47 protein-coding genes are annotated in these 46,540 nt (G+C 70.1%); 29 read left to right on the plus strand and 18 right to left on the minus strand.

Annotation, left to right across the window (positions count from 1 at the left end; translation table 11 throughout):
* Positions 1-96: 96 nt before the first annotated feature.
* From AC07ZS_RS20800 to rsgA, 3 genes are read left to right on the plus strand one after another with little or no spacing between them, the layout of a single operon-like run.
* Positions 97-1,359: a M48 family metallopeptidase gene (locus AC07ZS_RS20800; protein ID WP_494800429.1), complete on the plus strand. Its 1,263-nt coding sequence runs from the start codon at positions 97-99 to the stop codon at positions 1,357-1,359.
* A 15-nt stretch (positions 1,360-1,374) separates the two neighbouring features.
* Positions 1,375-1,695 (plus strand): 4a-hydroxytetrahydrobiopterin dehydratase, encoded by a 321-nt coding sequence (locus AC07ZS_RS20805; protein WP_494800430.1) that lies wholly within the window; start codon positions 1,375-1,377, stop codon positions 1,693-1,695.
* Entirely contained in the window at positions 1,695-2,633 is a 939-nt protein-coding gene (gene rsgA / locus AC07ZS_RS20810; RefSeq protein ID WP_494800431.1) for a ribosome small subunit-dependent GTPase A, read from the plus strand. The genes AC07ZS_RS20805 and rsgA overlap by 1 nt, the downstream gene beginning before the upstream one ends.
* Here rsgA and AC07ZS_RS20815 read toward each other — a convergent pair.
* The 6 genes from AC07ZS_RS20815 to rpsP all read right to left on the minus strand — a co-directional run bounded on the left by AC07ZS_RS20815 (position 2,630) and on the right by rpsP (position 6,636).
* Positions 2,630-3,568 carry a CobD/CbiB family protein gene (locus AC07ZS_RS20815; protein WP_494800432.1) on the minus strand — a complete coding sequence of 313 codons (939 nt, stop codon included), beginning with the start codon at positions 3,566-3,568 and terminating at the stop codon, positions 2,630-2,632. The two genes, rsgA and AC07ZS_RS20815, sit on opposite strands and share 4 nt — an antisense overlap.
* Positions 3,569-3,629: 61 nt before the next feature.
* Complete coding sequence (locus tag AC07ZS_RS20820) at positions 3,630-4,313, minus strand: CoA pyrophosphatase (protein WP_494800433.1); 684 nt, start codon at positions 4,311-4,313, stop codon at positions 3,630-3,632.
* 92 nt (positions 4,314-4,405) lie between these two features.
* The gene (gene rplS, locus AC07ZS_RS20825) at positions 4,406-4,762 is read right to left on the minus strand and encodes a 50S ribosomal protein L19 (protein WP_066268749.1); all 357 of its coding nucleotides are present in this window, start codon (positions 4,760-4,762) and stop codon (positions 4,406-4,408) included.
* 133 nt (positions 4,763-4,895) lie between these two features.
* A complete protein-coding gene (gene trmD, locus AC07ZS_RS20830) occupies positions 4,896-5,672 on the minus strand; it encodes a tRNA (guanosine(37)-N1)-methyltransferase TrmD (protein WP_494800434.1) in 777 nt (258 codons plus the stop codon).
* A 99-nt stretch (positions 5,673-5,771) separates the two neighbouring features.
* Positions 5,772-6,371, minus strand: coding sequence for a ribosome maturation factor RimM (rimM, locus tag AC07ZS_RS20835; protein ID WP_494800435.1), 600 nt, complete (start codon positions 6,369-6,371; stop codon positions 5,772-5,774).
* Positions 6,372-6,381: 10 nt separating this feature from the next.
* Positions 6,382-6,636 carry a 30S ribosomal protein S16 gene (rpsP, locus tag AC07ZS_RS20840; RefSeq protein WP_494800436.1) on the minus strand — a complete coding sequence of 85 codons (255 nt, stop codon included), beginning with the start codon at positions 6,634-6,636 and terminating at the stop codon, positions 6,382-6,384.
* Between the two features lie 177 nt (positions 6,637-6,813).
* On the opposite strand from rpsP, the gene AC07ZS_RS20845 reads away from it, so the two are divergent.
* Together AC07ZS_RS20845 and AC07ZS_RS20850 are read left to right on the plus strand one after the other, a co-directional pair.
* Positions 6,814-7,344 carry a GNAT family N-acetyltransferase gene (locus tag AC07ZS_RS20845; RefSeq protein ID WP_494800437.1) on the plus strand — a complete coding sequence of 177 codons (531 nt, stop codon included), beginning with the start codon at positions 6,814-6,816 and terminating at the stop codon, positions 7,342-7,344.
* Positions 7,345-7,346: 2 nt separating this feature from the next.
* Positions 7,347-7,799 (plus strand): hypothetical protein, encoded by a 453-nt coding sequence (locus tag AC07ZS_RS20850; protein WP_494800474.1) that lies wholly within the window; start codon positions 7,347-7,349, stop codon positions 7,797-7,799.
* 3 nt (positions 7,800-7,802) lie between these two features.
* Here AC07ZS_RS20850 and AC07ZS_RS20855 read toward each other — a convergent pair whose 3' ends face one another.
* Genes AC07ZS_RS20855 through AC07ZS_RS20880 form a run of 6 tightly spaced genes read right to left on the minus strand, consistent with a single transcriptional unit; the run spans position 7,803 to position 11,974 of the window.
* Positions 7,803-8,759 (minus strand): AEC family transporter, encoded by a 957-nt coding sequence (locus AC07ZS_RS20855; protein WP_494800438.1) that lies wholly within the window; start codon positions 8,757-8,759, stop codon positions 7,803-7,805.
* A gap of 27 nt (positions 8,760-8,786) precedes the next feature.
* A complete protein-coding gene (locus AC07ZS_RS20860) occupies positions 8,787-9,344 on the minus strand; it encodes a DUF3299 domain-containing protein (RefSeq protein ID WP_494800439.1) in 558 nt (185 codons plus the stop codon).
* A gap of 30 nt (positions 9,345-9,374) precedes the next feature.
* Complete coding sequence (locus AC07ZS_RS20865; protein ID WP_494800440.1) at positions 9,375-9,614, minus strand: hypothetical protein; 240 nt, start codon at positions 9,612-9,614, stop codon at positions 9,375-9,377.
* A 4-nt stretch (positions 9,615-9,618) separates the two neighbouring features.
* The gene (locus AC07ZS_RS20870) at positions 9,619-10,842 is read right to left on the minus strand and encodes an FtsX-like permease family protein (protein ID WP_494800441.1); all 1,224 of its coding nucleotides are present in this window, start codon (positions 10,840-10,842) and stop codon (positions 9,619-9,621) included.
* The gene (locus tag AC07ZS_RS20875; RefSeq protein ID WP_494800442.1) at positions 10,839-11,498 is read right to left on the minus strand and encodes an ABC transporter ATP-binding protein; all 660 of its coding nucleotides are present in this window, start codon (positions 11,496-11,498) and stop codon (positions 10,839-10,841) included. Before AC07ZS_RS20875 ends, AC07ZS_RS20870 begins: the two co-directional genes overlap by 4 nt.
* The gene (locus AC07ZS_RS20880) at positions 11,495-11,974 is read right to left on the minus strand and encodes a Fur family transcriptional regulator (protein WP_494800443.1); all 480 of its coding nucleotides are present in this window, start codon (positions 11,972-11,974) and stop codon (positions 11,495-11,497) included. The genes AC07ZS_RS20875 and AC07ZS_RS20880 overlap by 4 nt, the downstream gene beginning before the upstream one ends.
* An 85-nt stretch (positions 11,975-12,059) precedes the next feature.
* Between AC07ZS_RS20880 and AC07ZS_RS20885 the strand changes: the two genes are divergently transcribed.
* Genes AC07ZS_RS20885 through AC07ZS_RS20920 form a run of 8 tightly spaced genes read left to right on the plus strand, consistent with a single transcriptional unit; the run spans position 12,060 to position 20,983 of the window.
* Complete coding sequence (locus tag AC07ZS_RS20885) at positions 12,060-12,845, plus strand: metal ABC transporter ATP-binding protein (protein ID WP_494800444.1); 786 nt, start codon at positions 12,060-12,062, stop codon at positions 12,843-12,845.
* Positions 12,842-13,711, plus strand: a complete 870-nt coding sequence (locus AC07ZS_RS20890) for a metal ABC transporter permease (RefSeq protein ID WP_494800445.1) — start codon at positions 12,842-12,844, stop codon at positions 13,709-13,711. The genes AC07ZS_RS20885 and AC07ZS_RS20890 overlap by 4 nt, the downstream gene beginning before the upstream one ends.
* Before the next feature lie 16 nt (positions 13,712-13,727).
* Positions 13,728-14,672: a metal ABC transporter solute-binding protein, Zn/Mn family gene (locus AC07ZS_RS20895; protein ID WP_494800446.1), complete on the plus strand. Its 945-nt coding sequence runs from the start codon at positions 13,728-13,730 to the stop codon at positions 14,670-14,672.
* A complete protein-coding gene (locus AC07ZS_RS20900; RefSeq protein WP_494800447.1) occupies positions 14,669-16,822 on the plus strand; it encodes a TonB-dependent siderophore receptor in 2,154 nt (717 codons plus the stop codon). The genes AC07ZS_RS20895 and AC07ZS_RS20900 overlap by 4 nt, the downstream gene beginning before the upstream one ends.
* A complete protein-coding gene (locus tag AC07ZS_RS20905) occupies positions 16,822-17,799 on the plus strand; it encodes an ABC transporter ATP-binding protein (protein ID WP_494800448.1) in 978 nt (325 codons plus the stop codon). Before AC07ZS_RS20900 ends, AC07ZS_RS20905 begins: the two co-directional genes overlap by 1 nt.
* Positions 17,796-19,028: an ABC transporter substrate-binding protein gene (locus AC07ZS_RS20910; RefSeq protein WP_494800449.1), complete on the plus strand. Its 1,233-nt coding sequence runs from the start codon at positions 17,796-17,798 to the stop codon at positions 19,026-19,028. Before AC07ZS_RS20905 ends, AC07ZS_RS20910 begins: the two co-directional genes overlap by 4 nt.
* A complete protein-coding gene (locus AC07ZS_RS20915) occupies positions 19,025-20,053 on the plus strand; it encodes a FecCD family ABC transporter permease (protein WP_494800450.1) in 1,029 nt (342 codons plus the stop codon). Before AC07ZS_RS20910 ends, AC07ZS_RS20915 begins: the two co-directional genes overlap by 4 nt.
* A 60-nt stretch (positions 20,054-20,113) precedes the next feature.
* A complete protein-coding gene (locus AC07ZS_RS20920; RefSeq protein WP_494800451.1) occupies positions 20,114-20,983 on the plus strand; it encodes an EamA family transporter in 870 nt (289 codons plus the stop codon).
* A gap of 177 nt (positions 20,984-21,160) precedes the next feature.
* On the opposite strand, the gene msrA is transcribed toward AC07ZS_RS20920, so the two are convergent.
* Positions 21,161-21,697, minus strand: a complete 537-nt coding sequence (gene msrA, locus AC07ZS_RS20925) for a peptide-methionine (S)-S-oxide reductase MsrA (RefSeq protein WP_494800452.1) — start codon at positions 21,695-21,697, stop codon at positions 21,161-21,163.
* Between the two features lie 23 nt (positions 21,698-21,720).
* Complete coding sequence (locus tag AC07ZS_RS20930; RefSeq protein ID WP_494800453.1) at positions 21,721-22,611, minus strand: LysR family transcriptional regulator; 891 nt, start codon at positions 22,609-22,611, stop codon at positions 21,721-21,723.
* 100 nt (positions 22,612-22,711) lie between these two features.
* On the opposite strand from AC07ZS_RS20930, the gene AC07ZS_RS20935 reads away from it, so the two are divergent.
* The 11 genes from AC07ZS_RS20935 to AC07ZS_RS20985 all read left to right on the plus strand — a co-directional run bounded on the left by AC07ZS_RS20935 (position 22,712) and on the right by AC07ZS_RS20985 (position 36,774).
* Positions 22,712-23,896 carry an acyl-CoA dehydrogenase gene (locus AC07ZS_RS20935; RefSeq protein WP_494800454.1) on the plus strand — a complete coding sequence of 395 codons (1,185 nt, stop codon included), beginning with the start codon at positions 22,712-22,714 and terminating at the stop codon, positions 23,894-23,896.
* A gap of 83 nt (positions 23,897-23,979) precedes the next feature.
* A complete protein-coding gene (locus tag AC07ZS_RS20940; RefSeq protein WP_494800455.1) occupies positions 23,980-24,660 on the plus strand; it encodes a TetR/AcrR family transcriptional regulator in 681 nt (226 codons plus the stop codon).
* Positions 24,657-25,808 (plus strand): efflux RND transporter periplasmic adaptor subunit, encoded by a 1,152-nt coding sequence (locus tag AC07ZS_RS20945; protein WP_494800456.1) that lies wholly within the window; start codon positions 24,657-24,659, stop codon positions 25,806-25,808. Before AC07ZS_RS20940 ends, AC07ZS_RS20945 begins: the two co-directional genes overlap by 4 nt.
* Before the next feature lie 12 nt (positions 25,809-25,820).
* On the plus strand, positions 25,821-29,003 hold the full coding sequence (locus tag AC07ZS_RS20950; RefSeq protein WP_494800457.1) for an efflux RND transporter permease subunit: 3,183 nt from the start codon (positions 25,821-25,823) through the stop codon (positions 29,001-29,003).
* Positions 29,004-29,054: 51 nt separating this feature from the next.
* Positions 29,055-29,750 (plus strand): protein-L-isoaspartate O-methyltransferase family protein, encoded by a 696-nt coding sequence (locus tag AC07ZS_RS20955; RefSeq protein ID WP_494800458.1) that lies wholly within the window; start codon positions 29,055-29,057, stop codon positions 29,748-29,750.
* Between the two features lie 35 nt (positions 29,751-29,785).
* Positions 29,786-30,136, plus strand: coding sequence for a rhodanese-like domain-containing protein (locus AC07ZS_RS20960; RefSeq protein WP_494800459.1), 351 nt, complete (start codon positions 29,786-29,788; stop codon positions 30,134-30,136).
* A 172-nt stretch (positions 30,137-30,308) separates the two neighbouring features.
* On the plus strand, positions 30,309-31,667 hold the full coding sequence (locus AC07ZS_RS20965) for a TolC family outer membrane protein (RefSeq protein ID WP_494800460.1): 1,359 nt from the start codon (positions 30,309-30,311) through the stop codon (positions 31,665-31,667).
* A gap of 64 nt (positions 31,668-31,731) precedes the next feature.
* The gene (locus AC07ZS_RS20970; protein ID WP_494800461.1) at positions 31,732-32,472 is read left to right on the plus strand and encodes a glycosyltransferase; all 741 of its coding nucleotides are present in this window, start codon (positions 31,732-31,734) and stop codon (positions 32,470-32,472) included.
* A complete protein-coding gene (locus AC07ZS_RS20975) occupies positions 32,448-34,478 on the plus strand; it encodes a 3-deoxy-D-manno-octulosonic acid kinase (RefSeq protein WP_494800462.1) in 2,031 nt (676 codons plus the stop codon). The genes AC07ZS_RS20970 and AC07ZS_RS20975 overlap by 25 nt, the downstream gene beginning before the upstream one ends.
* Positions 34,475-35,710 carry an O-antigen ligase family protein gene (locus tag AC07ZS_RS20980; protein ID WP_494800463.1) on the plus strand — a complete coding sequence of 412 codons (1,236 nt, stop codon included), beginning with the start codon at positions 34,475-34,477 and terminating at the stop codon, positions 35,708-35,710. Before AC07ZS_RS20975 ends, AC07ZS_RS20980 begins: the two co-directional genes overlap by 4 nt.
* Complete coding sequence (locus AC07ZS_RS20985; protein ID WP_494800464.1) at positions 35,707-36,774, plus strand: glycosyltransferase family protein; 1,068 nt, start codon at positions 35,707-35,709, stop codon at positions 36,772-36,774. The genes AC07ZS_RS20980 and AC07ZS_RS20985 overlap by 4 nt, the downstream gene beginning before the upstream one ends.
* Positions 36,775-36,781: 7 nt before the next feature.
* Here AC07ZS_RS20985 and AC07ZS_RS20990 read toward each other — a convergent pair whose 3' ends face one another.
* From AC07ZS_RS20990 to AC07ZS_RS21000, 3 genes are read right to left on the minus strand one after another with little or no spacing between them, the layout of a single operon-like run.
* The gene (locus AC07ZS_RS20990; protein WP_494800465.1) at positions 36,782-37,684 is read right to left on the minus strand and encodes a glycosyltransferase family 17 protein; all 903 of its coding nucleotides are present in this window, start codon (positions 37,682-37,684) and stop codon (positions 36,782-36,784) included.
* Between the two features lie 36 nt (positions 37,685-37,720).
* The gene (locus tag AC07ZS_RS20995; protein WP_494800466.1) at positions 37,721-38,587 is read right to left on the minus strand and encodes a glycosyltransferase family 2 protein; all 867 of its coding nucleotides are present in this window, start codon (positions 38,585-38,587) and stop codon (positions 37,721-37,723) included.
* Position 38,588: 1 nt separating this feature from the next.
* Positions 38,589-39,971 carry a phosphomannomutase/phosphoglucomutase gene (locus tag AC07ZS_RS21000; protein ID WP_494800467.1) on the minus strand — a complete coding sequence of 461 codons (1,383 nt, stop codon included), beginning with the start codon at positions 39,969-39,971 and terminating at the stop codon, positions 38,589-38,591.
* A gap of 119 nt (positions 39,972-40,090) precedes the next feature.
* Between AC07ZS_RS21000 and AC07ZS_RS21005 the strand changes: the two genes are divergently transcribed.
* The 3 genes from AC07ZS_RS21005 (at position 40,091) to AC07ZS_RS21015 (ending at position 43,119) form a co-directional block, all read left to right on the plus strand.
* A complete protein-coding gene (locus AC07ZS_RS21005; protein ID WP_494800468.1) occupies positions 40,091-41,605 on the plus strand; it encodes a DNA-3-methyladenine glycosylase 2 family protein in 1,515 nt (504 codons plus the stop codon).
* The gene (locus AC07ZS_RS21010; protein WP_494800469.1) at positions 41,602-42,102 is read left to right on the plus strand and encodes a methylated-DNA--[protein]-cysteine S-methyltransferase; all 501 of its coding nucleotides are present in this window, start codon (positions 41,602-41,604) and stop codon (positions 42,100-42,102) included. The genes AC07ZS_RS21005 and AC07ZS_RS21010 overlap by 4 nt, the downstream gene beginning before the upstream one ends.
* Positions 42,103-42,207: 105 nt before the next feature.
* Complete coding sequence (locus tag AC07ZS_RS21015) at positions 42,208-43,119, plus strand: DMT family transporter (RefSeq protein WP_494800470.1); 912 nt, start codon at positions 42,208-42,210, stop codon at positions 43,117-43,119.
* A gap of 8 nt (positions 43,120-43,127) precedes the next feature.
* Here AC07ZS_RS21015 and AC07ZS_RS21020 read toward each other — a convergent pair whose 3' ends face one another.
* A complete protein-coding gene (locus tag AC07ZS_RS21020) occupies positions 43,128-44,096 on the minus strand; it encodes a LysR family transcriptional regulator (protein ID WP_494800471.1) in 969 nt (322 codons plus the stop codon).
* A gap of 132 nt (positions 44,097-44,228) precedes the next feature.
* Between AC07ZS_RS21020 and AC07ZS_RS21025 the strand changes: the two genes are divergently transcribed.
* Positions 44,229-45,188: a Bug family tripartite tricarboxylate transporter substrate binding protein gene (locus tag AC07ZS_RS21025; RefSeq protein WP_494800472.1), complete on the plus strand. Its 960-nt coding sequence runs from the start codon at positions 44,229-44,231 to the stop codon at positions 45,186-45,188.
* A 96-nt stretch (positions 45,189-45,284) separates the two neighbouring features.
* Positions 45,285-46,433, plus strand: coding sequence for an iron-containing alcohol dehydrogenase (locus tag AC07ZS_RS21030; RefSeq protein ID WP_494800473.1), 1,149 nt, complete (start codon positions 45,285-45,287; stop codon positions 46,431-46,433).
* The last annotated feature ends 107 nt before the right edge of the window (positions 46,434-46,540 follow it).

Below are 46,540 nucleotides of genomic sequence, written 5' to 3' on the forward strand. Positions count from 1 at the left end.
GGGTGGGGGTGGCAGAAGTCATGGCCGGCATTTTCGCCGATCCGCCGTCTGGCCCCACGGCGCTCGCGCCGGGCCGTCTTGGATAGACTCGGCCCCATGGACAACGCTTCGTTCGCTTTCACCGCCGTTTTCTGCGCCCTGCTGCTGCTGGGCCTGCTGGTGCGCACCGTGCTGGCCAGCCGGCAGATCCGCCACGTGGCGCGCCACCGCGGCGCCGTGCCGGCGGCGTTCAGCGACACGATCGCCTTGAGCGCGCACCAGAAGGCCGCCGACTACACCATCGCCAAAGGCCGTTTCGGCCTGCTGGAGACCGCGATCGACGCCGCCCTGTTGCTGGGCTGGACCTTGCTGGGTGGCCTGGACTGGCTGAACCAGCGGCTGCTGGACGCAATGGGCGGCGGCCTGCTGCAGCAGCTGGCGCTGCTCGCGGCCGTCGTGCTGATCGGCGGCCTGGTCACCCTGCCCCTGGGCTGGTACGCCACCTTCCGCATCGAGGAACGCTTCGGCTTCAACAAGATGACGATGTCGCTCTGGTTGCGCGATCTGGTCAAGGGCACGCTGCTCGGCGCGCTGATCGGCCTGCCGATCGCCGCGCTGGTGATCTGGCTCATGGGCGCGGCCGGCCCGACCTGGTGGCTCTGGGCCTGGGGCGTGTGGATGGCTTTTTCACTGATCGCGACGGTGCTGGGTCCTACCCTCATCGCACCGCTGTTCAACAAGTTCGAGCCGCTGTCGGACGAAACGCTCAAGGCGCGCGTGAACGCCCTCATGCAACGCTGCGGCTTCGCGGCCAAAGGTCTGCTCGTGATGGACGGCAGCAAGCGCAGCGCCCATGCCAACGCCTACTTCACCGGCTTCGGCGCGGCCAAGCGCGTGGTGTTCTTCGACACCCTGCTCAAGCAGCTGAGCCCCGACGAGATCGACGCCGTGCTCGCCCATGAGCTCGGCCATTACAAGCGCCGCCACATCCTCAAGCGCATCGTGCTGATGTTCGCGCTGAGCCTGACGGGCTTTGCGCTGCTGGGCTGGGTGTCGAGCCAGGCCTGGTTCTTCAGCGGCCTGGGCGTGACGCCGTCGATGGAAGCCCCCAACGACGCGCTGGCCCTGCTGCTGTTCATGATGGTCGTGCCGCTGTTCACCTTCTTCCTCTCGCCGTTGATGGCGCAGCTCTCGCGCCAACACGAATTCGAGGCCGATGCCTACGCCGTGGCCCACACCAGCGGCCACGACCTCGCCAGCGCGCTGCTCAAGCTCTACAAGGACAATGCGAGCACGCTCACGCCCGACCCGCTGTACGCGCGCTTCTACTACTCCCACCCGCCGGCGAGCGAACGCCTCCCCCGCCTGCTGACCGCCTGACGCGAGACCGACCCCATGAACCCGATCCACCAGAACCGCCGCGCCCTCTCCGCCACCGAAATCGTGACCCAGCTCACCCAGCTCAACGGCGATGCCGCCCAGGGCTGGAAGCTGATCGACGGGGCGCTGGAGAAAACCTACAGCTTCGCCAACTTCCACGAGACCATGGCCTTCGTGAACGCCCTGGCCTGGATCGCGCACCGCGAGGACCACCACCCCGACCTGGCCGTCAGCTACGGCCGCTGCACGGTGCGCTTCAACACGCACGACGTGAACGGCATCTCGGCCAGCGACTTCCACTGCGCCGCCGCGGTGGACGCGCTGCAGAAGGCCTGATGGCCGATCTGCAACCCGGTCTGGTGGTGGCCGCCCACGGGCGCCACTGCCTCGTGGAAAGCCTCGACGGCGAGCGCCGCATCTGCCACCCGCGCGGCAAGAAGAACGCCGTGGTCGTGGGCGACCGCGTGCAATGGCAGGTCACCGGCGACGAGGGCAGCATCGAGCGCGTGGACGAACGGCGCAACCTGTTCTACCGCCAGGACGAGATGCGCACCAAGTCCTTCGCCGCCAACCTCGACCAGGTGCTGGTGCTGGTGGCGGCCGATCCGGAGTTTTCCGAAAGCCAGCTCACGCGAGCGCTGATCGCGGCCCAGGCCGAAGGCATCGACGTGCTGATCGTGCTCAACAAGAGCGACCTGCAACCCGCCTTCGACCGCGCCTGGGCCCGCCTGGAGCCCTACCGCCGCATGGGCTGCACCGTGCTGCCGCTGCGGCTGAAGTCCGCCGACGGCTCGGAAGCCGGCCTCGATGCCCTGCAGCAGCGGCTGGACAACAAGCGCACGCTGGTGCTCGGCCCCTCGGGCGTGGGCAAGAGCACGCTGGTGAACCGGCTGGTGCCCGAGGCGCGCGCGCAGACCGGTGAGATCTCGCGCGCACTCAACTCGGGCAAGCACACCACCACCAGCACCACCTGGTACTGGGTGGACGCGCAGCGCCGCACCGCGCTGATCGATTCACCGGGTTTTCAGGAATTCGGCCTGAACCACATCGAGCCGATGCAGCTGGCGCACCTCATGCCCGACCTGAACGCCACGCTGGGCCACTGCCGCTTCTACAACTGCACGCACCTGCACGAGCCGGGTTGCGGGGTGGTGGAACACGTGCAGACTGGGGAGCCGGACCAGCCGGTAGACGATCCACTGGCGATCAGCGAGAACCGCTACCGTCTGTACAGCGAGCTGTTCGCCGAACTCTCGGACAAACGCCGGTACTAGAGCCCCGCGAGCGTGAGCAGCGCGAGCAGGAGCATCCAGAGCACCACCGCGCGCCACACCAGGCCCACCACGCTGCTGAGGTGGGCCAGTTGCGGGTCCGGCCGGGCGCCGGGGTCGCCCACCACCTCGTCGTCTTCGATCGTGAGCGGATCGAGCTGCGGGGTCAGCCGCACGTTGATCGCGCCCGAGGTGGCGGCCAGCACCACGCCGTCGCTGCCCGGGGCGAAGCGCTCGGCGTCCCCGCGCCAGCTGGCCACGGCCTCCTCGAAGTTGCCCACCACGGCGAAGCCCAGCGCCGTCATGCGCGCCGGCACGTGGTCGACCCAGCGCCAGGCGGTCGCGGCGGCGTGCTGCAGGGCCGGGCTGGGCGTGCCGTCCGGGCGCGCGCGCCAGTTGCGCGAGATGTACTCGGCCATGCGGTAGAACACCGCGCCCGACGGGCCCAGGCCGATGGCCCAGAACACAACGAAGCACACCAGCACACCGAACACATGGCGGTGGGCCGCCAGCACGGACTGCTCGATCACCTGGCGCAACAACTCGGTGCGCGGCAGACTGGAGGCGTCCACGCGCAGCCAGCGGGCCAGCTTCTCGCGCGCGCCGGCGTCGTCGCCCACATCGAGCGCCTGCCGGATTTCGCTGAAGTGGTGGCTGAACTGGCGAAAGCCCAGCGTCACGTACAGGATGCCCACCGTCCACACGAAGGCCAGCACGGAGCTGAACTGCCACAGGCCCCAGTACACCAGGCCGGCGATGGCCGCCGGCACGCCCACGGCCAGCGCCCAGGCGACCCAGCCGTGCGAGGACTGGCCGGCGTCGAGGTTGCGGCGCACGGTGCGCGCCCAGCCGCGCAGGCCGGCGTGAACAGGGTTGTCAAAGGCGAGCGGGCGCGCCTGCTCCAGCAGCAGGGCAATGAGGATGGCGAAAAAACTCATGGCGCCATCATAGTGGCGTGAGGCCCGAGCGCCACCCGGCGCAACACGGGCTGCCCGGCCCTTAGGCGCTGAGCATGCGGTAGAAGTTGCGCAACATGCCGGCCGTGGCGCCCCAGATGAAGCGCTCCCGGTCGCCGTCCAGGTAGGGCATGGAGTACCACTCGCGCACCACCCCCTCGAAGGCCAGCGCGTGGCGCTTGTGGTTCAAGGGGTTCATGAGGTAGGCCAGCGGCACCTCGAACACGTCGGCCACCTCGTCCGGGTTGGGCACCAGCTCGAAACCGGGCCGCACCAGCCCCACCACCGGCGTGACGAAGAAGGAGGTGCCGGTGACGTAGACCGGCAACGTGCCCAGCACCTCCACCCGCTCCGGCGCCAGGCCGATCTCTTCCTGCGCCTCGCGCAGGGCGGCGGCGGTGGCGTCGGCGTCTTCGGGGTCGAGCTTGCCGCCCGGCAGGGCGATCTGGCCCGAGTGCGTGGAGAGGTGGGCCGTGCGCTGGGTCAGGATGAGCGTGAGCTCGTCGCGCATCACCAGCGGCAGCAGCACCGCCGCCTCGGCGGGAGCGCGGTCGGCGAACTTGCGCTCGCGCAGCAGTTCGGGCGTCCACACCGGCGGCCGGGCGAAGAGCTCGCGCAACCCTGCGGGGGTGAGGCGTTGCGCCTGCGCCGGGCGCAGCATCTCGTCGGCCTCGTCCGCGACGATGGGCGCCAGACGCGGATCAAAGGCGGGAAGAACGTGGGTCATGTAGGGGCAAGCATAGGCCAGACGCAAAAAAGCCGCTCCGGGGGAGCGGCTTTTCTGGAGGGTGCAGGCGATCGGGCCAGGCCCGATGCGCTTTACGCGCCCAGCTTTTCCTTGATGCGGGCCGACTTGCCGCTGCGCTCGCGCAGGTAGTACAGCTTGGCACGGCGCACGGCACCGCGGCGCTTGACTTCGATCTTGGCGATCAGCGGGCTGTACAGCGGGAAGGTGCGCTCGACGCCTTCGCCGTTGGAGATCTTGCGAACGATGAAGCTGGAGTTCAGGCCGCGGTTGCGGCGGGCCACCACCACGCCTTCGTAGGCCTGCACGCGCTTGCGGGTGCCTTCGATCACGTTCACGCTGACGATCACGGTGTCGCCAGGGGCGAACGGGGGAATGACTTTGCCAAGGCGAGCAATTTCTTCTTGCTCAAGGGTCTGGATGAGGTTCATGATTTCCTGTTTTGTCGGTCATGGCCGCGCTGCACTAAAGGCCGCGAATCCGGCAGGGCCCCTGTCCAGACCCTTGCGGGTTTGCGGGGTGGCCCGGTCGCGGCGGCCGGTCAGAGGATCGAAAAGCCTTGGATTATAGCAATCCTTGAGCGCGGAGAAAAGCCTGGTCCGCCGCATCGAGCAAACCCTGGGCCCGGGCACGGGCCAGCAGGTCGGGCCGGCGGCTGGCCGTGAGCAGCAGGCTTTGCTCGCGCCGGTGGCGGGCGATGCGCTCGTGGTGGCCGCCCAGCAGCACCTCGGGCACCCCGATCGGCCCCTGCGGGCCCTGCCAGACTTCGGGGCGGGTGTGGTGCGGGCTGTCGAGCAGGCCGTCGAGCGCCGGGTTGAAGCTGTCCTGCTGGTGGCTGCCCTCGTCGGTCAGCACGCCGGGCTGCAGGCGCGCCACGGCGTCGAGCAGGGCCATGGCCGCGATCTCGCCGCCCGAGAGCACGAAGTCGCCCAGGCTGATCTGCCGGTCCACGCAGGTGTCGATGAAGCGCTGGTCGATGCCTTCGTAGCGGCCGCACACCAGCACCGCGCCCTGGCTGCGCGACCAGCCCTCGACGCCGGTGTGGTTCAGCGTGTCGCCGATCGGGGAAAAAAGGACCACGGGCGCGCGGGCATCGTCGGCCTCCGCGCGCTCGGCGCGGATGGCCTGCAGGCATTGCCACAGGGGCTCGGCCATCATGACCATGCCCGGCCCGCCGCCGAACGGGCGGTCGTCGACGCGGCGGTAGTTGCCTTCGGCGAAGTCGCGCGGGTTCCAGAGGTGCACGGCCACCTGGCCGGACTCGAAGGCGCGGCGGTTGATGCCGTGCTGCAGGAACGGCGCAAAGAGCTCAGGGAAAAGCGTGATGACGTCGAAGCGCATGGCGGTATTGTGAGCGTCAACGATCCGGCGCCGGGCCGCCCCAAGCCGGATCAACCCCCTCGGGGGGCAGCGAACCGCGCAGCGGCGCAGCGTGGGGGCCTAGTAGTCCGGCTGCCAGTCGGCGGTGATGCGGCGCTGGACCTTGTCGACGTCGTCGATGTAGGCGGCCACGAACGGAATCATGCGCTCGGCGGTCTGCTCGGCGCCGTCCACCGTCTCGGTGTGTTCGAGCACCAGCACCGAGGTGGGGCCGGTGGGCATGAGGTCGCGCACCACGCCCAGGTGCACGCCTTCGCGGTTGAACACGTCCAGGCCGATCAGGTCGACCCAGTAGTACTCCCCTTCGGGCGTGGCCGGGAAGGCACTGCGCGGCAGGTAGATGCGCACGCCCTTGAGGGCCTCGGCGGCATTGCGGTCGTCCACGCCGTCCAGCCGGGCGACCAGGCCGTCGGCGTGGGACTTCACTTCCGCCACGCTCACGCCCACGCAACCGGTGAACGCGGCAAAGCCGCGCGCGAAGCGGGCTTCGGGCGGCTGAAGGAACCAGGCAGTGGAAGCAAACAGCGCCGAGGTGTCGGCGCTGTGGGGCAGGATGCGAACCCAGCCCTTGATGCCCCACGCGTCCTGTATGCGCCCCAGTTCGACGGCGTCGTCGGGCAGGGACAACGCCTGGAAGGCGCCGGACGCGGGGTGGCTCACCTTGGCAGGATCAGGCAGCGGCCTTGTCGGCGTTCTGCTTGACCAGGCGGGCAACGGTGTCTGACGGGGTGGCGCCGACGCCGGTCCAGTAGGTCAGGCGGTCCAGGGCGATGCGCAGGGGCTCTTCACCACCACGGGCCAGCGGGTTGTAGAAGCCGATGCGTTCGATGAAACGGCCATCGCGGCGATTGCGCTTGTCGGCAACCACGATGTTGTAGAACGGACGGGCTTTTGCGCCGCCGCGGGAGAGTCGAATGACGACCATGATTTATCCTTCGGGTGGAGAGGTACCGGTAATTCGGTACATCACTGGATCTTGCGACCCGCTTATCTGCAGCGCTTGAGACACACGACTGACCACCCGGCCAGCGAAACGCCACGAAACCCGCGATTATAGCCCGTTCGCTGGTTTTGCCCGTATTTTCCCGAGCGACCCCTATCCATGCCCCTGATCCGCCCCAGCCGCGACGAAGACCTCGACGCGATCACCCGCATTTACGGCCACCATGTCCTCCATGGCACCGGCACCTTTGAAACCACCCCGCCCTCCCTGGCCGAGATGACGGCGCGCCGCGCCGACGTGCTGGGCAAGGGTCTGCCCTGGCTGGTGGCCGAAGAAGGCGGCCAGGTGCTGGGCTATGCCTACGGCAACTGGTTCAAGCCGCGCCCGGCCTACCGCTTTTCGGTCGAGGATTCGATCTACATGGACCCGACCGCCCACCGCCAGGGCCTGGGGCGCGCGCTGCTCGCCGAGCTGCTGGCGGTGCTGGAGCGCACCGGCACGCGCAAGGTGATGGCGGTGATCGGCGACTCGGCCAACGCCGGCTCGATCGGCGTGCACAAGGCGCTCGGCTTCGAGCCTGTGGGCGTGGTGCAGTCGTGCGGCTGGAAGTTCGACCGCTGGCTCGACATCGTGCTGATGCAGAAAACCCTGGGTGCCGGTGACAGCACGCCACCGACCGAGGGGGCGTGAGCATGATTCGCAAGAACAAGACGCTGGCGGTCTGGCTGGCGCTGCTGGGGGGCATGCTCGGCCTGCACCGCTTCTACCTGCGCGGCCTGGGCGACTGGGTGGGCTGGCTGCACCCGATCCCGGCGGCGCTGGGTCTGTGGGGCGTGGACCGCGTGCTGCTCTACGGGCAGGACGACAAGCTCTCGTGGGTGCTGATCCCGCTGCTGGGCGCAACCATCTCCGCCAGTTGCCTGATGGCCATCGTCTACGCCCTGACCGACCGCGAGAAATGGAACCGCCAGTTCAACCCCCAGCTGCCGGCGGACGCCGTGTCGGGCGGCACCAACTGGCTGACCATCGGCGCCCTGGTCGCCGCGCTGCTGATGGGCACGGTCGCGCTGATGGGCAGCCTGGCCTTCGGCTTCCAGCGCTACTTCGAGTACCAGGTCGAAGAAGGCCGCAAGATCAGCCAGTGACGCTCAGTTGAGCCAGGCCATGGCGGTCATCACCAGGCTGAGCGTGAACAGCGCGAGCACGGTGGACAGGCCCATGGCGGCGGTGGTCACTTCCTGCGCCACCTCGTAGCGCTGCGCAAACAGGAACACGTTGGCCCCCACCGGCAGGGCCGCGGCCACCACCATCACGGTGAGCGGCATGCCCGTGATGCCCAGGGCCCAGGCGCTCAGCCCCACCAGCAGCGGCAGCACCAGGTTCTTGGACACGCTGACCCACAGGGCCTGCCGCAGGTGGCCGGCCATGGGCGTGCGCGCCAGGGTCACGCCCACCAGCACCAGCGCGATCGGGCCGAACGCGCTGCCCAGCAACTGCAGCGGCCTGTCCACCACCGTGGGCAGGGTGAGGCCGGTCTGCGCAAACAGCAGGCCGCACAGGATGGGCAGGGGAATCGGGTGGATGAGCGCGCCCTTGAAGGCCGACCACGCCGTGGCCAGCACGTGCGGCGCGCGCTGGCCGCCCGCGCGGGCTTCGCGCGCCACCGCGAGCTCCAACACGATGGAGCCGGTGGTCAGCAGGATCAGCGCATGCACCGAGACCAGCGTGAGCACCGTGACCTGCGCGCTCTTGCCGTAGGCCAGCTCCACCAGCGTGATGCCCAGCATCACCATGTTGGAGAAGGTGCCGGCCAGGGCCAGCACCACACTGCCCCGGTTGAACCCGCGCCAGGCGATGGACACCGCCAGCAGCGACAGCGCCGCGAGGAAATAGGCGCCGATCGGCCGCAGGTCGAGCTCCTGGAAATGCACCGAGCTCATGGTGCGGAACAGCAGGGCCGGGATGAGCAGCAGGAAGACCAGGTTGGACAGGTCCTTGACCGCGGCATCGCGGATCCACTGCAGGCGCCCGGCGAGGTAGCCGAGGCCGATCAGGATGAAGACCGGGGTGAGGGAGGCGACGACGGGGTGGCTGGCGATGTTCACCCGGCGATGGTATCGCCAGGCACGCGCTCACTCGACGCCGACGGCACCGGTGATGCGGTAGTACAGACCGTAGGGATCGTTCTGCAGCACGTGGAAAGTGCCTTCGACGACCACCGCCTCCAGCTTGTACTTCACCGGCCTGGCGGTGCGCACCTCGACCATGCTCTCGGGCCCGCCCGGCGTGCAGAAGCTGCAGGTCAGCGGCACCGAGGCGAGCAGGAAGTGGCGCTGGGTCTCGCCCGGCTCCAGCGGCATCATGAAACCCTGCAGGCGCAGCTTCTTCTGGTTCAGCTCGGCCACAGGCGCCGGGTACACCGGCACGATGCGCTTGTTCTCGACCTTGGTCGTGATGTCGGTGAGCGTCGACCAGGCCACCACATCGTTGCGCCTGGGCAGCGGCGCGAACGGGCTGAGCGGGCTGTGCACCCCCGCGCCCTGGCCATGCGGCAGGCCTGAGGCCTGGCTCGACGGCGCGCTGCCCGGCGGCACCGGCGAGCTCAGCACCTGGGCGCCGGCGCTGCCCAGCAGGGCCCCGCCCATCACGAGCAGCGCGGCAAAACGGGAGGCATGTGACAGATGGGGCATGGGGAATCGTCTCGGAGGGGGTTCAGGCCGTCAGTGCGCGTGGCGCATGCCGCAGTATTTTCCCAGTGCCAGACCCTTGCAGGCCGTCGCGAGTTCCTGCATGCACACTTTTTCGCCCTTTCCGGCCTCCAGGCACTTGGCCGCGCCTTCGTGTGCCACGGCCATGGCGCGGTGGCGGGCGATGTCTTCCTTGGTCTCCTTGTCGGAATGCTGGGCCAGCGCGGCGGTGGACAGCAGGGCGGCGGCGAACAGGAACAGGGTTTTCTTCATGGTGTTACCTCGAATTCAGGAGTTGAGTGACATCGACACGGTAGGCATGGATGGCCGGCAGCAGCGCCGCCACCACCGCCACCCCAACAGCCAGCACGGGCACCCAGGCTTCACCGGGCACCCATTGCCAACCCGTGATGGCCAGCGAATGCCGGGCCATCAACATCTCGCCCATCAGGGCCGTGAGCGCGTGCGCGGCCAGCAGGCCCAGCGCACACGCCAGCAGCGCAAGCCACAGCGCCTCGCACAGCAGCAGCGCGGCCACCCGCGTGGGCGGCGCGCCCAGCATGCGCAGCATCGCCAGGTCGGCCCGGCGCTCGCGCACCGCGCTCCAGAGCGCGATGAAGACCGACAGCCCGGCCACGCCCAGGAGCACCGCCGCCAGCCCGCGCAGCACCTGCGTGCCCACGCCGACCATGCTCAGCAGGCGCGTGATCTCCACCGCCGGCGCGGCGGCCTGCAGCGAGGTGGTTTCGTTGATGAAGCGCGGCAGGCTCACCGCCGCCAGCGGCGTGCGGTAGCGGATCAGGGCCAGCGTGATCTCGCGCTCGGCGGCCAGCGCCTCGGCCAGCTCGGCGCGTTCGGCCTCGTCCATGTTCGCGCCTGCGTGCATGTCGTCGTGCACGCGCCAGACCGATTCGGTGGCGGTGAGCACCAGCCGGTCGAGCACACAGCCGCAAGGCGCAAGCACGCCGGTGACGGTGTACGGCGTCTCGCCGTGCGAGCTGCCACCCACGCCCAGGCCGTGTGCGCCCTCGAAGGCCTGGCCTACCTTCAAGCCGGTGCGCGCGGCGACCTGCGCCCCCAGCACGGCCTCCAGCGGCGCTTGCCAGAGCACGCCCTGCGCGAGCCGGGCGCCATAGTGGGCCGGGTAGTCGTGCGTGGTGCCCACGATGCGGAAACCGCCCAGGTTGTCGCCCAGGCTCAGCGGAATGAGCTGCGCCACCTGCGGGTGTTCGGCGAGCTGGCGGGCCTCGGCCAGCGGGATGTTGCCGGGCGGCACGTCGAGGTGGAACACGCCCGCGAGGATGAGCTGCATCGGGCTGCCCTTGGCGCCCACCACCGCATCGATGCCGGCGAGGTCGCGCTCGAAGGCGCGGTCCACCTGGTCGCGCGCAATCAGCACGAAGGCCATGGAGGCCAGCCCGAGCGCGAGCAGCAGCAGGTTGAGCGCCGAGGCCAGCGGGCGCGACCAGAGATAGCGCCAGGACAGGGTCAACACGTTCATGCCACGCGCTCCGGGCGGGCCGCCACGAAGGCCAGCAACTGAGCATGCGGCAACGCCTCGCGCACCCGGGCGTCGTGGGTGGCGATCACGAGCGTGGCGTCCAGCGACTGCGCGCTGCGGCGCAGCAGCGAGAGCGCCGTCATGCAGGCATCGTCGTCCAGGCTGGCGGTGGGCTCGTCGGCCAGGATCACGCGCGGGCGCAGCAGCACGGCGCGCGCCAGGGCCACGCGCTGGGCTTGCCCGCCCGACAGTTGCGTGGGCCGGCGGCTCGCCAGCGCGCCCAGGTCCAGCGCCTCCAGCACCCGGACCACGGCGGCACGGTCCACCGGCAGGCCGGCGGCGAAGTGCGCCAGCGCGAGGTTGTCGGCCACCGTGAGCGCATCGCTCAGGTGCAGTTGCTGCGGCAGAAAACCGATGTGGCGCGCGCGCCAGGCGTCGCACGCCGCCCCGCCCAGGGCCCCCACCGACTGGCCGGCCACCACGATCTCGCCCGCACCGGGCGTGAGCAGGCCGGCGGCCAAGGCCAACCACGTCGACTTGCCGCTGCCCGACGGCCCGCGCAGCAGCAGGGTGCCGCCCTGCGCCACCGCCACATCGGCCATGCGCAGCGGCGCCTGGCCCGCGTGGGCGTACTGCAAACCGCGGGACTCGATCACGCAGCGGGCTCCAGGCAATCCGAGCAGGTGCCGTGCACCGCCACCTGCTCGCCCCGGTGACCCTGGCTCGCGAGGGTGCGCAACAGGTCGCGGGCCAGCTCGCTCACGTCGACCATCGGAAATTGCCGGTGGCAGGCGTCGCACTCGAAGCGCGGCGGCGTGCCCTCGTCGGGATTCGCATCCAGCGGCGCCAGGCTGAAGCGCCAGGTGCGGGCCTGGTCGTCGGTCTGGCGCTGCAGCACGCCGCACGCGGCCAGGCGGTCGAGCAGGCGGTAAAGCGTGACGCGGTTGATGTCCAGCCCGCGCGCGGTGAGCGCGTTCAACGCCTGCGCGTGGGTGAGCCCGCCGTGCGGCTGCGCCAGGAACAGGCCGAGCACGGCGCGCGTGGCCAGCGTGCGGCGCAGGCCGGCGGCTTCCAGGCGGGTCTGGATGTGGGGTGGCACGGCCACCGGTTCTTTGGTCTGGCGTGGCGACATGGCTGGGCCTCCATAAATGCAACTATGTTGCGTTAACATACGCACTATCGCAATTCAGTTGCAATATCTTAGCGCCAACCGTCCCGTGCCCGACTTCCACGCCCCTTCCCGCCCGGCGACCCCGCCGGCCATCGTGCTGCACGACCTCACGCTGGGCTATGAACGCCACCCCGCCGTGCACCACCTCTCGCTCACGCTGCCGCCGGGGGCGCTGGTGGCGGTGGTCGGGCCCAACGGCGCGGGCAAATCGACCTTGCTGAAGGCGCTGGCCGGCCAACTCCCACCCCTGGGCGGGCGCATTGACGGCCTGGGCGAGCCCCACCGTGTGGCCTGCCTGCCGCAGCACAGCGGCATCGACCGCAGCTTTCCCATCTCGGTGCAGGAGCTGGCGCTGCTCGGCCTGTGGCACGAGGTGGGCGCGCTCGGGCGCTACAGCGCCGCGCACCGCCGCGCCTGCCACGAGGCGCTGGCCGCGGTCGGCCTGCTGGGCTTCGAGCGGCGCGCCATCGACACACTCTCGGGCGGCCAGCTGCAACGCGCCCTGTTTGCGCGCCTGATCCTGCAGGACGCCCCGGTGGTGCTGCTCGACGAGCCCTTCGCCGCGATCGACCAGCGCACCGTCCACGACCTGCTCGCCCTGCTGCACCGCTGGCATGCGCAGGGCCGGACGGTGATCGCGGTGCTGCACGACCTGGCCCAGGTGCGCGAGCACTTTCCGCACACCCTGCTGCTGGCCCGCGAGCCGGTGGCCTGGGGACCGACGGCCGAGGTGCTGACCGCCGGGCACTGGACCCGCGCCCTGCGGCTGCAGGAGCCGTTCGACGACGAGGCCGGTGCCTGCGACACCACCGCCCAAGGGGTACCGGCATGAACAGCGCGCTGTGGCTCGACCCGTTCCTGGAATTCGGCTTCATGCAGCGCGCGCTGCTCGGCTGCGTGCTGCTCTCGGTCAGCGCCGCGCCGGTCGGTGTGTTCCTGATGCTGCGCCGCATGAGCCTGACCGGCGACGCCATGGCCCACGCGATCCTGCCGGGCGCCGCGCTGGGCTACCTGGTGGCCGGCCTGTCGCTGGGCGCCATGACGGTGGGCGGCATCGCCGCCGGCCTGGCGGTCGCCGTCGGTTCGGGCCTGGTGGCGCGTCACACCGTGCTGCGCGAAGACACCAGCCTCGCGGCCTTCTACCTGCTCTCGCTCGCGCTCGGCGTGCTGATCGTCTCGACGCGCGGCAACAGCGTGGACCTGCTGCACGTGCTCTTCGGCACCGTGCTCGCGCTGGACGACCCGGCCCTCGCGCTGCTGGGCGGCATCGCCACGGTGACGCTGCTGGCCTTGCGCGTGCTGTACCGCCCGCTGGTGCTGGAGTGCCTGGACCCGGGCTTCCTGCGCGGCACCAGCCGCTGGAGCGCGGTGGCGCACTTCGGTTTTCTGGCGCTGCTGGTGATCAACCTGGTGGCTGGCTTCCATGCCCTGGGCACGCTGATGGCGGTGGGAATGATGGTGCTGCCCGCCGCCGCCGCGCGCTTCTGGGTGCGCCGCCTGCCGCCGCTGCTGGCCACCGCCGTGGCCCTGGCGCTGCTCGCCAGCGCGAGCGGCCTGCTGGTGTCCTACCACGCCGACTGGCCCACCAGCCCCGTGATCGTGCTCTGCCTGGGCGCGACGGTCCTGTTCTCGATGCTGTTCGCGCCGCACGGCCTGCTGCGCCAGCGGCGCCCCGCCCTTTCCCACCTCAAAGCCTGAAACGAAGGACCCGTTCATGACACACACCACCGCCTTCCTGCCCCGCCGCACCGCCACCCTCGCCGCGCTGGCGCTGGGCCTGGCCGCGCTCACCCCGTCGCTGCACGCGCAGGCGCCGCTGCGCGCCGTCGCCAGCTTCAGCATCCTGGGCGACATCGTGAAAGAGGTCGGCGGCGACCGCGTGGCGGTCGACGTGCTGGTCGGGCCCGGTGCCGACGCCCACGTGTTCCAGCCCACGCCCGCCCATGCGCGCCTGGTCGGCCAGGCGCAGGTGGTGTTCGCCAACGGCCTGGGCTTCGAGGGCTGGCTGAGCCGCCTGCTCAAGACCTCGGCCTACCTGGGTCGGCCGGTGACCGTCAGCCAGGGCATCCCGCCGCTCAGGAGCGAAGCCGACCACGGCCATGGCGATCACAAGGGCCACAGCCACGACGAGATCGACCCGCACGCCTGGCAAAGCGTGGCCAACGTGAAGGTGTACGCGCGCAACATCGCCAAGGCCCTGTGCCAGGCCGACGCCGCCAGCTGCGACCTCTACCAGCGCAACGCGCGCGCCTACGAAGCGAAGCTCAACGAGCTCGACACCGAGATCCGCGCGGCCTGGGCGCCGATCCCGGTGGCGCAGCGCAAGGTGATCACCTCGCACGATGCGTTCGGCTACTACGCCCGCGACCACCGGGTGAGCTTCCTCGCACCGCAAGGCGTGAGCACCGAGAGCGAGGCCTCGGCCAAGGGCGTGGCGCAGCTGGTGCGCCAGATCCGCAAAGACCAGATCAAGGCGCTGTTCGTCGAGAGCATCTCGGACCCGCGCCTGATCGAGCAGATCGCGCGCGAGACCGGCGTCAAGCCCTCGGGCGCGCTGTATTCCGATTCGCTCTCCGCGCCCGGCGGCGCAGCGGCGAGCTACATCGAGCTGATGCGCTTCAACACCCGCGCCCTCACCACCGCGGTGCGCGGGCAATGAGCACCACCCCCTTCGCCATCAAAGCCAGGCACCGCATGCTTCACCCCGCTTTTCGCCTTCTCCCGTGCGCGATGGCCAGCGTCTCGATGGCCGCCTGGGCCCAGACCGAGCCCGCGCCCACGCTGGAGACCGTCACCATCACCGGCACGCGCGAGCGCGCCTACCGCGCCGTCGTCGCGCCCACCGCCAACAAGAGCGACACCACGGTGAAGGAAACGCCCTTCTCCATCCAGACCGTCACGCGCGAGCTGATGGAAGACCGCGGCGTCACCAGCTTCGGCGAGGCCGTGCGCACCGTGCCGGGCCTGACGCCCCAGGTCGGCTGGGGCGGCAGCAACGACCGCTTCCGCCTGCGCGGCTTCGCCACCTCCGCCAACCTCAAGAACGGCTTCCGCCGCAGTGTGTTCGCACCGGTGGACGAGCTGGTCAACATCGAACAGATCGAGGTGCTCAAGGGCCCGGCTTCCGCGCTGTACGGTCGCTTTGAACCAGGGGGTGTGGTCAACCTGGTGACCAGGCAACCGCAGAACACCGCAAGCACGCGCTACGAGCTGACCGCCGGCAGCGACAGCTTCTACCGCGCCACGGTCGACAGCACCGGCCCGATCAGCGAGACCCTGAGCTACCGGCTCACCGGCTCCTGGCAGGACAACAAAAGCTTTCGCGATTTCGTTGGCGCTGAAACGCAGTTCGTCTCGCCGGTGTTCCGCTGGCAGCCCGCACCGCACACCACGCTGACCGCCGAACTCGAACTCGGTCGCAAGCGCGGTGCCTTCGACCGCGGCTTCGGCAACAGCCCGCTCTTCCTCGGCGTGCCCATCCACACCAACTACGCCGAAGCCGACACGCGGCTGAAGAACGACAGCGCCCTGGCCTCGCTGGTGCTCGACCACCGGCTGGACAGCGGCTGGCAGCTGCACGCCGGCCTGCAGGCCTCGTCGGCCAGGACCGACGCGCTCTGGTACCCCTTCGGCTTCAGCCCGATCACCGGCGCCGACACCCCCCACCCACAGGTCAACCGCCGCCAGCAGCGCAGCATCGACGAACAGACCGACCTCTCGGTCATGGCCGAGGTCTCGCGCCGCTTCGAGGCCGGCGGCGTGCGCCACCGTGTGCTGTTCGGCGCCGACGCCAACCGCGACACCTGGGACTTCCGCGCCGACGCCAACGTCGGCCCCTTCGGTTTCCCGACCAACCTGCCGATCGACCTGTACAACCCCGTGCACGGCCAGACCGTGGTCGGCCCGCTCGTGCCCTACGACGCGTCGAACTACCGCAGCCGCAACGTGGGGCTGTACGCGCAGGACGAGCTGCAGCTGGGCGACCAGTGGCGCGTGCTGTTCGGCCTGCGCTACGACCGCTCGCGCACGCTGGCCCGGGCCGATTACCTGCCGGTCTCGGGCACGCTGGCGCGCAACGACGACGCGCTCTCGCCCCGCCTGGGCGTGACCTGGACACCGAGCGACGCGGTATCGCTGTACGCGAGCGGGTCGAAGTCGTTCCTGACCGAGCCCTTCAGCGGCATGCTGCGCAACGGCAACCTGCCCGCGCCGTCGCGCGGCTCACAGCTGGAAGTCGGCGCCAAGCTCAGCCTGCTCGGCGGCCGCCTGGAGCCCACGTTGGCGGTGTTCGACATCCGCCGCCGCAACGGCCTGGTGTCGGACCCCACGGACTTCGACTACGTGGTGCAGGTCGGCGAACAGCGCAGCCGCGGCTGGGAACTGGACGTGCCGTTCAGCCTCACGCGGCACTGGCGCCTGCTGGCCAGCTACACCGAGCTCAAGGCGCAGATCAGCCGCGACAGCGACAGCACCCTGGTGGGCACCCTGCTGGCCAACGCGCCGCGCCGCAGCGCCAGCCTGTGGACCACGTTCGATTTCAGCGGCCGCGCCACCGGGTTGAGTGCGGGCCTGGGCGCGATCTACGTCGGCGAGCGCCAGGCCAACACCGCCAACAGCTTCGCCCTGCCCTCCTACGTGCGCTGGGACGCCAACATCGCCTACCGCTTCGGCGCCGGCCAGCGCTACAAGCTGCAGCTCGCGCTGCAGAACCTGGGCGACAAGCGCTATTACGACTCGGGCGGCGCCTTCGTGCCGACCTACCCGGGCGCACCGCGCAGCGTGCTCGCCAGCTTCGCCATGGCGCTCTGATGGGCCTGAGCACCCACGGTCTGACGGTGGGGCACGGCGGCCGGGCCCTGCTCGGTCCGCTGGATCTGGAGTTGCCCGCAGGCCGCTTCATCTGCCTGATCGGCGCCAACGGCGCCGGCAAGTCGACCCTGATCCGCACGCTGTGCGGCATGCAGCCCGCCGTCTCGGGCGAGGTGCGCATCGGCGGCGTGGCGCTGGGCCGCATCAGCCAGGTCGAGCGCGCGCGGCGGCTCGCGGTGGTGCTCACCGAGCGCGTCGACGTCGCGCAGATGACCGGTCACGAGCTGGTCTGCCTGGGCCGCTATCCCCACCTCGGCTGGGGCGGCCGGCTCGGCACGGCCGACCACGCGGCGGTGGAAGCCGCACTGCAACAGGCCGGCGCGCCGGCGCTGGCCCATCGGCTGGTCGCCGAGATGTCGGACGGCGAAAGACAGAAGGTGCTGATCGCCCGCGCGCTGGCACAGCAGCCGCGCCTGCTGGTGCTCGACGAAGCGACCGCCTTCCTGGACCTGCCGCGCCGCATCGAGACCATGCACCTGCTGCGCACGCTGGCCCACGGGCAAGGCCTGGCCGTGCTGCTGTCCACGCACGACCTCGAACTCGCGCTGCGCCACGCCGACGCGCTGTGGCTGATCGACGGCCAGCGCCGCCTGCACGCCGGTGCGCCCGAAGACCTCGCCCTGGACGGCACCCTGGCCGCCGGCTTCGCCGCCGACGGCCTGGCCTTCGACCTGGAACGCGCCGAACTGCGCGTGGACCGCGGCGCGCCACACGGTATCCGCATCGAAGGCGAAGGCATGGCCACTGCCTGGGCACACCGGGCGCTGCAGCGCGCGGGCTATGCGCACGATGCCAAGGCCGCGCAGGCCGTGCGGGTGACCGGGCCCGGTGCCTACACCTGGCTGCAAGGCGGACAGGCGCCACAGGGCTTCACCACCCTTGGCGCGCTGGTGAACGCGCTCGGCGGCCGCACATGAGGCACCTTCGGCTGGTACCGCTGCTGCTCTGCTTGTGCGGCTGCATGCAGATCGCACCGCCGCCGCGCGCGGCCTGGCCTTCGGTGGTGGTGAGCGCGCACGGCCCGAGCGGCAACCTCGACGCCGCCTGCGTGGCCGAGCACCGGCCGGGCGTGGACTACTTTCCGCACAAGACCACCTTCACCCGTTCGGTGCAATTGCAGGTGGCGTACGGCCCGCACTTCAAGCGCGTGCGCTTCACGCCCAGCGTGGGCACCGGCGAAACGCTGGACTACCTGCTGGTGCAATGCGGCACGCCGGTGCCCGCGCACGGACCGCACGAGCAGGTGATTCAAGTGCCGATACAGAGGCTGGTCACCGGCAACGCGGCCATGCTGGGTGCACTCGACGAGCTGGGTCTGGTGGACCGGCTGTACGGGGCCGACAACACGCGCAGCGCCACCGTGCCGGCGGTGCGTGAGCGCGTCGCCCGGGGCCTGGTGCACGACATGTGGGGCTACGGCCATGCCTCGATCGAATCGGTGATGGCGGTGCAGGCCGACGTGTACCTGAGCTTCTATTCGGCCTACCCGCAGGGCAACATGCACCCGCGCCTGTGGGAACTGGGCGTGCGCGCCGTCGCGCAGGCCGATCACCACGAAACGCACCCGCTGGGCCGCGCCGAATGGCTCAAGCTGCTGGCCCTGCTCACCAACCGCGAGGCCCTGGCCAACGCGCAGTTCGAGCACATCGAGGTGCAGTACCTGCGGCTGGCGGCCCTGGCGGCCGGGGCGCCCGACCGGCCCCTGGTGATGGCCGGCTTTGCCGTCGGCCGCGACACCGTCGAGGCCTTCGGGGGCCGCAACCAGCGCGCCCGGCTGATCCACGACGCTGGCGGGCGCTATGCCCTGGCCGACGACACGCGCAGCAGCAGCCTCGTGTACGAGCGGTTCGAGAAGGTCTACGCGCGAGCCGCCGATGCGCCGGTCTGGCTCGGCACGCTGGGTGGCCGGGCCAACGTCGCCGATCTGATCGACGGCAATCCCTTGCACGGCTGGTTCCGCGCCGCGCGCGAAGGCCGCGTGTTCGCCTGGGACGAGGGTTACACCGGTGCCTGGGCCTACCCCTTTCAGGACCAGGGCATGACCCGGCCGCACGTGCAGCTGGCCGAAGCCATCCGGGCGCTGCACCCGGGCCTGCCCCTGCCGCCCGTCGACACCGACACCCCTTTCCTGCGCCAACTGCCATGACCACCACCCCGCTCACCCACGCCAGATTCGCGGCACTGGCCCTGCTGATGCTGGCCTTGTTCGTGGCCGAACTCTCGCTCGGCTCGGTCGCCATCCCGCTGACCGCGGTGTTCGACGCGTTGTCCGGCGGCGCCGCCCAACCGGTGTGGCGCGACATCGTGCTGGGCTTTCGCCTGCCGCGCGCGCTCAACGCGCTGTGCTCCGGTGCGGCGCTCGGTGTGGCCGGCCTGCTGCTGCAGACCTTGTTCCGCAACCCGCTGGCCGACCCCTTCGTGCTCGGCATCGTGCACGGTGCGCGGCTGGGCTGCGCCCTGCTGGTGGCGGTCGCGGGCGTGGCCGGCAACGCCTTGCTGCTGCGCTTGGGCCTCACCGGCGACATTGGCCTGGCGCTGGCCTCGGTGGCCGGCTCGGTGGCGGTGCTTGCGCTGCTGGCCGGCCTGTCGCGCCGGGTCGGCACCGTCACGCTGCTCATCATCGGCCTGATGCTGGGCTACCTCGCCATCGGCCTCATCAGCGTGTCGATGCACTTCATCGACGAGACCCAGGCGCGCGCCTTCAAGGCCTGGGACGACGCGAGCTTTGCCGGCGCCACGCGCCAGCAGTTGCAGATCCTCGTGCCGGGCGTGCTGGTCGGCCTGCTCGCGGGCGGCCTGCTGGTGAAGCCGCTCAACGGTCTGCTGCTGGGCGAGCGCTATGCCGCGTCCATGGGCATGCGCGTGACCCTGGTCAAGCGCGGTGCGCTGCTGCTCACCGCGTGGCTGAGCGGGCTGGTGACGGCCTTCTGCGGCCCGGTGGCTTTCCTCGGCCTGGTGGCCGCGCAGGTGGCGCGCGCCCTGACGCGCAGCGCCGACCACCGCGTGCTGCTGCCGGCCGCCGGCCTGGTGGGCGCGGTGTTGGGCCTGGCGGCCGATCTGGTGCTGCACCTGCCGTGGAGCCGCCATGTGTTCCACCTCAACGCGGTGATCGGTCTGGTCGGCGCGCCCGCGGCCCTGTTACTCCTTTACCGCACACGGTCATTGCACTGAGCGCCGGGGTGGCGGTGGGCCGCTGGCTACACTGCCGGTCTCCCCGCTTCACACCGCACCGTGCCCATCTCCCACCTGCTCCTCGCCCTTTCGGTGGTGTTCGTCTGGGGCACGAACTTCGTGGTGATCCGCTGGGGCCTGGACGGTCTGCCACCGTTCCTGTTCGCCACGCTGCGCTTCGCCTTCTCGGCCCTGCCCTGGCTGCTGTTCATCCCTCGACCGACCGCGCCCTGGCGCAAGATCGCGGCCTTCGGCGTGCTGCTGGGCGTGGGCCAGTTCGGTCTGCTGTTCCTGGCGATGCGCAGCAGCATCTCGCCCGGGCTGGCGTCGCTGGTGGTGCAGTTGCAGGTGTTCTTCACCATCGGCCTGTCGCTGTGGCTCATGGGCGAGCGTGTGCGCGGTTTCCAGGTGGTGGGCTTGCTGCTGGCGCTGGCCGGCCTGGGGGTGATCGCGGCCCATCTGGACGCCTCGGTCACGCTGCTGGGCATGGGCCTGGTGCTGAGCGCGGCGTTTTTCTGGTCGCTGGCCAATCTGGTGGTGAAGTCGCTCGGGCCGGTCAACATGCTGCACTTCATGGTCTGGAGCAGTGTGTTCGCGGTGCCGCCGCTGTTCGCGCTGTCGTGGCTGATCGAGGGCCCGCAGGCCATCACGGGCAGCCTGCAACAGGCGGGCACGCTGGTGTGGGCCAGCGTGCTGTGGCAGGCGGTGGGGAACACGCTGTTTGGCTACGGTGTGTGGAACTGGCTGTTGGCGCGCCACCCGGCGGCCACGGTCACACCGCTGGCGCTGCTGATCCCGGTGTTCGGCATGGGCGCTTCCGCCCTGTCTCTCGGGGAGTCGTTGCCCGGTTGGAAGTTGGGCGCGGCGGCGCTGGTGCTGCTGGGTCTGGCGGTGATCGTCTTGTGGCCTCGTTGGCGGCCTGGGCGCTGATTCTTTCTCTACGGTTGGGGCGGTCCACCGTTGTGCGCCACCCTCTCTCTGGCGCGGGGGTGCTTGGCGTTCTGCGCAGCGGGGTAAAGGAGGAGAACCGGCGAAGCCGGTTCGGGGGACACCCGCGGAGCAGAGCGCCAAGCGCCCCTGCGCCCGCGAGGTCGAAGAACGAAAAGGCTACTTGGACAACCGAGCAAAAGTCTTGCGGAACTTGGCCACCTTGGGTGCCGCCACCGCCATGCAATACCCCTGGTGCGGGTTGCGCTCGAAGAAGTCCTGGTGGTAGGCCTCGGCCGGCCAGTAATTGAGCAAAGGCTCGAGTTCGGTGACGATCGGCCGGCCAAAAGCGTCGTCCTTCGTCAGCTCGTCGATCAGCGCCTGCGCCACCCGTTGCTGCTCGGCCGTGGTGAAGTAGATGCCGCTGCGGTACTGCGTGCCCACGTCGTTGCCCTGCCGGTTGAGCGTGGTCGGGTCGTGGATCACGAAGAAGATCTCCAGGATCTCGCGCGTGGTCACCTGCGTCGGGTCGTACTCCAGCCGCACCACCTCGTTGTGGCCGGTCGTGCCGGTGCACACCATCTCGTAGCTCGGCTGCTGCACCTCGCCGTTGCTGTAGCCCGACTCCACATCGGTCACCCCGGTCACTTCCTTGTAGACCGCCTCGGTGCACCAGAAGCAGCCACCGCCCAGCACCAGCACCTGTTTGTCGCTCATCGTGTTCTCCATGGGTTGACGCCTCACTGTAAAGGCTGGGCAAAGGCCCGCACCGCGTCCAGGAATGCCGCCAACGCCGCCTGATCGCGGTCGGTCTTCCAGAGACAGTGCGTGTCGTACGGCGGGGTCTCCACATCCAGCGGCACGAACACCGCGCCAGGCAGGCCGGCCTGCTGCAGCGCCGCCGGCACCAGCGCCACGCCCAGCCCCTGTGACACCAGCGACACCACGCTGAGCCAGTGCCGCAGCTCGTAACGGATCTCGGGCGAAAAGCCCGCATCGGCGCACAGGCCCAGGATGCGCTCGTGGTAATCGGGCGAGACCGCGCGCGACACCACCGCGAACGGCTCCCCCTGCAGCTTCACCAAGGACACCCGCCGCCGCCGCGCCAGCGCATGCCCCACCGGCAGGCAGGCCACGAAAGGCTGGCTCGACACCAGGATCTGCGAGAAGCTCGCCGGCACGCGCGTGGTGTGCACGAAGCCCAGGTCCAGCCGCTCGTGCATGAGATCGATCAGCTGGTCACTCGAACTCATCTCGCGCAACACCAGGCGCAGGCGCGGATGGCGCGCCGCGAACCCCTGCAGGATCTGTGGCAGCCCCCGGTACAGCACCGTGCCCGCAAACCCGATCTGCAAGCTGCCGACCAGGCCCTGGGCCACCTCGCGCGCCTCGCGCGCGGCCTGGCCGGCCTGGTCGAGCAAGGCCCGCGCGGCCGGCACGAAGGCCTGGCCCGCCGCCGTGAGCTGCACGCCCCGGCTGTTGCGCGTGAACAGCTGGGCCCCGACCGAGGCCTCCAGCTGCTGGATGTTGAGCGAGAGCGGCGGCTGCGTGATGGCCAGGCGCTGGGCCGCGCGGCCGAAGTGCAGCTCTTCGGCCAGCACCAGGAAATAGCGCAAGTGGCGGAATTCCATGAATCTGAAATTTATATCGATGAATACACCAACGATATTAGACAGGTATTCATGGCCCGCCGACAATCGCGGCATCGCCACCCGACCACCGGAGACAAGCATGACCCCGACCAAAGCCCGCTTCAGCTGGGAAGACCCGTTCCAGCTCGACCAGCAACTGAGCGACGACGAGCGCCAGGTGCGCGACGCCGCGCACAGCTACTGCCAGGAAAAGCTGCTGCCGCGCGTGACCGAGGCCTTCCGCCATGAGAAGACCGACGCCGCCATCTTCCGCGAGATGGGCTCGCTCGGTCTGCTGGGCCCGACCATTCCCGAGGCCTACGGCGGCAGCGGGCTGAACTACGTCTGCTACGGCCTGGTGGCCCGCGAGGTCGAGCGCGTGGATTCGGGCTACCGCTCGATGATGAGCGTGCAGAGCTCGCTGGTGATGGTGCCGATCAACGAATTCGGCTCCGAAGCGCAGAAGCAGAAGTACCTGCCCAAGCTCGCCACCGGCGAGTGGATCGGCTGCTTCGGCCTGACCGAACCCAACCACGGCTCCGACCCCGGCAGCATGGTCACGCGCGCCAAGAAGGTGGCCGGCGGCTACAGCCTCTCCGGCGCCAAGATGTGGATCACCAACTCCCCCATCGCCGACGTGTTCGTGGTCTGGGCCAAGGACGACGAAGGCTCGATCCGCGGCTTCATCCTGGAAAAGGGCATGAAGGGCCTGAGCGCCCCGGCCATCCACAGCAAGGTCGGCCTGCGCGCCTCCGTCACCGGCGAGATCGTGCTGGACGAGGTGTTCTGCCCCGAGGAGAACGCCTTCCCCGAGGTGCGCGGCCTCAAGGGCCCGTTCACCTGCCTCAACAGCGCGCGCTACGGCATCGCCTGGGGCGCGCTGGGCGCGGCCGAAGACTGCTACTTCCGCGCCCGCCAGTACGTGCTGGACCGCCAGCAGTTCGGCCGCCCGCTCGCGGCCAACCAGCTGATCCAGAAGAAGCTGGCCGACATGCTGACCGAGATCAGCCTGGGCCTGCAGGGCTGCCTGCGCCTGGGCCGCATGAAGGACGAAGGCACGGCCGCGGTGGAGATCACCTCCATCCTCAAGCGCAACAGCTGCGGCAAGGCGCTGGACATCGCGCGCCTGGCGCGCGACATGATGGGCGGCAACGGCATCAGCGACGAGTTCGGCGTGGCACGCCATCTGGTGAACCTGGAGGTGGTCAACACCTACGAGGGCACGCACGACATCCACGCCCTCATCCTGGGCCGCGCGATCACGGGCATCCAGGCGTTTTCCTGAGCCGGCCACCGGTGGCCGCATGCCACCGATAGGGGTGGGGGGTAGGGTATATTAATAACCCACCGGTCATTAATAAGCTCTCCATGTCTGCCCCCGCCCCGATCAGCCTCGAAACCGACGCCGAGCCGCGTCAACGCCGCGCCCGGCGCAAGGAGGCGCGGCCGGGCGAGTTGCTGGATGCGGCGCTGCAGCTCTTCGTGGAAAAAGGCTTTGCCGCCACCCGGGTGGAAGAGGTGGCCGCCCGCGCCGGCGTGTCCAAGGGCACGCTGTTCCTGTATTTCCCGAGCAAGGAAGAACTCTTCAAGGCCGTGGTGCGCGAGAACCTCGCCGGGCGTTTCCCCGAGTGGAACGAGGAACTCGACCACTTCGAGGGCGGCAGCGCCGAGCTGGTGCGCTACTGCCTGCACACCTGGTGGGAGCGCGTGGGCATGACGCCGGCCTCCGGCATCACCAAGCTGGTGATGAGCGAGGCCGGCATGTTCCCCGAGATCGCGGCCTTCTACCAGCGGGAGGTGATCGAACCGGGCAACGCCCTGATCCGGCGCATCCTGCAGCGCGGCATCGACCGGGGCGAGTTCCGCCCGCTGGACATGGACCACACCATCTACAGCCTGATCGCTCCCATGATCTTCGTGCTGATGTGGAAACACTCCATGGCGCCCTGCTGCGCCGCGAACGGGTCGCTCGACCCGATCCGCTTCATCGACAACCAGGTCGACCTGCTGCTGCACGGCATGCTCGCCCCCGCCCCCACGCCACCATGAACGCTCCCCGCTCGCGCTCGACCTGGATCAAATGGCTGTTGCTGGCCTTGCTGGTGCTCGGTGTCGGCCTGGGCGTGGTGCGCGCGCTGGACAAGCGCAAGACGCAGGGTGAGACGGCCCGCGCCGCCGCCGAGGCGCTCAAGACCGCCCCGGTGTACACGCTCTCCGCGAACGACGTGGTGAGCGTGCAGGCGCTCGAGCTGACGCAGACGGTGGCCATCTCGGGCTCGGTGCAGGCCTTGCAGACCGCGTCGATCAAGGCCCGCACGGCCGGCGAGATCCAGGGTCTGAGCAAGCGCGAGGGCGACGCGGTGAAAGCCGGCGAGGTGGTGGCGCGCATCGACAGCACCGAGGCCGACGCGCGCGTGCGCCAGGCCGCGCGGCAGGCCGAATCGGCCCAGGCGCAGGTGGCGATCGCCCGGCGCACACTGGACAACAACCAGGCCCTGGTGCGCCAGGGCTTCATTTCGGCCACCGCGCTGGAGACGGCCACCGCCAACCTGAGCGGCGCCGAGGCCACGCACCAGGCCGCGCTGGCTGCGCTGGACATCGCGAAGAAGGCGCTGGCCGACACCACGCTGCGCTCGCCCCTCTCGGGCCAGATCGCGGCCCGCCTGGTGCAGAACGGCGAGCGCGTGGGTGTGGACACCCGCGTCTTCGACGTGGTGGACCTCTCGGCCTTCGAGATGGCGGCCGCCATCACCCCGGCCGACGCGGTGTCGGTGAAAGTGGGCCAGACGGCGAACCTGCGCGTGGAAGGCCTGGCCGAACCGGTGCAGGCCACGGTCTCGCGCATCAACCCCAGCGTGCAGGCGGGCAGCCGCAGCGTGCTGGTGTACCTGCGTGTGCCGGCCGCCGAGGGCATGCGCCAGGGCCTGTTCGCGCAGGGGCAGATCGTCACCGGCGCGGTCAACGCGTTGGCGGTGCCGCAGTCCTCGGTGCGCAACGACAAGCCCCAACCCTATGTGCAGGTGGTGCGCGAAGGCAAGATCGCTCACCTGGTGCTGGACGGCGGCGCCACCGGCCTGCGCGGCAGCGAGCCCATGCGCGAGGTGAAAGGCCTGCAGGCGGGTGAACAGGTGCTCAGCGCCCAGGCCGGCGCCATCCGCGAAGGCACGGCCGTGCGCCAGGCCACCACCACGAACTGAGCGCGCCCCACCATGTGGTTCACCCAGGTCTCGCTGCGCAACCCGGTCTTCGCCACGATGGTGATGATCGCCTTCGTGGTGCTGGGCCTGTTTTCGTTCCAGCGCCTGCAGGTCGACCAGTTCCCCAACATCGACTTCCCGGTGGTGGTGGTGCAGGTGGCCTACCCGGGTGCCTCGCCGGAGATCGTCGAGTCCGAGGTCACCAAGAAGGTCGAGGAAGCGGTCAACGCGATCGCCGGCGTCAACACCCTGACCTCGCGCAGCTACGAAGGCCAGTCGCTCGTCATCATTGAATTCCAGCTGACGGTGGACGGGCGCAAGGCGGCCGAGGACGTGCGCGAGAAGATCGCCATCCTGCGCCCGGTGTTCCGCGACGAGGTGGAAGAACCGCGCGTGCTGCGCTTCGATCCCGCCAGCCGCTCGATCTGGTCGGTGGCCGTGATCCCCCAGGCGGCGGACGGCAAGACACCGAGTGCGGTCGAGCTCACCACCTGGGCCGAACAGGTCCTCAAGAAGCGGCTGGAGAACGTGCGCGGCGTGGGGTCGGTGACGCTGGTGGGCGCGACGCGGCGCGCCGTCAACATCGACCTCGACCCCTCCGCCATGGAAGCGCTGGGCGTGACCCCCGAGCAGGTCAACGCCGCCGTGCGCAACGAGAACCAGGACCTGCCGGTGGGCACGCTCAAGGCCGGCGAGGCCGAGCGCGTGGTGCAGCTGCTCTCGCGGCTGCAGAACCCGCAGGATTTCGAGCACATCATCGTCGCGCGCCGCGGCGGCCAGGCGGTGCGCCTGGGCCAGGTGGCGCGCGTGAGCGACGGCACGCAGGAAGTGGAAAGCCTGGCGCTCTACAACGGCCAGCGCACCCTGCTGCTGCAGGTGCAGAAGGCGCAGGACGAGAACACCATCGCCGTGACCGACGGCCTGAAGGCCGCCGTGGCCGCGCTGGGCGCGGAGCTGCCACCCGGCGTGCGGCTGGAGCAGATCGCCGATGGTTCGCGGCCGATCCGCGTCTCGGTCGAGAACGTGCGCCGCACCCTGATCGAGGGCGCGGTGCTCACCGTGCTGATCGTGTTCCTGTTCCTGAACTCCTGGCGCTCGACCGTCATCACCGGCCTCACGCTGCCGATCGCGCTCATCGGCACCTTCTTCTTCATGAACCTGTTCGGGTTCACCATCAACATGATCACGCTGATGGCGCTCACGCTCTCGGTGGGCCTGCTGATCGACGACGCCATCGTGGTGCGCGAGAACATCGTGCGCCACGTGCAGATGGGCAAGCGCCCGTTCGACGCGGCCATGGACGGCACGCAGGAGATCGGCCTGGCGGTGCTGGCCACCACGCTGTCCATCGTGGCCGTGTTCCTGCCCATCGGCTTCATGGGCGGCATCATCGGCAAGTTCTTCCACGAGTTCGGCATCACCATGGTGGCGGCGGTGCTGATCTCGATGTTCGTGAGCTTCACGCTCGACCCCATGCTGTCCTCGGTCTGGCACGACCCGGAGATCGAGAAACACGGCCACCCCGGCACCGGCCCGAAAACCCTCTACGACCGGACCATCGGCCGCGTGACCGGCTGGTTCGACCGCTTCCAGGACGACCTGAGCCACACCTACCAGGGCACGCTGCGCTGGTCGCTCAAGCACAAGCTGGCCACGCTGGGCCTGGCGCTGGCCACCTTCGTGGGCAGCCTGTTCATCCTGCCGCTGCTGGGCACCGAGTTCGTGCCCACGGCCGACTTCTCCGAGACCTCGCTGAGTTTTCACACGCCGGTGGGTTCCTCGCTGGAGGCCACCGAGGCCAAGACGCGCGAGGTCGAGGGCATCCTGCGCAGCTTCCCCGAGGTGAAGTACACCCTGTCCACGCTGAACACCGGCAACGCCCAGGGCGCCATGTACGCCAGCATCTATGTGCGCCTGACCGACCGGCACGAGCGCACGCTGAGCGCGGTGGAGATGTCGGCGCGCCTGCGCGAGCGGCTGCGCAGCGTGCCGGGCATCACCGTGACGCACGTCGGCCTGCTCGACGCGGTGGGCGGCAACAAGCAGGTGGAGTTCTCGCTGCAGGGCGACGACCTGGCCGAGCTGGAGCGCCTGACGCAGACGGTGATGGAGCGCATCCGCCCCATCGTCGGCCTGGTCGACCTGGACGCCAGCGTGAAGCCCAACAAGCCGACGGTGGACGTGAAGATGAAGCGCGACCTGGCCTCCGACGTGGGCGTGAGCGTGAGCACGGTGGGCGCCAGCCTGCGCACGCTGGTGGCCGGCACCACGGTGGGCAACTGGCGGGCGGCCGACGGCCAGAGCTACGACGTCAATGTGCGCCTGGCGCCCGGCGGGCGCGAACGCGCGAGCGACCTGGAGCAACTGCCCTTCGTGGTCGGCACCGCCGCCGACGGCACGGCGCGCGTGGTGCGCCTGGGCCAGGTGGCCGACGTGGTGGACGCCACCGGCCCGAACCAGATCAACCGCCGCAACCTCAACCGCGAGGTGTCGATCAACGCCAACGTCTACGGCCGCTCGCCGGGCGAGGTCTCGGCGGAAATCCGGCAGGTGCTCGATGCCATCGCCTTCCCGCCCGGCTACCGCTACGAGTTCGGCGGCTCCACCAAGAACATGCAGGAGTCCTTCGGCTATGCCGTCTCGGCGCTGGCCCTGGCCATCATCTTCATCTACATGATCCTGGCCAGCCAGTTCCAGAGCTTCCTGCAGCCGCTGGCGCTCATGACCTCGCTGCCGCTCACCCTCATCGGCGTGGCGCTCACCCTGCTCATGTTCGGCTCCAGCATGAGCATGTTCTCGGTCATCGGCATCGTGCTGCTGATGGGCCTGGTGACCAAGAACGCGATCCTGCTGGTCGATTTCGCGATCCGCGCGCGCGAAGGCCGTGCCGGCGAGCCGCCGATGGACCGCGAGTCCGCCCTGCTGCTGGCCGCGCGCGTGCGGCTGCGCCCCATTCTAATGACCACGCTGGCCATGGTGTTCGGCATGGTGCCGCTGGCGTTCGCGCTCACCGAAGGCTCGGAACAGCGCGCTCCCATGGGCCAGGCTGTCATTGGCGGCGTCATCACCTCCTCGCTGCTCACCCTGGTGGTGGTGCCGGTGGTCTATTGCTACATGGACGACCTCGCCGCCTGGTTCCGCCGCCGGCTGGGCCTGTCGATACCCCCCCCTGCTCCCCGGGAGTCCACTCCTTAGAATCTTGCGGTTCCCCGCTTTCCCGCAACCCGTTTTCCACGAGTTCATGCCATGACCACTTCCTCCGCCCTCAGCCTGAGCCAGGCCCGTTTCAACATGATCGAGCAGCAGATCCGCCCCTGGGATGTGCTCGACGCCCGCGTGCTCGACCTGCTGGACCGCGTGCACCGCGAGCAGTTCGTGCCCGCCGCGCACCGGTCGCTGGCCTTCGCCGACATGGAACTGCCCCTGAGCAGCCCGGCCGTGGACGGCCAGGTGATGCTCGCGCCCAGGGTCGAGGCGCGCCTGGTGCAGGACCTGATGCTCAAGCCCACCGACAAGGTGCTGGAAATCGGCGCCGGCAGCGGCCACATGGCCGCGATGCTGGCCAGCCTGGCGCAGCGCGTCGTGTCGATCGAAATCGACGAGGCGCTGGCCCGCCTGGCGCGCGAGAACCTGCAGAAGGCCGGCATCGGCAACGCCGAGGTGCGCTGCGCCGACGCGGCCGCCAACGGCTTTGCGGCCTGCAAGGACGGTGGGCCGTTCGACGCCATCGTGCTCAGCGGCTCGGTCGCCGAGATCCCGTCGGCCCTGCTGACGCTGCTGGCCCCGGGCGGCCGCCTGGCCGCCATCGTCGGATTCGAGCCCATGATGCGCGCCACCATCGTCACCCGCACCGGCGAAGCGGCCTTCCAGACCGCCCAGCCCTGGGACACCGTCGCCCCCCGCCTGCGCCACTTCCCCGAGCCTTCGCGCTTCCGGTTCTGAACCCGGCCCCCCTTCAACGACCACGGACCGCCGCCATGAAGTCGATCACCCCCGCCCAACTGCCCGACTGGCTGCAACAGGCCGCCGACCCCGTCCCCACCGACGCCCTGCCCGTGGTGCTGGACGTGCGCGAGCCCTGGGAACTGCAGACCGCCTCCGTGAAGCCCGAGGGCTTCGAGCTGCGCGCCATGCCGATGCGCACGGTGCCGGCGCGCCTGCTGGAACTCGACCGGCACCAGCCGATCGCCGTGCTGTGCCACCACGGTGGCCGCAGCGCGCAGGTAGTGCAGTTCCTGGAAGGCAACGGCTTCACCCGCGTCGTGAACATCGACGGCGGCATCCATGCCTGGTCGCAGCAGCGCGACCCTGGCGTGCCGGTGTACTGAAATGAAACTCCCCCCTGCGCCGCTTCGCGGCTTCCCCCCTCCGTGGCGCGCCTTCGGCGCTTCGAGGGGGGACGGCATCTCGGGCCGGCAAAGCCGGACCCTGGATGCCCCTGGGGGGGTTGCCTCTCTCGCGAGTCTCTCCGCACCTCCGCCCCGCTCCAAGGAACACCGCATGAAAGCAGCTTCGTCCGCTCGCCAAACGTCTGCCAACCGCCCGCTGTTGCCGCTGGCGGTCATGCTGGCGCTGGGTTCGCTCACCACCGGTGCCCAGGCTCAGAGCCTGGTGCAGCTGTACGAGGCCGCGCGCGGGTTCGATGCCACCTACCTGTCGGCCCGCTCGCAGTACGACGCCTCCCTGGCCCAGGCCGCCCAGGCGCGCGCCGGGCTGCTGCCGCAGGCCGGGCTGGGTGCCGCCGCGACCTGGGCGCGGCGCGAGGTCAGCAACTACAGCGCACTCGACGGCAACAGCAACAACCAGAGCGCCACGCTTTCGGCCAGCCAGCCGCTTTACCGCCCCGCCAACCGGATCGCCAACGAGCAGGCCGAACTGAGCACCGACATCGCCAAGGCCCGGCTCACCCTGGCCGAGCAGGACCTGATCGTGCGCACCTCGCAGGCCTATTTCGACGTGCTCGCGGCGCAGGACACGCTGGCCTTCGTGCAGGCGCAGAAGACCGCGGTGGCCGAGCAGCTGGCCGCGGCCAAGCGCAACTTCGAGGTCGGCACCACCACCATCACCGACTCGCGCGAAGCGCAGGCCCAGTACGACCTGGTGCTGGCGCGGGAAATCGCGGCCGAGAACGACCTGCGCGTGAAGAAGCTCGCGCTCAACCAGCTGGTGGGCCGCCCGGCCGTGGAGCCCCGCCCGCTGGCCGCGCCCGTGACCCTGCCCGAGCTGCTGCCGGCCGACCCGCAGGCCTGGGTGGACCGCAACGCCGGCACGCACCCGAGCATCCTGCAGGCCACCCGCAACCTGGAAATCGCCCAGCTGGAGACCAGCAAGGCCGAGGCCGGGCACAAGCCCACGCTGGACCTGGTCGGCCAGTACCAGGTGGCGCGCGGCCCCATGACCACCCTGCCCGTCGCCGGCAACGTGCGCACCAACACCGCCAGCGTGGGCGTGCAGTTCAACCTGCCGCTGTTCGCCGGCTTCGCGGTGCAGAACCGCGTGAAGGAAACGCTGGCCCTGGAAGAAAAAGCCCGCACCGACCTCGAAGCCGCGCGCCGGGGCGTGGACCTCTCCACGCGCAGCGCCTACCTGGGCGTGGTCTCGGGCCAGGGCCAGGTCCGCGCCCTGCAGGCCGCTGAAGCCTCCAGCCAGAGCGCGCTGGACGCCAACCGCCTGGGCTACCAGGTGGGCGTGCGCATCAACATCGACGTGCTCAATGCCCAGAGCCAGCTGTTCCAGACCAAGCGCGACCTGGCCCAGGCGCGCTACAACGTGCTGCTGAGCAGCCTGCGCCTGCGCCAGGCCAGCGGCGCCCTGCTGCCCGAAGACCTGCTGCCCATCGATTCGCTGCTGGCGAAGTGAGCTCCGCTACACTCGACCGCCAAGTCGGCCCCAGCCGACAGGAAGCACCGCAGAAGAGGAAGCCATGCAGACCGTCAACGTGTTGTGCATCAAATGGGGCAAGAAGTACGGCCCCGAGTACGTCAACAAACTCCACAGCATGGTGTCCCGGCACCTGCACCGGCCGTTCCGCTTCGTCTGCCTGACCGACGACGGCGAAGGCATCCATCCCGCCGTCGAGGTCAAACCCATCCCCGCGGTGGGTTTCGACGAATTCGACCAGCGCAAACCCTGGAGCTTCGGCCACGGCTGGCTCAAGCTCACCAGCTTCGCCGACCCGCTGTACGACCTGACCGGCCAGACGCTTTTTCTCGACCTGGACATCGTCATCGTCGACAGCCTGGACGAGTTCTTCGACCAGCCCGGCACCTTCATCGTCATCAAGGAATGGGACAAGAAGGACGGCACGGGCAACACCTCGTGCTACCTCTACACCATCGGCGCGCACGCCGACGCCCTGGAGCACCTGAAGCAGGGCTACCCCGAGTCGATCGCCGACGTGCGCAACGAGCAGGAATACATCACCGGCTACCTCAACCGGCAGGGCAAGGTCAGCTACTGGCCCGAGGCCTGGTGCCGCAGCTTCAAGCGCCATTGCATGCGCCGGGGCATCATGGGCTGGTTCTCGCCGCCCACCGTGCCGCCCGGCGCCAAGATCATCGTGTTCCATGGCAAACCCAACCCGCCCGATGTCATTGCCGGCGTGAGCGGCAAGTGGTACCGGCGGGTGCTGCCGGCCCAATGGGTCGCCGACCATTGGCGCTGAGCCCGGTCTCCCTGCCCCATCGGGCGTACCGACTGCTCAGCCGTGCGCTGGCCGCGCCCCTGCTGGGCTGGCTGTGGTGGCGTGGCCGGCGTGAGCCCGGTTACCGCCAGAACCTGCGGCACCGCCTGGGCTTCATCCCTGTCGACCCCGAGCAGCTCGGCTGCATCTGGGTCCACGCCGCCTCGGTGGGCGAGGTGCAGGCCATGCAGCCGCTGCTGCACGCCCTGCTCGAAGAATGGCCGGCCCACGCGGTGGTCGTCAGCACCCAGACGCCCACCGGCGCGCGCGCCCTGCAGGCCCACTGGGGCGACCAGATCCGCCACGTCTATGCACCCATCGACACGCCCGGCGCCGTCGCCCGCTTCCTGAACCGGCTGCAGCCCCGGCTGCTGATCCTGGTGGAGCGCGAACTGTGGCCCGAATGGCTGCTGCAATGCCGGGCCCATGCCATCCCGGTGGCGCTCGTCAATGCGCGCCTCTCCGAAGGCTCGGCGCGCACCTACCGGCGCTGGCCGGGGCTGATGCGCCCGGTCTGGCCGCAGCTCACCGTGGCCGCCGCCGACACCGCCAGCGCCCAGCGCCTGCGCGAGCTGGGCGTGCCCCCGGCGCGCCTGCACGAGACCGGCAACCTGAAGTTCGACGTCGCCGTGCCGGCGGCCCGCGTGGCGCTGCCGCCCGAGCTGCAGGAGCGCACCCTGGTGGTGGCAGGCAGCACGCACGAAGGCGACGAAGTCGCCTGGCTGGCGATCTGGCGGGAGCTCGCGCCCGTCAACCCGAGCTGGCTGCTGGTGCTGGTGCCGCGCCACCCCCAGCGCTTCGACGAGGTCGCGGACCACCTGCAGCACAGCGGCCTGGCCTTCGTGCGCCGCAGCAGCGGGCAGGTGGTGGCGCCAGGCACCCAGGTGCTGCTGGTCGATGCCATGGGCGAGCTCATGCACTGGTACCAGCACGCCTCGCTGTGTTTCGTGGGTGGAACGCTCGCGCCGGTGGGTGGGCACAACCCGCTGGAGCCGATGTCGGTCGGCCAGCCGGTGCTGTTCGGCCCGCACGTCCACAATGCGGCGCCCTTGTTCGAGGAAATCGCGCGCAGCGGTGCCGGCGAGTGCGTGCGCAGCGCGCGCGAACTCGCGGCGGCGGTGCAGCGCTGGCTGGTGCAGCCCGAGACCTGGCAGCGCCGGGCCGACGCCGCGCGCGAACTCATCGCCCGCAACCGGGGCGCCTCGGCGCGCACCCTGGCCGTCGTGCGGCCGCTCTGGCAGCCGGCGCAGACCGACAACATCTCGCACGTGCGCACCGCGGTCAGCGCCGGCCGCACCTGCTGGTTCGACCCCCACCACCTGAGCCAGGTCTCGGCGCACCACTTCGACCCGATCGCCCATGTGGGCGGCACCGCCCTGGCCACCGGCAGCGGTCGCGGGCAGGCGATGCTGGTCCACGAGGGTGAGCACGCCTACGTTCTGCGCCACTACCGGCGCGGCGGCCTGATGGCCCGCCTCAGCCACGACCGCTTCTGGCGCGCCGCACCGCACGACAGCCGCGCGATGCGCGAATTCACCTTGCTGCGCCTGATGCGCTCCTGGCAACTGCCGGTGCCCGAGCCGGTGGCGGCGAGCCACTGGCCGCGCGCCGGGCTGTTCTATGAAGCGGACATCCTCGTCGGCCTGATCCCGGGCAGCGCGAACGTGGTGCAGGCGCTGCAGCGGCGCTCGCTGGCGCCGGCCGACTGGCAGGCCCTGGGCCGCGCGATCCGGCAACTGCACGACCGGCAGGTCTTCCATTCCGACCTGAACGCCCACAACCTGCTGCTCGACCGCACCGGCCAGGCCTGGGTGGTGGACTTCGACAAATGCGAGGTGCGCACGGGCGACGACTGGAAGCCGAAGAACCTGGCGCGGCTGCTGCGCTCGCTGCGCAAGGAAGCCACCCGCGTCACCCCGTACCACTGGGCCGAAGCCGACTGGGCCCTGCTGATGGCCGGCTACGAAGGCCCCGCCACCGCCCCATGACCCCCTCCTCCTTCCTTCAACGGGGCGCGCAGGCCTCGCTCGTGCTGGTCTTCTTCGCCTTCCCGATGTCGGTCGCGCTGGCCAACGTCGGCCTGCTGCTCACCCTGGTGTTCTGGCTGCTGGGTTGCTTCTGGGGCAGCTCGTTGCGCGACACCGGGCAGGCGCTGCGCAACCCCCTGGCGCCGCCGGCCCTGGCGCTGTTCGCCTGGATCGCGGTCGCGGCCCTGTGGTCGCCGGCCGACCTGTCGCTCACCGGCGCGGCGCTGGGCAAATACGCCAAGCTGCTGTGGGTGCCGATCTTCATCGGCCTGCTCGGCGACCCGGCCACCCGCCGCCGCTGCGGGCAGGCCTTTGCGCTGGCCATGCTGTTCACGCTGGCGGTGACCTGGCTCAACGTCTGGTTCGACTTTGCCTGGACGCGCACGCACAACCAGGGCTTCGGCGAGGACCACACGGTGTTCAAGGACCGCATCGCGCAGGGCATCCTGATGTCGTTCTTCACCGTGATGGCCCTGCACCACGCGGTGCGCGCGCCCACGCGGGCGCGTGCGGTGCTCGCGGCCGTGGTGGCCGCGCTGGCGGCGATCAGCGTGCTGTTCCTGTCCTCGGGTCGCACCGGCTACCTGGCCCTGCTGCTGGCCCTGGTGGTGTTCGCGCTCTTCGCGGTCGGCCTGCGCCCGCGCCGGCTGGCCCTCGCGGCGCTGGTCCTGGCCGCCGTGATGGCCGTGACCTTCACCACCTCGACCCAGCTGCGGTCGCGGGTCAACGAGGCCTGGATCGAGGCGCAGAACAGCCGCATCACGGTCCCCGTCACCTCCGCGGGCGCCCGCGTGGAGATGAACCGCTACACGCTGAAGAGTGCGCTGGAACACCCTGTGCTCGGCCACGGCACCGCGTCCTACCCGGTGCTGGCGCCGGCGCACTTCACCGACCCTTCGTGGTGCGCCGTGGTCTGCGTGCACCCGCACAACCAGTTCGCCTTCTTCCTGTTCGAGCAAGGCCTGATCGGCCTGGCCCTGTTCCTGTGGTTCGTGTTCGCCATCGCCCGGCAGGCCTGGCGCGAAGACACGCCGCGCCGCGCGCTGATGATGGGTTTCCTGGCGGTGCTGCTGGCCGCCAACATGACGCACAGTTCGTTCTGGCTGTCCACCGAGAACCACTTCTTCATCCTGATGTCCGTGCTGCTGATGGCGGCCGTCCCCCCGCGTCCGGGGCGCCGCGCAAGCCCATGACGAAAACCATCGCCTTTCACTCCAACCAGCTGTCGATCCGGGGCACCGAGGTCGCGCTGTACGACTACGCGCTGAACGCCGAAAGCGTGCTGGGCCACCGCAGCCTGGTGGTCTACAACGCCGACAGCCCGCACAACAGCTCCGAGGCCCTGGCCAAGTTCGGTGCGCGTTTCGAGGTGGTGGGCTACCGCCGGGCGGACGAACTCGATGCCCTGCTCGCCCGGCACAAGGCCGACTTGCTGTACGCCATCAAGGCCGGCAAGAACGACGGCCTCTGGTCGCGCACGGTGCCGACCATGGTGCATGCGGTCTTCCCGACCCACCCCGCGCAGGCGCACGGCGCTTCGTTCGCCTTCATCTCCGAGTGGCTGAGCCGGCACTGCGCGAACGGCAAGATCCCCAGCGTGCCGCACATCGTGGAGCTGCCCGATGTGGACGGCGACCTTCGCGGTGAACTCGGCATACCGTCCCAGGCCAAGGTGCTGGGCTGCCACGGCGGCACCCACAGCTTCGACGTGCCCAGCGCGATCGAGGCGGTGCGCCAGGTGCTGGCGCGCTCGCCCGACACCTGGTTCGTCTTTCTCAACATCGCTCCCTTCGTGGACCACCCGCGCGCCCGCTTCCTGCCGGGCAGCAGCGACATGGTCTACAAGACGCGTTTCATCAACACCTGCGACGCCATGCTGCACGCGCGGCTGCAGGGCGAATCCTTCGGTCTGGCGTGCGGCGAGTTCTCGATCCGCAACAAGCCGGTGATCACCTACGCGGGCAGCAAGCACCGGCACCACATCGATGTGCTGGGCGACGCCGGGTTCTACTACACCGACGCGCGCTCGCTGGTGGACATCATCGAGAAGCTGGACCCGCAGGACCTCCGGCGCCGCCACTGGGACCGGTATTCCGCGCTCTACAACCGCGAGGTGGTGATGGGCCTGTTCGACCGGCACCTGATCCAGCCCGCACTGCGCAACCCCGACCGCGCCAGGCCCCAGTTGAACCTGCGCTGGGCCGATCGGCTGCCGTACTACCGGCTCAAGCTGAGCATGCGCTTCGGCCGCCGCTGAATCGGCCTCACCAGGCGTTCCACAGGCGCAGCCGGAGCTTCTCCCAGGCCGACGGCTTGCCCCCGGCGGCGCGGCGCGCGGCGAGCAAGGCGTGCACATTGCCCACCGGCTGGATCGCCGCAGGCGAAAACAGCTCGGGGCGTTGCGCGAACCATTGCGCCACCACCGAGTTGCCGAAGTCGCCCATGTGCACACGGCCCCAGCGCTTGGCCCGGCGGTAGATGTCCTTGCCCGCGTGAATGCGGGCCAGGTTCTTCGCCCGGTCCTTGTAGCGCGGCTTGTTGAGGTTCTGGTGCGAAAAGCGTTCGAGCTTGCGCTCGATCATGTCCATGCCGCCCAGGTAGCTGAAGTGCCAGCCGGCATCGCGCACCTCGACGGTCTCCACCGCCGCGCGCAAGCCCGCGTCGTTGCGGATGTCTTCAGCCTCGTGGGCGAGCGCGTAAGCCCCGTTGACCGCCACCGCCTTGCGCCAGAACGGCTCCGACACCATGAGGTAGTCGCAGTAGAAGTACAGCATCAGCAGCTCGAAGACCTGGACGGTGCCGGGTTCGACGAGGCCGATCAGCTCGGGCCGGATGATCTCGTCCACGTCGGCAATGATCACCACGTCGTGTTCGGCCGCGTCCTCGTAGCCCCGGCGCAGCGCGTTGCGCTGCACGCGCTCGCGGTCCCAGGCGGTCTGGCAGCTCGCGAAGACCTCGGGCCCCAGCGGGATGTAGCGGATCTTGGAGCGGGCCCAGGCGTAGCGCTCGGCGTCGAACTGCAAGGCCTTCGCGGTGCCGGCGAAGGTGAGCTCGGCCTCGACGATCACGAAGTGGTCCACGCGGTCCCACTGGGTGCGCAGGCGCAGTTCCAGGCAGTCTTCACCGTCGAAGGTGATGCAGTCGTAGACCTTGTACGGAGATGGCATGGGGTTCTGTCCGGGGAAACGTTCACGCGGCGCGATTCAGTCGCGCAGCCGCCAGCGCACCAGGCCCATCCAGCGCCCCGCCATGCGCGCCAGCAGGCGCGGCGACCAGGCGATCGCGCGCAGCGGCAGGGCCACGGTGGTGCCCAGCAGCACCGTCCAGCGCTGGCGCCGCGCCTTCGCGTGAGAGCGGTGCTTGGCGGTGTAGATGAGCTTGGACTGCGCGTGGTGGTAGCCGCGCAGGTACTCGCTCTTCCAGGGCGTCTTGCCCTTGACCGAGCCGCGCGCGCGGTGCACGGCGGCCACGGCCGGCCACACCACGATGGGCCGCTGCTGCTGGAACAGCCGCAGGCAGAGGTCGTCGTCTTCGTAGTACAGGAAAAAGCGTTCGTCGAAAAAGCCCACGCCCTCGAAGCGCGAGAGCCGGAACAGCATGGCCGCACCGACCACGAAGCCCACGCAGGCCGGCCCTTCGGCGCCGGGCCCGCGCGAGGCCCAGGCGGTGCTGGGCCAGCGGTAATTCACGTCGGGCCGCCCGGGCGCGCCTTCGAGTTGCGGCGCCACGATGGCGGCCTCGGGCATGTCATTGGCCACGCGCACCAGCTCGCGCAGGCCCTCGGGCGTGACCTCGCAATCGGGGTTGACCAGCAGCGCCAGCGGCGTGCGCGTGGCGGCCAGGGCGCGGTTGTTCGCGGCACCGAAACCCAGGTTGCGGCCGTGCTCCAGCACGGTGGCCTGCGGCCAGCGCGCGCGCGCCAGCGAGGGCGTGTCGTCGGTGCTGCCGTTGTCCGAGATCACCACGTGCGGGCAGTGCGCAAGCAGCGCATCCAGCGCGTCCAGGCAATGGGCGCTGTGGTACGTGACCAGGACCACCGTGACCTGGTCGAGCAGATCGCCTTGGCTCATCTCAATGCGCACTGGCACCCAGCACGGCGTCGGGCTTGGCCTGCTTGAGCAAGGCCAGCATGGTGGCCTCGATGCGGTGCAGCGCCTCGGTGGTCTGGCCCTCGAAGCGCAGCACCAGCACCGGCGTGGTGTTGGAGGCGCGGATCAGGCCGAAGCCGTCGGGCCAGTCCACGCGCACGCCGTCGATGGTCGAGAGCCTCGCCGGGGCGTCGAACTTCGCCAGGGCGACCAGCTTGTCGACCACCGCGTGCGGCTCGCCCTCGGCGCAGGCCACGTTGAGCTCGGGCGTGCTGTGGCTGGTGGGCAAGGCGTTGAGCACCGCGCTGGCGTCGGGGCTGCGGCTGAGGATTTCCAGCAGGCGCGCGCCGGCGTAGGTGCCGTCGTCGAAGCCGAACCAGCGCTCCTTGAAGAAGATGTGGCCGCTCATCTCACCGCCCAGCGGGCTGTCCAGCTCCTTCATGCGCGCCTTGATCAGCGAGTGGCCGGTCTTGTAGATGTGGGCCACGCCGCCGGCCGCCTCGATCGCCGGGGCCAGGCGCTGCGAGCACTTCACGTCGAACACGATGTCGCCGCCGGGCACGCGCGAGAGCACGTCCTGCGCGAACAGGATCATCTGGCGGTCCGGGTAGATGGTCTGGCCGTCCTTGGTGACGATGCCCAGGCGGTCGCCGTCGCCGTCGAAGGCCAGGCCGAGTTCGGCGTCGGTCTCGCGCAGCGTGCGGATCACGTCCTGCAGGTTCTCGGGCTTGCTCGGGTCCGGGTGGTGGTTGGGGAAGTTGCCGTCCACCTCGCTGTAGAGCTCGATCACCTCGCAGCCCAGCGCGCGGAAGATCGCCGGGGCCGAGGCGCCGGCCACGCCGTTGCCGCAGTCCACCACCAGCTTCATGGGCCGCGCGAGCTTCGCGTCGGACACGATGCGGGCCTGGTAGGCCGCCTGCACGTTGATCAGGCGCACCCGCCCGCCGTCGGCGCGGCGGTGCGTCTCGGCTTCCATGGTCTTGCGCAGGGCCTGGATGTCCTCGCCGTAGATGGCGCGGCCGGCCAGCACCATCTTGAAACCGTTGTAGTCCTTGGGGTTGTGGCTGCCCGTGACCTGGATACCGCTGGTGCACAGCGTGGCGGCGGCGAAGTACAGCATGGGCGTGGTCGCCAGGCCGATGTCGATCACGTCCACCCCGGCGGCCACCAGGCCGCGGATCAGCGCGGCGGAGAGCCCCGGGCCGCTCAGGCGGCCGTCGCGGCCCACCGCCACGGTCTTTTCACCCAGCTCCAGCGCCCGGGTGCCGAAGGCCAGGCCCAGGGCCTCGGCCACGCCTTCGTTCAGCGCGGTGGGGGTGACGCCCCGGATGTCGTAGGCCTTGAAGATGGACGCGGCAACTTGCATGGGGGTTTTTCCTCGTGACGGGCAAAACGGGCATTGTAGGAGGGGGGTCCCCATGATGCCGGAGGCACATGTCCGGAAACGACCAGTCAGGACGGTCCGAACGGCCTACCATGGCAGCCATGAACCGCTCCGACCGCATCGACGAAGACGCCTGCTACCGCGCGCTGTGCTCGCACGACGCGCGCTTCGACGGCCAGTTCTTCACCGCCGTGACCTCCACCGGCATCTACTGCCGGCCGGTGTGCCGCGTGCGCACGCCCCGGCGCGAGAACTGCCGCTTCTTCACGCACGCGGCACAGGCCGAACAGGCGGGTTTTCGGCCCTGCCTGCGCTGCCGCCCCGAGCTGGCGCCGCGCGAGCGGCACTGGTCGACCGAAGACGCCTCCACCATCCTCCTGCAACAGGCCACGCTGTGGCTGGACGACCCGCAACACTGGCCCGACGACAACGGCGGCGCGATGGGCGAGCGCCTGGCGGCCCGGCTGGGCGTGAGCGACCGGCACCTGCGGCGCGTGTTCGAGGACCGCCTGGGCGTCTCGCCGCTGCAGTACCTGCTCACGCGCAAGCTGCTCACGGCCAAGCAGCTGCTGGCCGACACCGACCTGCCGGTCACCCAGATCGCCCTGGCCAGCGGCTTCGCCAGCGTGCGCCGCTTCAACGCGGCCTTTCTGGCGCACTACCGGCTCAACCCCACCCAGCTACGGCGCGAAACGGCCCCCCGCGGCACCGGCCAGGGCACCATGGTGCGGCTGGGTTACCGGCCGCCGTACGACGTGGCGGCCACCCTGGGCTTCTTCCGCCAGCGCCTGATCGACGGCGTGGCCTTCGTCGACGAAGAGCGCCTGCAACTGGGGCAGACCCTGCGCATGGAGCTGGGCGGGCGCACCCACCAGGGCTGGATGGTGGCCGGTTTCGACGAGGCACGCTGCCAGCTCGAACTGCGGGTCAGCGACGACCTGCGCGAGGTCTTGCCCCAGGTGATCCACCGCCTGCGCGCCGCGCTCGACCTGGACGCCGACCCGACGGCGATCAACGCCGTGCTGCACGGCGCGTTCCCGGCCGGCGACGGCCTGCGGGTGCCCGGCGCGCTCGACGGCTTCGAGCTCGCGGTGCGCGCGGTGCTCGGCCAGCAGATCACCGTGGCCGCCGCGCGCACGCTGGCGCAGCGGCTGGTGAACCGTTTCGGCGAAGCCATCGAGACGCCGCACGCCGGCCTCTCCCGCCTGTTCCCCACGCCCGCCGCGCTGGCACGGGCCGAAGGCGATGGCCTGGGCGAACTCGGCATCGTGCGCCAGCGCCAGGCCGCCATCGTGGCCCTGGCGCGCGGCGTGGCCGAGCAAGGCCTGGTGCTCAACGGCAGCGCCGACGTGCCCGCCACCCTCACCGCCCTCAAGGCCATGCCGGGCATCGGCGACTGGACCGCCCAGTACATCGCCATGCGCGCCCTGCGCTGGCCCGACGCCTTCCCCGCCGGCGACGTGGCCCTGCACAAGGTCATGGGCGTGCGCGAAAGCAAACACCCGGCCCGCGAGGCCGAAGCCGCCTCCCTGGCCTGGAAACCCTGGCGCAGCTACGCCGTCGTGCGCGCCTGGTCGGCCGGCCACGTCGTCTCATCCACAGGAGCATCCGAATGAAACACGATCCCCTCACCGTCTTCACCACCTGGCAAGGCCCGCTGGGCGCCATGACGCTGGCCGCCACACCGCGCGGCCTGAGCGGCGTCTGGTTCGATGGCCAGCGCCACGGCCCGGACAGCTCGGCCTGGCGCCGCGACCCCGAGCACCCGGTGCTGCGCCAGGCCATCGAACAGCTCACGCAGTACTTCGCCGGGCAGCGCCTGCAGTTCGAGCTGCCGCTGGACCTGAGCATGGGCACGCCCTTCCAGCAACAGGTGTGGCAGGCCTTGCTGGGCATCGCGCCCGGCGCCACCACCAGCTACGGGCGCCTGAGCGCGGCGATCGGCAAACCGGCCGCGGTGCGCGCGCTGGGGGCGGCGGTCGGCCGCAACCCGGTGAGCGTGGTGGTGCCCTGCCACCGCGTGCTGGGCACCGACGGCTCGCTCACCGGCTACGCGGGCGGGCTGGAGCGAAAAACCGCGCTGCTCTCGCTCGAAGGCGCCGCCAGCGCGTGAAGCGGCGCGACGAACGGCATTGTGCCGTTCCACTCATCAATCCACGCTCCATCCGGCATCAATCGCGTGCCGGCACGCCCGGGGCGCCATGCATACTTTGACGCCATGAGCCCCACCCTCGCCCTGGAATTCCTGCTGCTGGCCGCCCTGTGGGGTGCCTCTTTCCTGTTCATGCGCCTGGGCGGCGCCGAATTCGGCCCCCTGCCCACGGCCGGCCTGCGCGTCGCGCTCGCCGCCCTCTTCCTGCTGCCGGTGTTCCTGATCAAGGGCGTCTGGGCCGACTTCCGTGCGCGCGCCAAACTGATCCTGTTCGTCGGCCTGCTCAACTCGGGCATTCCCTTTGCGCTGTTCGCCTACGCGGTGCTGCACATCCCCACCGGGCTGACCTCCATCCTCAACGCCACCGTGCCGCTGTCGGGCGCGCTGGTGGCCTGGCTCTGGCTCAAGGACCGGCCGGGCGGCTCGCGCATGCTGGGCCTGGCGATCGGCTTCGCCGGCGTCACGCTGCTGGTGATCGGCAAGTCCGGCTTCAGCGCCACCGGCGTGGTGAGCGACGGCCCCGTCGCGAAAACGCTGGTCGCCATGGGCGCCTGCCTGCTGGCCACCCTGTTCTACGGCATCGCCGCGAGCTTCACCAAGCGCTACCTCACGGGCGCCCACCCCCTGGCCACCGCCACCGGCAGCCAGATCGGCGCGGCCCTGGGCCTGGCCATTCCCACCCTGTTGCTGTGGCCCAGCCAGCCGGTGAGCAGCACCGCCTGGGGCGCGGTGGCCGCCGTGGCGCTGCTGTGCACGGCCATCGCCTACATCCTGTTCTTCCACCTCATCGAGAAGGCCGGCCCGAGCCGCGCCCTGACGGTGACCTTCCTGGTGCCGGTGTTCGCGCTGGTCTACGGCTCGGTGTTCCTCAACGAGGTCATCACGCCCTGGATGATCGGCTGCGGCGTCGTCATCGTCTGCGGCACGGCCCTGTCCACCGGGCTGGTGCGGTTGGGCTGGCTGGAACGCGCGGCCTGAGGCCGGCCCTACTTCGCGGCGGAAGCGCGCGCCCGGGGCTTGCCCGACGAGGGCGAGCCGGGCAGCGACAGCGCCACTTCCTCGATGTAGCCGGCGAGCACCTGGGCCTCCTCGCTGAGCGGGCGGATGGCCGAGCGGTAGATCTCCGTCCCGAGCTCGATGCGGGGCCGGAAGGGCCGCGTGACGATGTCCGGGAAGATGCCGGTGGACAGCAGCATGGGGTTGATCAGCCCGATGCCCACGTTCTGCTGCACCAGCGCGCACACCCCCATCGAGGTGCTGGCGACGGTGCCGTGGCCGACCAGCACGCCGGCCTCCTGCAGCGTGGCGCGCACCAGGATGGAGGTGGGCGATTCCTCGGGCAGCGCGATCACCTCGGTGTCCACCAGGTCCTCGGGCCGCACCAGCGCCTTGGCCACCAGCGGGTGGCGCCGGTGCATGGCCACCACCAGCAGGTCCTCCGAGATGGTGTGCCGCTCGCACAACTCAACGGCGCTGATGGTGTTGGGCGCGGGCGGGTTGGTGACGCCCAGATCCACCTCGTGGTGAGCGACCTGGCGCAGCACCTCCGGCGGCCCCTCCACCCGCACCCGCACCTTGACCTGGGGGTGCGTGAGCTTGAAGCGCTGGATCGCGCCCGGCAGGATGGCGATCAGGGGCGGCGCGTGCGCCGCCACCGTCACCGTGCGGTTCGAGGCCTGGTCCAGCGTGGCGGCCTCGGCCAGCGCCCAGGCCAAATGGTTGGCCGCCTGCTCGGCGCGCGGCAGCAGGCGGCGGGCGGCGGCGGTGGGTTCGAGCCGGCCACCCTGGCGCGTGAACAGCTCGACGCCAATTTCCCGCTCCATCAGGCCCAGGGTCTTGCTCACAGCGGCCTTGGAGATGCCGAGCTTGAGCGCCGCCTCGCCCAGCCCGCGGCTGCGCATCACGGCGGTGAAGATCTGGAAGTGGCGGCCGTTGAGGAGCGAGGAGACGGTCATGGTGATCCGGGGGTGGGGGAGGCGAAAATCGTCAACCGGAGGTTAACAAGAAAGGCGCTTGAAGCGCCGACCCTCTCCCTAGAATTTCTTCACATCCCCTCATCCTCCACCCTCCAGACCAAGGTAATTCCCGTGATCCGCAAGCTGCTCCCCGCCCTGATCGTTTCGGTGCTCGCGCCCTGCGCCGTGGCCCAGTCGTTTCCCTCCAAACCAGTGACCATCGTGGTCTCGGTGCCGGCCGGCGGCACCATCGACGCCATTGCGCGCATGGTGGCCAAGGACATGGGCGAGGCCCTGGGCCAGCCGGTGGTGATCGACAACCGCGCGGGCGCCAACGGCAACATCGCCGCCGAGTTCGTGCGCCGCGCGCCGGCCGACGGCCACACGCTGCTGATGCTGGCCTCCAGCACGCTGACGCTGGGCCCCTACGTGATGGACAAGGTGCCCTTCGACCCGATCAAGGATTTCGCGCCCGTGGCCATGACGGCCGGCCTCAACATGGCGCTACTGGCGCACCCCAAGGTGGGCGTGAGCGACGTCAAGGGCCTGGTCGAGAAGATGAAGGCCAACCCCGGCAAGCTGAACTACTCCTCCACCGGCAACGGCTCCTTCCCCCACGTGGCGGGCGCCCTGCTGAACCTGGAAACCGACACCCAGGCCGAACACCTCGCCTACAAGGGCCTGGCCCCCTCGATCCAGGACCTGCTGGCCGGCGTGGTGGACTTCACCTTCGACTCCGGCAGCGCCATCCACGTGAAGGCCGGCAAGCTCAAGGCCCTCGCCGTGATCGGCCCCAAGCGCGCCGCCGCCCTGCCCGACGTGCCGACCTTCCGTGAAGTGGGCCTGCCCGAGCTGGAAAAGATCAGCGGCTGGCACGGCGTGTTTGCCCCCGCCGGCACGCCGGACGACGTGATCCGCCGCCTCAACGCCGAGATCAACAAGAGCCTGAAGAAGCCCGCCTCCATCGAGCGCGTGCAGGCCATGGGTTTCGAGAGCGTCACCACCACCCCGGCCGAGCTGGGCAACGTGCTGCGCAAGGACCACAAGACCTATGGTGAGCTGATCACGCGCACCAAGATCACCATCAACTGATCGCCCGGGGGCGCGCCGCCCCCTCTCCCCTCGCCTGTGAACGACATCGCCCGATCGAGGGCGAGGGGCCTTGCTTCGCCTTCCCTTTCCCGCTCCATGCCCGCCTTCCAATTCGAAACCCCGCCGCGCATCGTCTGTGAACGCGGTGCGGCCCTGCGGCTCGCCCCGCTCCTGCGCGGCGCCCGGCACGCCTTTGTCGTCACGGACGCCGGCCTGGTCCGCGCGGGCCTGATCGACGCCCCCGTCGCCGCGCTGCGCGAGGCCGGGCTGCGCGTGACGGTGCACGACAAGGTCGAAGCCGACCCGCCCGAGCACGTGGTGCTATCCGCGGTGGACGCGGCCCGCGCTGCCGGGGCCGACGCCGTCATCGGCCTGGGCGGCGGCAGCTCGCTGGACACCGCCAAACTGGTCGCGCTGCTCGCGGCCAGTCCACAGCCATTGGCCGACATCTATGGGCCGCAACGCGCCACCGGGCCGCGCCTGCCGCTGATTCAGATGCCGACCACGGCCGGCACGGGCTCCGAAGCCACACCCACCTCGGTGGTCTCCACCCCGGACCACCAGAAGCGCGGCGTCATCAGCTCGCTGCTGTTCCCCGACGTGGCGGTGCTCGACGCCGAGCTGACCCTGGCCCTGCCGCCCGCCCCCACCGCGATGACCGGCGTCGATGCCATGGTGCACGCCATCGAGGCCTACACCACCCGCCACCTGAAGAACCCCATTTCCGACGCGCTGGCGCTGCGCGCGCTCCAGCTGCTCGACCGCCACCTCGGGCGCGCGATCGCCCAGGGCGACGACATCGACGCCCGCGAGGGCATGCTGCTGGGCTCCCTGCTGGCCGGCATGGCCTTCGCCAACGCGCCGGTGGCCGCGATCCATGCCCTGGCCCACCCGCTGGGCAGCCACTTCCACGTGCCCCACGGCCTGGCCAACGCCCTGGTCATGGCGCCGGTGCTGCGCTTCAACCTGCCCGTGGCCGGCCCGCTCTACGCCGAGCTCGCACGGGCGCTCGACCCGTCGCTGCACGGCACGGGGGATGACGCGGCGGCCGAGGCCTTCATCGCCCGGATGGCCCGGCACCTCGCCCAGGCCCCGATCCCGCAGCGCCTGCGCGACGTGGGCATCGCCGCCAACGACCTGCCCACGCTGGCCGAGGCCGCCATGGGCGTGCAACGGCTGCTCGCCAACAACCCGCGCGAGCTGACCCAGATCGACGCCCTCGTCCTCTACACCCAGGCTCACTGACCCTCATGACCGACCCACTGCAAAGCTATTTCGCGGGCCAATGGCGCGACGCCTCGGGCCCGGAATACACCACCGAATACCCGCACGACGGCAGCACCGTCGCCCGC

The organism is Hydrogenophaga sp. GW456-12-10-14-TSB4 (assembly GCF_059424305.1).

Excerpts from the sequence above, each read along its gene's own strand:
- AC07ZS_RS20880 (WP_494800443.1), bottom strand. The coding sequence starts at position 11,974 with ATGTCGCCACGCCAGACCAAAGAACCGGTGGCCGTGCCACCCCACATC.
- AC07ZS_RS20815 (WP_494800432.1), bottom strand. The coding sequence starts at position 3,568 with ATGAGTTTTTTCGCCATCCTCATTGCCCTGCTGCTGGAGCAGGCGCGC.
- AC07ZS_RS21030 (WP_494800473.1), top strand. The coding sequence starts at position 45,285 with ATGCCCGCCTTCCAATTCGAAACCCCGCCGCGCATCGTCTGTGAACGC.
- trmD (WP_494800434.1), bottom strand. The coding sequence starts at position 5,672 with ATGCGCTTCGACGTCATCACGCTTTTCCCTGAGCTCTTTGCGCCGTTC.
- AC07ZS_RS21010 (WP_494800469.1), top strand. The coding sequence starts at position 41,602 with ATGAAACACGATCCCCTCACCGTCTTCACCACCTGGCAAGGCCCGCTG.
- AC07ZS_RS20985 (WP_494800464.1), top strand. The coding sequence starts at position 35,707 with ATGACGAAAACCATCGCCTTTCACTCCAACCAGCTGTCGATCCGGGGC.
- AC07ZS_RS20895 (WP_494800446.1), top strand. The coding sequence starts at position 13,728 with ATGACACACACCACCGCCTTCCTGCCCCGCCGCACCGCCACCCTCGCC.
- AC07ZS_RS20965 (WP_494800460.1), top strand. The coding sequence starts at position 30,309 with ATGAAAGCAGCTTCGTCCGCTCGCCAAACGTCTGCCAACCGCCCGCTG.
- AC07ZS_RS20915 (WP_494800450.1), top strand. The coding sequence starts at position 19,025 with ATGACCACCACCCCGCTCACCCACGCCAGATTCGCGGCACTGGCCCTG.
- AC07ZS_RS20995 (WP_494800466.1), bottom strand. The coding sequence starts at position 38,587 with ATGAGCCAAGGCGATCTGCTCGACCAGGTCACGGTGGTCCTGGTCACG.
- AC07ZS_RS20890 (WP_494800445.1), top strand. The coding sequence starts at position 12,842 with ATGAACAGCGCGCTGTGGCTCGACCCGTTCCTGGAATTCGGCTTCATG.
- AC07ZS_RS20860 (WP_494800439.1), bottom strand. The coding sequence starts at position 9,344 with ATGCCCCATCTGTCACATGCCTCCCGTTTTGCCGCGCTGCTCGTGATG.
- AC07ZS_RS20975 (WP_494800462.1), top strand. The coding sequence starts at position 32,448 with ATGGGTCGCCGACCATTGGCGCTGAGCCCGGTCTCCCTGCCCCATCGG.
- AC07ZS_RS20950 (WP_494800457.1), top strand. The coding sequence starts at position 25,821 with ATGTGGTTCACCCAGGTCTCGCTGCGCAACCCGGTCTTCGCCACGATG.
- AC07ZS_RS20940 (WP_494800455.1), top strand. The coding sequence starts at position 23,980 with ATGTCTGCCCCCGCCCCGATCAGCCTCGAAACCGACGCCGAGCCGCGT.
- AC07ZS_RS20990 (WP_494800465.1), bottom strand. The coding sequence starts at position 37,684 with ATGCCATCTCCGTACAAGGTCTACGACTGCATCACCTTCGACGGTGAA.
- AC07ZS_RS20900 (WP_494800447.1), top strand. The coding sequence starts at position 14,669 with ATGAGCACCACCCCCTTCGCCATCAAAGCCAGGCACCGCATGCTTCAC.
- AC07ZS_RS20845 (WP_494800437.1), top strand. The coding sequence starts at position 6,814 with ATGCCCCTGATCCGCCCCAGCCGCGACGAAGACCTCGACGCGATCACC.
- AC07ZS_RS20870 (WP_494800441.1), bottom strand. The coding sequence starts at position 10,842 with ATGAACGTGTTGACCCTGTCCTGGCGCTATCTCTGGTCGCGCCCGCTG.
- AC07ZS_RS20905 (WP_494800448.1), top strand. The coding sequence starts at position 16,822 with ATGGGCCTGAGCACCCACGGTCTGACGGTGGGGCACGGCGGCCGGGCC.
- AC07ZS_RS20820 (WP_494800433.1), bottom strand. The coding sequence starts at position 4,313 with ATGACCCACGTTCTTCCCGCCTTTGATCCGCGTCTGGCGCCCATCGTC.
- msrA (WP_494800452.1), bottom strand. The coding sequence starts at position 21,697 with ATGAGCGACAAACAGGTGCTGGTGCTGGGCGGTGGCTGCTTCTGGTGC.
- AC07ZS_RS20800 (WP_494800429.1), top strand. The coding sequence starts at position 97 with ATGGACAACGCTTCGTTCGCTTTCACCGCCGTTTTCTGCGCCCTGCTG.
- AC07ZS_RS20930 (WP_494800453.1), bottom strand. The coding sequence starts at position 22,611 with ATGGAATTCCGCCACTTGCGCTATTTCCTGGTGCTGGCCGAAGAGCTG.
- AC07ZS_RS20960 (WP_494800459.1), top strand. The coding sequence starts at position 29,786 with ATGAAGTCGATCACCCCCGCCCAACTGCCCGACTGGCTGCAACAGGCC.
- AC07ZS_RS21020 (WP_494800471.1), bottom strand. The coding sequence starts at position 44,096 with ATGACCGTCTCCTCGCTCCTCAACGGCCGCCACTTCCAGATCTTCACC.
- AC07ZS_RS20980 (WP_494800463.1), top strand. The coding sequence starts at position 34,475 with ATGACCCCCTCCTCCTTCCTTCAACGGGGCGCGCAGGCCTCGCTCGTG.
- AC07ZS_RS20955 (WP_494800458.1), top strand. The coding sequence starts at position 29,055 with ATGACCACTTCCTCCGCCCTCAGCCTGAGCCAGGCCCGTTTCAACATG.
- AC07ZS_RS20910 (WP_494800449.1), top strand. The coding sequence starts at position 17,796 with ATGAGGCACCTTCGGCTGGTACCGCTGCTGCTCTGCTTGTGCGGCTGC.
- rsgA (WP_494800431.1), top strand. The coding sequence starts at position 1,695 with ATGGCCGATCTGCAACCCGGTCTGGTGGTGGCCGCCCACGGGCGCCAC.
- AC07ZS_RS21015 (WP_494800470.1), top strand. The coding sequence starts at position 42,208 with ATGAGCCCCACCCTCGCCCTGGAATTCCTGCTGCTGGCCGCCCTGTGG.
- AC07ZS_RS20865 (WP_494800440.1), bottom strand. The coding sequence starts at position 9,614 with ATGAAGAAAACCCTGTTCCTGTTCGCCGCCGCCCTGCTGTCCACCGCC.
- rplS (WP_066268749.1), bottom strand. The coding sequence starts at position 4,762 with ATGAACCTCATCCAGACCCTTGAGCAAGAAGAAATTGCTCGCCTTGGC.
- AC07ZS_RS21005 (WP_494800468.1), top strand. The coding sequence starts at position 40,091 with ATGAACCGCTCCGACCGCATCGACGAAGACGCCTGCTACCGCGCGCTG.
- AC07ZS_RS21000 (WP_494800467.1), bottom strand. The coding sequence starts at position 39,971 with ATGCAAGTTGCCGCGTCCATCTTCAAGGCCTACGACATCCGGGGCGTC.
- AC07ZS_RS20805 (WP_494800430.1), top strand. The coding sequence starts at position 1,375 with ATGAACCCGATCCACCAGAACCGCCGCGCCCTCTCCGCCACCGAAATC.
- AC07ZS_RS20945 (WP_494800456.1), top strand. The coding sequence starts at position 24,657 with ATGAACGCTCCCCGCTCGCGCTCGACCTGGATCAAATGGCTGTTGCTG.
- AC07ZS_RS20850 (WP_494800474.1), top strand. The coding sequence starts at position 7,347 with ATGATTCGCAAGAACAAGACGCTGGCGGTCTGGCTGGCGCTGCTGGGG.
- AC07ZS_RS20970 (WP_494800461.1), top strand. The coding sequence starts at position 31,732 with ATGCAGACCGTCAACGTGTTGTGCATCAAATGGGGCAAGAAGTACGGC.
- rpsP (WP_494800436.1), bottom strand. The coding sequence starts at position 6,636 with ATGGTCGTCATTCGACTCTCCCGCGGCGGCGCAAAAGCCCGTCCGTTC.
- AC07ZS_RS20935 (WP_494800454.1), top strand. The coding sequence starts at position 22,712 with ATGACCCCGACCAAAGCCCGCTTCAGCTGGGAAGACCCGTTCCAGCTC.